We start from the raw sequence: 56,371 nt of genomic DNA on the forward strand, positions 1-56,371 counted from the left end.
CTGTTGAGTTCTCAAGGACCAGACGCACTCCCCGCTCGACCCCGAAAGAGGTTCCGCCAGAGAGGCATTCGTTCTTGGTTTGACCACCGGTGTCGTCGGACTCGAAGTCCAGTGGGCTCATCCCCGAGGGGAGAGAACCGGTGGAGTAGTCATCCTAGGCGTCGAAGCCGTCCAGCGCAAGGCCGGAGCTGAACTTCAGTGGAGGATGGTCCCGCTTGAGGGCCGACGTGCTCTGGGCTTTCGCTCCAGCCGCTCCGCCGCACCTTTGGGGTGACGAGTAAGAACTATACGCAGCGCTGGACGGGTGCGCCAAGACGGGCCACATCCCGGGCGTGTCGCATCGTGCAACACGGCACCCGGGACGCACGAAAGCCCGGTCCCACACTGGTGGGACCGGGCTTCTGCGCGAACGGTGGATCAGCTGACGAGGGTCACGCCGGCGAGGGTCTTCTTGCCACGACGGAGCACGAGCACTCCCCCGGGCAGGGCGAGCTCGGACAGCGGGGCCGCCGGGTCCTCCGCTCGGGCGTTGTTCACGTAGACGCCGCCCTGGTCGATCGCGCGGCGGGCTTCGCCGAGGGACTTCACCAGCTCGGTCTCGACGAGCGCCTTCGCCAGATCGGCTTCCGGTGCGAGCGAGATCGACCCGGGGAGTTCCGCGATGGCGGACCGGAGCGTGGGTTCGTCCAGCGCCTCGAGGTCACCGTTGCCGAACAGCGCTGCCGAGGCATCGATCGCCGCCTGCGTCGCCGGGACACCGTGCACGATCGACGTCACCTCGAACGCCAGGGTCCGCTGGGCCTCACGCCGGAATGGTTCATCGGCCACCGCCTGCTCGAGCCGTTCGATCTCGGCCCTGGTCAGGAAGGTGAACTCCCGGAGCCGTGCGATCACGTCCGCATCCGCCGTGTTGAGCCAGAACTGGTAGAGCGCGTACGGCGAGGTCATGTCGGCGTCGAGCCAGATGGCGTTGCCCTCGCTCTTGCCGAACTTCGTGCCGTCGGAGTTCGTGATGAGGGGCGTCCCCATCGCGTGCACCGTGGCACCTTCGGCTCGACGGATGAGCTCCGTCCCCGAGGTCAGGTTGCCCCACTGGTCGGAGCCGCCCGTCTGCAGCGTGCAGCCGTACTGCCGGAACAGCTCGCGGTAGTCCATCCCCTGCAGGATCTGGTAGCTGAACTCCGTGTAGCTGATCCCGGCGTCCGAGTTGAGCCGGGCAGCGACCGCGTCCTTCTTGAGCATCGAGTTGACGCGGAAGTACTTCCCGATGTCGCGGAGGAAGTCGATCGCGGACATCGGCGACGTCCAGTCGAGGTTGTTCACGAGGCGCACGCCGTTGTCGCCATCCGGGCTGAGGAACCGCGACACCTGCTCCTGCAAGCGGGACACCCACTCGGACACGGTCTCGCGGGTGTTCAGGGTGCGCTCCGCCGTGGGACGCGGATCACCGATCAGGCCGGTCGAACCGCCCACGAGCGCAAGGGGTTTGTGCCCCGCGAGCTGCAGCCGCCGCATCGTCAGCAGCTGGAGCAGGTTGCCGCAGTGCAGTGACGGAGCCGTCGGGTCGAAGCCGCAGTAATAGGTGATCGGCTCGCCGTCGAGGGCCTCTTTGAGTGCGGTCTCGTCGGTCGAGACGTGCACCAGACCACGCCAGCGCAGTTCGTCCCACACCGAGGCGAAGGTGGGGTCGTTCTGCTGGCGCGTCAGGACATCGGGAGCGGTATCACTGGACACCCGGCCATCGTAGCGGCGGCCGGTGACGGACACGGCGCACTGGAGGCTCGGTGCAGGTCCGCTAGTCGAGGGCGCGCTGGTGCCGTCGGTACGTCGAGACCGTCGGCTCGCCGGGCAGCCAGAACCGCCAGGGGAAGGCAGCGCCGCCGGCGACGCCGGCGACCCCGGTCCGCGGACCGCGTGCGATCCCGGGCTCTGCAGCCAGCCACGCGAGGACCGCAGCGGGTCCGTCGGAGGCGAGCCGAGCCTCCAGGCCGGGTGCCAGGGCGAGCACGTACGGGCCGCGACCGTCGGCGACGGAGGTGCCGTCGTCCGCGTCGAGGACCGCACCGATCGCACTGCCGAGGTTGCCGGGTCCACGAGCCAGCTGGACGTCCGAGACCGAGGGGCCCCGCCGTTCGCGGGCGATGTCGACGCCCTCGACCACCTCGGCACCACGGAGGAGCGATCCCGAGGACGTCCCGGCCGGGCCGCTCACCACGTTGACGCACGTGTGGATGCCGTACGACCGGTACGCGTACAGCGTCCCGGGCGGGCCGAACAGATGCCTGTTCCGCTCGGTCAGCCCGCGGTGCCCGTGCGAGCCGGGGTCGGTCGGGCCGGAGTACGCCTCGACCTCGGTGACGCGGATCGTCACGCCCTTGCCCGTGAGCGTCGCACCGAGCAGAGCCGGCGCGCTCACCGGCGCCGGCTCCGCCAGGAGCGCGAGGAGGCCCGCCGTCATCGGGTGAAGGGCGCCCCGCTCGCCAGGTCGTGCACACGCTGCGTCAGACCCGTGAGCTGTTCGGCCACGCGATCGGGGGCGGTCCCGCCGACGCCCGAGCGGGACGACGTGCTGCCTTCGATCGTGAGGACCGCGCGGACTCCAGGGGTGAGGTGCTCGGAGACGGCGAGGTACTCGTCATCGGATGGGTCGTCGAGCTCGATCCCGCGTTCCTCGCAGTACCGGACCAGGGAGCCCGAGATCTCGTGCGCGTCGCGGAACGGGACGCCCTGGCGGACGAGCCACTCGGCGACGTCGGTCGCGAGCGAGAACCCCTGCGGGGCCAGCTCGGCCATGCGGTCGGTGTCGAAGGTCAGCGTCGCGATCATGCCGGTGAACGCCGGCAGCAGGACCTCGAGCGTGGCGACCGAGTCGAAGACGGGCTCCTTGTCCTCCTGCAGGTCGCGGTTGTACGCGAGCGGCAGACCCTTCAGCGTCGTCAGGAGGCCGGTCAGGTTGCCGACGAGCCGGCCGGACTTGCCGCGCGCCAGTTCGGCGATGTCCGGGTTCTTCTTCTGCGGCATGATGCTCGACCCGGTGGAGAACGCGTCGTGCAACCGCACGAAGCCGAACTCCTTCGTGTTCCAGAGGATGACCTCTTCGGCGAGCCGAGAAACGTCGATGCCGATCTGCGCCAGGACGAACGCGAACTCCGCGACGGTGTCGCGGGCAGCGGTGGCGTCGATCGAGTTCTCCGCCGGGCGGTCGAACCCGAGTTCGCGGGCGATCGCCGCGGGGTCGAGTCCGAGCGAGCTGCCGGCGAGGGCGCCGGCGCCGTACGGGCTGACGCTCGCGCGGGTGGACCAGTCGCGGAGTCGCTCGAGGTCGCGCACCAGCGGCCAGGCGTGCGCGAGGAGGTGGTGCGCGAGGAGGACGGGCTGGGCGTGCTGCAGGTGCGTGCGGCCCGGCATGATCGCCGCCGGGTGCTCGCTCGCCTGCTGGCTGATCGCGTCGACCAGGTCGATCACCAGGCGGCCGATGCGGCGCCCGTGGTCGAGCATGTGCATCCGGCCGAGGGTGGCGATCTGGTCGTTCCGGCTGCGACCGGCGCGGAGCTTGCCGCCGAGCTCGGGGCCGAGGTCCGCGATGAGCAGGCGTTCCAGCGCGCCGTGGACGTCCTCGTCGCTGTCGGCGGGCTGCAGCTCGCCCGTGGCGTGGGCGTGCTCCAGGCGGTCGAGGCCCGCGAGCATCTGCTCGAGTTCGTCGGCGGTCAGGTACCCGGCCGTCTGCAGGGCGCGGGCGTGGGCCCGTGAACCGGCGATGTCGTACGGCGCGAGCTGCCAGTCGAAGTGCGTCGACTTCGACAGGGCGGCGAGTTCGGCGCTCGGGCCGTCGGCGAAGCGGGCGCCCCACAGGGCGCCGGTGTTCGTGGCGTCGGTCTTGGCGTTCGTCTGGTCCGTCATGTCGTCTTCCGTTGGGTCAGTTGGCGCGGTCGCGGCGGGTGCGGCGCGGTCGCCGCGCGGTGTTCAGTTGGCGCGGTCGCGGCGGGCCGCGATGCGGCTCGGGAGCGACCAGATGTCGATGAAGCCCTTCGCCTGGTGCCGGTCGAAGGTGTCGCCCGTGTCGTTCGTCGCGAGCTCGAAGTCGTAGAGGCTCTGCTCGGAGCGGCGCCCCGTGACGGTCGCGCGGCCACCGTGGAGCTGCAGTCGGACGTCCCCGGACACGTGCTGCTGGCTGTGGTCGATGAACGCGTCGAGACCCCGCTTGAGGCCCCCGAACCAGAGCCCGTCGTAGACCAGCTCGGCCCAGTCGGCCTCGACCCGACGCTTGTAGCGGGCGACGTCACGTTCGAGGGTCAGGCTCTCGAGTTCCTCGTGCGCGACGATGAGTGCGGTCGCCGCGGGGGCCTCGTACACCTCGCGCGACTTGATGCCCACGAGGCGGTCTTCGAGGACGTCGATGCGACCGACGCCGTGCCGACCGGCCAGCGCGTTCAGTTCCTGGACGATGCGCAGCACGCTGAAGCGCTGGCCGTCGATGGCGACCGGGACGCCCCGCTCGAACGTGATCGTGACCTCGTCCGGGTCCCGCGGGAGCGTCGGGTCCTGCGTGGACGCGTAGAGGTCCTCGGTCGGGGCCGTCCACGGGTCCTCGAGGGAGCCGGCCTCCACCGCGCGACCCCACACGTTCTGGTCGACCGAGTCGCTGCGGTGCCGGATCGGGAGACCGTGCGCTTCTGCGTAGGCGATCGCCTCGTCCCTGGTCAGCGCGAGGTCACGGACCGGGGCGATCGACGTCAGCTCGGGAGCGATCGCGGCCACTGCCGCCTCGAAGCGGACCTGGTCGTTGCCCTTCCCGGAGCAGCCGTGCGCGACGGTGTCCGCCCCGAGCTGCTTCGCCGTGGCTGCGAGGTGCTTCGCGATGAGCGGGCGACTCAGGGCGGAGACCAGTGGGTACCGCTTCTGGTAGAGCGCGTTCGCCTTGATCGCGGGCACGACGTACTCGTCGGCGAACTCGTCCTTCGCGTCGATGACGACGGCCTCCACCGCGCCGCAGTCCAGGGCGCGTTGGCGGACGGTCTGCAGGTCGTCGCCGCCCTGACCGACGTCGACCGTCAGCGCCACCACGTCCTTGCCGGTGGCCTCGCGCAGCCAGCCGATGCCGACGGACGTGTCGAGTCCGCCGGAGTAGGCCAGGACGACGCGGTCAGCCACGGGTGCTCCTAGGCGCCCGTGCTCGCGGCGGGCGCCGTGCTCGCGGCGGGCGCCGTGCTCGCGGCGGTCGCCGTGCTCGCGGCGGTCGCCGGGTTCGCGGCGGTCGCCGTGTTCGCGGCGAGGAGCCAGGCGAGGAGGGCCTTCTGGGCGTGCAGGCGGTTCTCCGCCTCGTCCCAGATGATGCTGCGCGGTCCGTCGATCACGTCGGCGGTGACCTCGTACCCACGGTCGGCCGGCAGGCAGTGCATGAACACGGCGTCGTCCGCGGCGTGCGCCATCATCGCGTCGTCGACGCGGTAGCCGTTGAAGGTGTCGAGACGCTGCTGCTTCTCGTCCTCCTTGCCCATCGACACCCAGGTGTCCGTCACGACGACGTCCGCACCGGCCACGGCGGCGACCGGGTCCGCCACCACGAGCACCGACCCACCGGTCTCGGCAGCCCGGCGTTCGGCGTCCGACACGACGTCAGCGGCCGGCGAGAACGCAGCCGGGGAACCGACACGGACGTGCATGCCCGCGGTCGCCCCGGCGAGCAGGTACGACTGCGCCATGTTGCTCGCGCCGTCGCCGACGAAGGCGACCGTTTGTCCGGCGAGTGCACCGCGGTGCTCACGGATCGTCAGGAGGTCGGCGAGCAGCTGGCACGGGTGGAAGTCGTCGGACAGGGCGTTGACGACGGGGACCGTGGTCCCTTCCGCCATCTCCTCGAGCCCGGCCTGACCGTACGTGCGCCAGACGATGGCCGACACCATGCGCTCGAGCACGCGGGCCGTGTCGGACGGGGTCTCCTTGCCGCCGAGCTGGCTGTTGGCCGTCGAGATGATGAGCGGGCTGCCGCCCAGGTCGCTGATCCCGACGTGGAAGGACACCCGGGTACGCGTCGACGACTTGTCGAAGATCACCGCGACGCTCTGCGGGCCCGCGAGCGGCTTCGCACCCCAGCGGTCGCGCTTCATCCCGACCGCGAGGTCGAGGATGGCGGACTGCTCGGCCTGCGAGAGGTCGTCGTCACGGAGGAAGTGGCGGGTCATGCGGAGGTCTCCTGGTCGGCGCCCTCGACGGCCGCCATGCTCTGGGCGAGGATCGACAGGAACTCGTCGATCTCGGCGTCGGACACGATGAGCGGCGGCGCGATGCGCAGGCTCGCCTCGTTGGGGGCGTTCACGATGAGACCCCGCTCGAGTGCGGCGGCCGAGATGGCGGCGGCGACCGGGCGGTGCAGCCCGACCCCGATGAGCAGGCCGCGACCGCGGATCTCCTCGACCAGCGGCGAGCCGATCGCGGCGATGCCCGCACGGATCCGCTCCCCCTTGACCAGGGCGGCGTCGACCAGGCCGGCGTCCTCGATCTCGCCGAGGACCGCGTTCGCGACACGGGTGCCGAGCGGGTTGCCGCCGAAGGTCGAACCGTGCTGCCCGGCGGAGAAGAGCTCGGATGCGCGACCGAAGGTCACGAGGGCCCCGATCGGGAACCCGCCCGCGATGCCCTTCGCGATGGTGATCGCATCGGGGACGACCCCGAGGTGCTGGAACGCGAACCACGAACCCGTCCGGCCGACACCGGTCTGGATCTCGTCGAGGATCAGCAGCGCACCGTGCTCCTCGGTCAGACGACGAGCGGCGGCGAGGAACCCGTCGGGCAGGTCGACGACGCCGGCCTCGCCCTTGATCGGCTCGAGGATGAGCGCTGCGACGGTGTCGTCGATCGCGTGCTCGAGCGCCTCGATCGTGGTGTCGACGTGGTCGACCCCCGGGATCATCGGCAGGAAGTCCTCCTGCAGGGCGGGCTTGCCGGTGAGCGCGAGCGCACCCATCGTCCGGCCGTGGAACCCCTGCTTGAGCGCGAGGATCCGGGTCTTCCGACCGTCGGCGCCCTTGTTGAGCCGGGCGAGCTTGAACGCTGCCTCGTTCGCTTCTGCACCGGAGTTGCCGAAGTACACGCGGCCCGCGTCACCGGCGCCGGTGATGCGCTTGAGGCGCTCGGCGAGCTCGAGCTGCGGCGGCGTGGCGAAGTAGTTCGAGACGTGCACCAGCTTGGCGGCCTGGTCGGCGATCGCCTCGACGAGCACGGGGTGGGCGTGCCCGAGGGAGTTCACCGCGATGCCGGCGAGGAAGTCGAGGTACTCGTTGCCGTCGACGTCCCACACGCGGCAGCCCTGCCCACGCTCGAGCATGACCTTCGGCGGGGTCAGGGATCGCATCAGCGACGCCCCGAACCGGTCGTTCCAGGTCTCGGTCTGCGTCTCGGTGCTCACCGTGCGTGTCCCTTCGTCGTGTCGTGCGTCACTGCCGGGCCGCGTCGGCCGATCTCGGCGTGGGTGTTCTGGTTCTCGGTTCGTCGGCTCGGGTCCGGGATCACCTCGGTGCCCGCACCACGGAGCGTGAACACCTCGAGGAGGATCGAGTGCGGGATCCGGCCGTCGATGATCGTCGCGCCGCCGACCCCGCCGACCACGGCGTCCAGGCATGCGGTCATCTTCGGGATCATCCCCGACTCGAGCGTCGGCAGCAGCTCGCGGAGTTCCTCGACCGCGATGAGGTCGATGATCGAGTCGCGGTCGGGCCAGTTGCGGTACAGCCCGGGGACGTCGGTCAGCATCATGAGCTTCGACGCGCCGAGGGCGATCGCGAGCGCTGCCGCTGCTGCGTCGGCGTTCACGTTGAGCGCCTGGTCCGGGTGGGCGTCGTCGATCGCGATGCTCGACACGACCGGGATCTGGTTCGCGCGGATCGCGGCGAGCACCCCGGACGGGTCGACGTGCGTGATGTCGCCGACGTGGCCGAGGTCGAAGTGCTCGCCGTCCACGACGACGCCCTTCTTCTCGCCCGTGAACAGCGACCCGCCGTCGCCGAACACCCCGACGCCGATGCCGTCGCCGTGCTCGTTCATCAGGTCGACGATCTCGCGGTTGACCTCTCCGGCGAGGACGTCACGGACGACGGTGATCGCCTCGGTCGTCGTCACGCGGTAGCCACCCCGGAACTCGGACTGGATGCCCTGTTCCTTGAGCGCCGCGGAGATCTGCGGGCCGCCGCCGTGCACGACGACGGGGTGCAGCCCGGCGTAGCGGAGGTAGACCATGTCCTCGGCGAACGCCCGCTTGAGGTCGGCGTTCACCATCGCGTTGCCGCCGAACTTGACGACGACGATCTTGCCCGAGAACCGCTTGAGCCACGGCAGGGACTCGATGAGGGTCGCGGCCTTGACGGTCGCGAGCTCGTGCTCTTCTTCCTTCGAGAGGATGCTGTCGTCGGCCATCAGCTGGAGTACGCGCTGTTCTCGTGGACGTAGTCGTGCGTCAGGTCGTTCGTCAGGATGGTCGCCGCGAACGGTCCCACCCCGAGGTCGATGAGCACGTCGGTGTCACGCGGGGTCAGGTCGACCTCGTCGCTCGGGCGGTCGGGGGCGCCGGCGTGGCAGACCCGGACGCCGTTCATCGAGACGTCGACCGCGTACGGGTCGAACTCGGCGTCGGTCGTGCCGATCGCCGCGAGCACCCGGCCCCAGTTGGGGTCGTTGCCGAACACCGCGGCCTTGAAGAGGTTGTTCCGGGCGACGCTCCGGCCGACCGTGACGGCGTCGTCCTCGCTGGCGGCGCCGACCACGTGGATCGCGATGTCGTGGCTCGCGCCCTCGGCGTCCTGCTGGAGCTGCCGAGCGAGGTCGGCGCAGACCGCGGTCAGGGCTTCCTGGAAGTCGCCGACCTCCGGCGTCACGCCCGAGGCGCCGGACGACATGAGCACGACGGTGTCGTTGGTCGACATGCAGCCGTCGGAGTCGACGCGGTCGAAGGTGACGCGCGTCGCCGCACGGAGCGCCTGGTCGAGTTCCTCGGAGCCGAGGAGCGCGTCGGTCGTGATGACGACGAGCATCGTCGCGAGGCCCGGTGCGAGCATCCCGGCGCCCTTGGCCATGCCGCCGACGGTCCAGCCGTCTTCCGTGGCGACCGCCTGCTTCGCCTTCGTGTCGGTCGTCATGATCGCGGTCGCGGCATCAGGGCCGCCGGTCTCCGTCAGGGCGTCCTTCGTGAGCGCGACACCGTGCAGCACGTGGTCGCGGAACGTCTGGTCACCGACGCCGATCAACCCGGTCGAGCAGACGACGACGTCGCCGGCACCGATCCCGAGCGACTCGCCGACCGCCTCTGCGGTCATGTGGGTGGTCTGGAACCCGAACGGTCCGGTGAAGCAGTTCGCGCCGCCGGAGTTGAGGAAGACCGCCTTCGCGATGCCGTCGCCGACGACCTGGCGGGACCAGATCACCGGGTGGGCCTGCGCGCGGTTGCTGGTGAAGACCGCGGCGACGGCCGATTCCGGCCCGTCGTTCACGACGAGTGCCACGTCCGGCGTCCCGCTCGCCTTGAGTCCGGCGGTCGCGCCGGCGGCGCGGAAGCCGGCAGCAGCGGTCACGCCCTGCAGGTCCGACCCGGCCTGGAGGCTCGGTTCGGCCTGGCCCTGCTTGCTTGCGTCCGACGTGCTTGCGTCCGTCATGGTGCGACTCCGTCCACGCTGAGGCCGAGTGTCTCCGGCAGGCCGAGGGCGATGTTCGCCGACTGCACCGCGGCGCCGCCGGTCCCCTTGGCGAGGTTGTCGAGGACGCTGACCGCGACGACGCGGCCGGCGGCTTCGTCGACGGCGATGCCGACGAGCGCGGTGTTGGCACCGATGGTGTCCGCCACCCGCGGGAACTCGCCATCCGGCAGCAGGTGCACGAAGGGCTCGTCGGCGTACGCCTGCTCCCAGGCGAGGCGGACGTCACGTGCGGTGACGCCGGTCGCGAGCTTGGCGGTCGTCGTCGCGAGGATGCCGCGGGACATCGGCACGAGGACCGGCGTGAACGAGATGGTCACGTCCGAGGCCCCTGCTGCACGCAGGTTCTGCTGGATCTCCGGGATGTGCCGGTGCTTCCCGCCGACGGCGTACGCGCTGGCGGATCCCATGATCTCCGACGCGAGGTAGGTCGTCGCGAGCTTCTTGCCGGCCCCCGACGGCCCGACGCTGAGCACGGCCACGATGTCGTCCGCGTGGACGAGACCGGCCTGGATGCCCGGCTGGATGCCGAGCGTGACCGCGGTGACGTTGCACCCGGGCACGGCGATCCGCTTGGTGTTCGCGAGCTCGACCCGCTGCCGACCCTGCGCGACGATGTCGTCGACGTCGCGCCATTCCTCCGCCGACCCCGGCTTCGGCGCCGCGTGCAGGAGTTCCGGCAGCCCGTACGTCCACGCGCCGAAGTAGTCGCCGCCGTAGAACGCTTCCCAGGCCGCCGGGTCCGTCAGCCGGTGGTCGGCGCCGCAGTCGACGACGAGCGTGTCCGCGTCGAGCTCCGCCGTGATCGCGCCGGACTGTCCGTGCGGCAGCGCCAGGAACACCACGTCGTGCCCGCGGAGGTTCTCCGCCGTCGTCTCGACCAGCGTCAGGTGCGACAGCGAGCGGAGGTGCGGCTGCGTCGCGATGAGCGGCTGTCCGGCGTTCGAGAACGCCGTCACCGTCCTGACGTCGAACTCGGGATGTGCGGAGAGGATGCGCAGCAACTCACCGCCCGCGTAGCCGCTGGCTCCCGCCACGGCGACGGATACGGACATGGGATTCCACCTTAGGTCGGACTGTTCGTCGAGAGATCGGAGGCGGCGGCCCCGGGCGGTGCTGGTCCCAGTGGGATCAGTCGCGCAGGGTCGCCCCGAATCGCTCGCCGGCACGTCGGACGGCGCCGTCACGGGCCTCGGAGGCCTCGGCAGCGGTCAGGGTGCGGTCCGTGGCACGGAAGCGCAGCGCGAACGTCAGGGACTTCTGTCCCTCGTCCACGCCGGAGCCCCGGTAGTCGTCCACGAGGCGAGCATACTCCAAGAGCTCTCCGGCACCAGTCCGGACGACGTCGAGCACATCGCCCGCCGGCACGTCGATGCCGACCACCAACGAGAGGTCCTGGGTCGCCGCCGGGTACGTCACGATCGGTGCGACGGCGGGGATCTCGGGCACGGCCGCGACGAGTGCGTCGAGGTCGAGCTCGACGACCGCGACGACCCGGGGCAGGTCTGCTGCGGCGGTCAGCTCGGGCAGGAGCTCCCCCGCGACGCCGACGACGACGTCCCCGACGAGGAGCGACGCCGCTCGGCCGGGGTGCAACGACGGGTGGGTGGTCTGGGCCACCGTGAGCTCGGTGCCGGCCGCCCACGCCGCGGTGCGTGCGACGTCGAGGGCGTCCGCGATGCCGAACGGCTCCGGCTGGACGCCGGGCTGCTTGACGACGCGGTTCCCGGTGAGGAGCGCTGACACGTGGAACGGCTGCGCCGGCAGTGCGGCGTCGAGCGCGCCGAGGGTCTCCGCACCGGGGTGCGCGGCGCCCGCCGGGACCGAGGGGGTGCCGAGCTCGGCGCCGTCCGCCGGCAGGAACACACGTGAGGTCTCGTACACGGCGACGTCGACGAGCCCGCGCGACACGTTGCGGCGGGCCACGTCCACGAGGGCGGGCAGACCGCTCCGGCGGAGGAGGCTCTGCTCGCTGTCGAGGGCGTTCGCGAGGACCACGCTCGGTCCGCCGGCCGGGTCGATCCCCGGGTAGGCGGCAGTCGTCGCGGCGGAGACGAACGGTGCCGTGACGACCTCGACGAGGCCGTCGGCAGCGAGGGCTGCGGCGACGCGACGGAGTGCCTTCTGGTGCGTCGTGAGGCCACGCCCGGGGGGGGCGACGGGCAGGACGCTCGGGATGCGGTCGTACCCGACGATGCGAGCGACCTCTTCCACCAGCGTGGTGTCGTCGGTGAGGTCCGGGCGCCAGGTGGGTGCCGTGACGACGAGCTGCTCGCCGTCGGCCTCCACCGAGGCGCCGATCGCACGCAGCGTGTCGATGACCTCGGCGTCGGTGTAGGTGACGCCGATGAGTTCCTCGGCGCGCGCGAGTCGCATCGTGATCGGCTGGCGCGCGGCGTCGTCGACGAGCGTCGATCCGAGGGCGTCCGCCGTGCCGCCGGCGACCTCGACGAGGAGCTCGACCGCACGGTTGGCAGCGGCCTCGGCGACGAGCGGATCGACACCGCGCTCGAACCGACGGGACGCCTCGCTCGGGAGCTTGTGGCGACGCGCGGTGCGTGCGATCGAGACCTGGTCGAAGCCGGCTGCCTCGATCAGGACGTCGGTTGTCGACGCCGTGATCTCGGTGCGGGCGCCGCCCATCACCCCGGCGAGGCCGACGGGGCCCTGGTCGTCGGTGATGACGAGGTCTTCCGGGTCGAGCTTCCTGGTGACGTCGTCGAGCGTGGTCAGGGTCTCCCCCGCGGCCGCGCGACGGACGCCGAGCCCGCCGACGACCGTCGACAGGTCGTACCCGTGCAGCGGCTGGCCGAGCTCGAACATGACGTAGTTCGTGATGTCGACGGGCAGCGAGATCGAGCGCACCCCGGCGAGTGCCAGACGTGACACCATCCAGGCCGGTGTCGGTCGGGTGGCGTCGACGCCGCGGACCACCCGGGTCACGAACGTGCTCGCACCGACGCGGCCGCGGATCGGGGCGTCGTCGGAGATCGACACCGTGAAACCCTCGCCGCTACGGGGAGCGACGCGGTCGACCGGGTCGTGGAACGAGGCACCGGTGGCGTGCGCGTACTCACGTGCGACCCCGCGCATGCTCAGGGCGTACCCGCGATCCGGCGTCACGTTGATCTCGACGGCGGCGTCGTCGAGGCCGAGCAGCGCGATCGCGTCCTGCCCGACCTGCGGCTCCATCCCGAGGTCGGCGAAACGCAGGATGCCGTCGTGCTCGTCGCCGAGTCCGAGTTCGCGCGCCGAGGCGATCATGCCGTCGGACACGTGGCCGTAGGTCTTGCGCGCGGCGATCGGGAACGGTCCGGGGAGCACGGCTCCGGGGAGCGTGACGACGACGAGGTCGCCCACGTCGAAGTTGTGCGCGCCGCAGACGATGCCACGGGGCTCGGCCTCGCCGACGTCCACCTGGCACCAGTTGATGGTCTTGCCGTTCTTCTGCGGCTCCGGGACGCGCTCGAGCACCCGACCGACCACGACGGGTCCGGTCAGGTCGAACGTGTGGACCGCTTCTTCTTCGAAGCCGACCGACACGAGCGCCGCGTGGACGTGCTCGAGGGTGACGTCCTCGGGGAGGTCGACCGACTCACCGAGCCAGCGGAGTGGGACGCGCATCAGACCACCGTTCCGAACTGCTGCGAGAAGCGGAGGTCGCCCTCGAGGAAGTCACGCATGTCGTTCAGGCCGTTGCGGAACTGCAGGGTCCGCTCGATGCCCATGCCGAAGGCGAAGCCCTGGTACTCGTCGGGGTCGATGCCGGCGGAGCGCAGGACGTTGGGGTTGACCATGCCGCAGCCGCCCCACTCGACCCACCGTGCGCCACCCTTGGCGTTCGGCTGCCAGACGTCCATCTCGGCGGACGGCTCGGTGAACGGGAAGTAGTTCGGACGCAGACGGATCTGTGCCTCGGCGCCGAACACCTGGCGCGCGAAGTGCTCCAGCGTGCCACGGAGGTGCGCCATCGTCAGGCCCTTGTCGATCGCGATGCCCTCGACCTGGGTGAACACGGGCAGGTGTGTCGCGTCGAGCTCGTCCGCGCGGTACACGCGCCCGGGAGCGATGACGTAGAGCGGCAGTTCGCGCGACAGCAACGACCGCACCTGCACCGGAGAGGTGTGCGTGCGCATCACGAGGTGCCGGTCGACGGGCTCGACGAAGATCGTGTCGGCCATGGCCCGCGCGGGGTGGTCCTCGTCGAAGTTCAGCGCGTCGAAGTTGAACCACTCGTGCTCGAGCTCCGGGCCCTCTGCGACTTCCCACCCCATGCCGACGAAGATGTCCGCGACGGCTTCGTTGAGGAGCGAGAGCGGGTGACGGGAGCCCGGTGTGCGGGTCGACGGCAGCGCGGTCACGTCGACGCGTTCGGCCTCGAGCCGCGCGCGCTCTTCGGCTTCGGCGAGCACGGACTCCTGCTCGGCGACGGCACCGTTCACACGGCCCCGCGCCTGCCCGACGAGCTTGCCGGCCTGGGCCTTCTGCTCCGGCGGCACACTGCGCATCGAGGCGTTCATGCGCGCGAGCACGGACTGTTCGCCCGTGTGCTCGGCCCTGGCCTGCTTCAGTTCGGCGACCGTCGTCGCGGCGCGGACTGCGGCGAGGGCCGCGTCGACCGCGTCGGCGACCGCCGATTCGCTGATCTCGAGAGGTTCTGACACAGCAACCGATCCTACCGGCCCCTGGGATACCGCCGTTCTGTCGTGCACGGGCCGTGAACAGAACGGCGGCCAGAGCGACTGAGGAGGACTAGGCCGTCCGGAGCGCGAACGCCGACTCGTACAGGCAGACCGACGCCGCGGTGGCGAGGTTCATCGACTCGGCCGCACCGTAGATCGGGACCTTGACGGCCCGGTCGACGAGCGCCAGGTCCTCGGCGGTGAGTCCGCGGGCCTCGTTCCCGAAGACCCAGGCGGTCGGTCCGTCCAGCAACCCCTCCGCGCGGACCTGCGGGAGGTCGTCACCCGAGACGTCGGCGGCCAGGATCGTGTACCCGAGCGCACGAGCACGGGACACGGCGTCGACGAGCGAGACACCGACCGACACCGGCACGTGGAAGAGGGAACCGGTCGTCGAGCGGACCACCTTCGGGTTGTACGGGTCGACGCTGCGGCCGGTCAGGACGACCGCGTCGGCGCCGGCGGAGTCGGCGGCGCGGATGATGGTGCCGGCGTTCCCCGGGTCCCGCACCTCTTCGAGGATCGCGACCAGTCCCGGCAACGGACGGTTCGTGGCGGGGTCGACCCGAGCCTCCAGTCCGGTCGCACCGGGGTCGGGGAAGACCTGCCGGACCGACGTCGGGAACTGCTGGCAGACCGCGACGACGCCCTGCGGGGTGACCGTGTCGGCCATCGCGGCGAGCACCTGCTCGGTGACGAACCAGGTGTCCACCGGCGCGTCGTGCAGGTCGTACCGCTCGGCCGCTGTGGGGGTGACGTAGAGCTCGCGGAGGAGCTCCGGCGCGTACTCGATCGCTTCGCGGACGGCCTGCGGCCCCTCGAGCAGGAACAGGCCCGTCTCGGCACGCTGGTCCTTCTTGGACAGGGCGGCGACGGCCTTGACGCGGCCGGCACGGGGGTTCTCGAGGAGATCAGTCACGCCACAAGTGTCGCAGCATGCACGAAGCCCCCGTTCCGCGGACGGAACGGGGGCTTCGGTGAGGGCAGTGACGACTACGCTGCGGCCTTCGGGGCCGAGGTGTCGGCCGGCAGGGCCTTCTTGGCCGTCTCGACGAGCGCGGCGAAGGTGTCGGCGTTGTTCACGGCGAGGTCGGCGAGGATGCGACGGTCGACCTCGACGCCGGCCAGGTTGAGACCCTGGATGAGGCGGTTGTAGGTCAGGCCGTTGGCGCGGGACGCAGCGTTGATGCGCTGGATCCAGAGGCGACGGAACTCGCCCTTCTTCGCGTGACGGTCGCGGTACGCGTAGACGAGGGAGTGGGTGACCTGCTCCTTGGCCTTGCGGTACAGACGCGAACGCTGGCCGCGGTAGCCCTCGGCGCGCTCGAGGATGACGCGGCGCTTCTTGGCGGCGTTGACCGCTCTCTTTACTCGTGCCATTGCACTATTCCTTTACGATCCGGGGGCTCAGTGGCCGAGGAGCTTCTTGACGTTCTTGGCGTCACCCTTGGCGAGGACCTGGTCCTCGTTGAGGCGGGCCTTGCGCTTGGAGGACTTGACCTCGAGGTTGTGACGCATACCGGCCTGCTGCTTCATGATCTTGCCGGTGCCGGTGACCTTGAAGCGCTTCTTCGACCCGGAGTGGGTCTTCTGCTTGGGCATGGTGGTGCCTTTCCGTGGGGTGGATGGGGAGCCGCTTCGTTGCGGGGTCGGTCTGGTGAGTCCGAGTGGGCCCTGACCTATTCGGCCGGGGACTCGGCGGGTGCCGTTTCCTTCGACTCGGCGGGTGCCGCATCGTCCGGCTTCGCCTTCGAGGCGTGCTCCGACGCACGACGCTCGGCCTTCTCGGCCGCGCGCTTGGCGTTCTGTTCGCCCTTGACGTCGGACTTGTTCTTGAGCGGAGCGATGATCATCGTCATGTTCCGGCCGTCCTGCGTCGGACGCGATTCGACGACGCCGAACTCGGCGATCTCCTCGGCGAACTTCTGCAGGAGTCGGACACCCTGTTCCGGACGCGACTGCTCGCGACCACGGAAGAGGATCATCGCCTTCACCTTGTCGCCACCGAGGAGGAAGCCCTCGGCGCGCTTGCGCTTCGTCTCGTAGTCGTGCACGTCGATCTTCAGGCGGAAACGGACCTCTTTCAGGTCGGTGTTCACCTGGTTGCGACGGGCTTCCTTGGCCTTCTGAGCGGCTTCGTACTTGAACTTGCCGTAGTCCATGATCTTGGCCACGGGCGGCTTCGAGTTCGGCGCGACCTCGACCAGATCCAGCTCGGCTTCCTGCGCGAGGCGCAGTGCGACGGCGATGGGGACAACGCCGACCTGCTCGCCCTGGGGTCCGACAAGACGGACCTCGGGGACGCGGATTCGGTCGTTGGTACGGGGATCGGGAATGCGGAGCTCCTTCAATCAGTGGTGGCCGTCCGGGGCGTTTGCCTGGACGACGGCACGAGAGGAGATCTGACGCACGGATCGGGACCCGTTCGGCAGCCGCCCGACTCCTGCACCACTGGACGCTGCCAGTCGTGCCGGACTGCCGAACGCTGGCGCTCGGCGGAGCGGTGGTGACCCGGTAGCCTGGTGGTTCGTGGCCGCGGGTGGGAGTGACTCCTCTTCGTGATGTTGTCCGCCGGTCCGGTCTGGTTCTCGCGAATCGTTCCGGGCACACGGACAGCATCTGCCGCGAAGAGTCTAACAGAGGAGCACCGTGACCGACACCCCGCCCAACATCCCCGTCGACGACGCCGACGACGCCGCCCGGGACATCTCGGAGGTGCCCGCCGTCGAGTTGATCAACACGGTGGCCGTGCACCTGCTGAGCGCCGCCGCCGTGAAGGTCGGGCTGGCGGACGACCCGCAGGAGCAGACCGACCTCGACGAGGCGCGCAAGCTCATCACCGCGCTGGCCGGCCTGGTCACCGCGGCCGCCACCGAGATCGGCGACCACCACGCCCGTCCGCTGCGCGACGGGCTCCGCTCGGTGCAGCTCGCCTTCCGCGAGGCATCGGCCATCCCGGACGCTCCGGGCGCCGGTCCCGGCGAGAAGTACACCGGTCCCGTCAACTGAGGACCTGACGGACGGGAGGCTCGTGGCGGCGCCGCCACGAGCCTCCCGTCCGTCGTGTGCTCCTGATCAGTGCGCGGAGCGCGCCGCCAGGCGCGTCACGGCCGCCACCGGGATGCCGACCCAGGTCGGGCGGTTCCGCGCCTCGTAGACAACCTCGTAGACGGCCTTGTCGATCTCGAAGGCGTCGAGGACCTCGCGGTGTGCGCGGAGGTCGACGCCGATCCCTCGTTCGTAGCCATCGAGGAACGCTGCGCGGGCCTCGTGCGCCCACGCCCCGGCATCGACGGGGTCGTCGTCGTGCGCGAGGGCTCCGGCGACGTAGTCGAACGAGCGCAGCATGCCGGCGACGTCTCGGAGCGGGACATCCGGGAGCGAGCGTTCGTGCAACGGCCGGAGCGGCTCGCCCTCGAAGTCGAGGAACACCCACCCACGCGGCTCCGGCGCGGACAGCACCTGGCCGAGGTGCAGGTCGCCGTGGATCCGCTGGAGTGGCGGCCAGGCCACGTCAGCGGCCCGTGCGTAGACCGCCCGGACGGCGTCGGCGTGCTCGGCGATCTCCGGCACCTCGGCGGCGGCGGCCTCGAGCCGGGCGTGCATGGTGTCGATCGCGGTCCGGATGCGGTCGGGGGTCGCGGCCTCGGTCGGCATCACGCCCGCGAGGGTCACGTGCACTTCGGCGAGCGCGGCGCCGAGCCGGTCGGCTCCCGCTGCGAAGGAGTCGCCTCGGCGTGCGTCGTCGAGCGCGACCCGCCAGGCATCGTCGAGGCCGGGGAGGAACTCCTGCGCGAAGGCGAGGTGGCCGCTCGCCACACCGTCGGCGCGTCCGACGTCCGGCCACTCGCCATGGAGGGCGCCGAAGACCTTCGGGACGCGGGCGGAACCGGCTGCGGACAGTGCCTGCTGGGTGGTGACGTCGGGGTTGTCGCCGTGGTGCAGCACCCGGAAGACCTTCACGATGACGGTGCCGCTGTGCTCGGTCTCGCAGATGATCGAGGTGTTCGACTGCTCACCGCGGAGGACCCGGGCGCTCTGGACGGGGCCGACGGGGGTGAGGGACTCGGCGCCGGCGTCGATCTGCGCGAGGAGCCAGCGGGCGTAGGCGGGGTCGTGGGGGCCGTCGTAGGTCGCGGGGGTGTCGGGGGCTGCGTCGCTGTCGATGCGCGCGTACTCCAGACCGGTCACCGCGTGCGCGTGCTCGGTCGTGGGGACCTGGTACAGGACGGCCCCGGTCCGGGCGTCGTCGATCACGAACCGGGTGGCGATCTGCGCACCGTCGGAGGTGTCGTCCGTCCGGGCGATCGTCCGGAGGCTCGGTGTCCCGCCCTTCGCGGCGTACCAACGTTGGCGGGCCATCCACTGTGCGACGTCGCTCATGCGTCAGGAGGCTACGCGAGAGCTCGGGTCGCCGTCCCAGGTCCTCCACAACGCGCGACTTCGACAGGGGTGTCCACATGATGCGGATGCCGACGCACGGACGCCGATCCGCGGACGACACTGGCGTGCATGGAGACCTCACCACCCGCCGCCGCTGACGTCCTCGCCGAGCCGCGGCACACCTGGCGCATCCCGGACGGCCGACGACTGCCCGCGATCGACCCGTACTCGGACGCGGTGCACCGGACTCCCCCGGTCACCGTGCGCGAGACCGTCTGGGACACCGACGACCGGGTGCTCGCATTCGAGGGCATCGAGCTCCTGCGTGCCGAGGACGGACCGCCCACCTGGACCATCGACCGCGGCGACGGTCCGACTCCTGTCCCGGACGACCTCGACGGTGCGACCGCGCCGTCGGACGACGGTCCTCGGGTGCCGCGCGGCGTGGTGGAGGTGTTCCTCCGCGGTCGCACCGTCCGACCCGTCCGGGTCCGGGACACCACGACGACCCTGGTGGTGGTCCGCGGCAAGGACGGGAAGGTCCGCGTCGAGGTCGCCGACGTCCGCATCGACGAAGGCGACTCCGACACCACGCTGGTGACGAGCGGCCGGTGGTGGGCGCTCACCGACGACGGGCACCCCGGCTCGATCGCACGCTCGGTCGAGCGAGCGCTGACGGACGCGGCGGACGATCCCGGCCGATCCGACCGCGGGCCGGTGCCGCGCCTGGCACCAGCGCGCCGTCCGGCCAGCGCACGGGCGCACCTGCCGCGTTCCGGGACCGCGGCGGCCTTCGTCCGGGACACGCTCGTCGAGTTCCGGGCCGAACTCGTCGCCGCCGACCCCCTGGTGCGTGCCGACGAGCGCGATGCGGTGCACGCGTTCCGCAAGGTCCTGCGTCGGACCCGCAGTGTGCTCGCGGCGTTCCGCGGGGCCCTCGACCGCGACGCCACCGAAACGCTCCGTGCCGCACTCGCGCAGATCGGTCGAACGGCGGGGACGGCCCGCGACGCCGAGGTCCTGCGTGACCGGCTGCTCCGATCCGCGGCACGGACCCCGGCCGGCTACGTCGACGCCCGGACGCTCGATCGACTCGGTTTGCGATTCGAGGACGTCCTGGCGACGTCCGCGGCGGAACTCCGGCAGACCCTCCGGACAGCGGCGTGGTTCGATGCCCTCGACGCCCTCGACCGGTTGGTGGACTCCGCGCCGACGGGAGGGCACGCCCGCGATGACGCCTCGGCGTTCGTGACCGCGCGGATCGAACGGGAACGCGCACGGCTGGCGAAGACCCTCGACCGGAGCACGGGCGACCTCGTGTCCCTGCACGAGACCCGGAAGGCGGCACGTCGGTTGCGGTACGCACTGCAGGCCGCCGGTGGGCTCGGGGATGTGGGGAAGCGCCGGCTCGGACGACTCCGGCGGATCCAGGAGACCCTCGGGGACGCGCTCGACGCCGCCCACGCCGCGGATGCGTACCGGCAGGCCGCCCTCGACGCTGCGGCCGACGGCGAGGACACGTTCGGGTACGGAGCGCTGGCGACGTCCGAGCGCGCGGTGGTCGAGCAGCGGATCACGGAGGGGCGTCGGCTCCTCGCGGGACTCTGATCGGCCGCGGGCACGGGCTCTGCGAAGATGAGCGGGTGCCGCACTACCTCGAGGACCTCGCCGCCGGACAGACCTTCACCACCCCGGGTCGCACGATCACCGAGACGGACGTCATGTCGTTCGCCTCGTGGACGAACGACAACAACCAGGTGCACACCGACGTCGAGTTCGCCGCTCGGACCCGGTACGGCCAGCGCGTGGTGCACGGCATGCTCGGCGCGTCGCTCTGCCTCGGCCTGATCGCCCGCACCGGTGTCTTCGAGGGATCGGCGGTCGCCCTGCTCGGCATCGACCAGTGGCGGTTCACGGCCCCGGTGTTCATCGGGGACACGGTCACGTGCGAGGTCGAGATCCTCTCCACCCGGCTGACCAGCTCTGGCACGACGGGGATCGTCGAGCGCACGGTCACCCTGCGGAACCAGCACGGCGAGGTCGTGCAGCAGGGTCGGATGGACGTCATGGTGCTGACGCGGGACGCAGCGATCGGCTGAGTCGTCCCGGAATGGTCTCGGCAATCGGTGCTCGCCGGTTTACAACGATGTAGGACTGGTCCACCATGGACGCATGAGCACGCTCGACGGCACCGTCGCCGCACCCAACAGCACGCCAACGCACGGCCTCCCCCTCGCCAGTCGCCAGGACGGCACGTACCCCCGCCCGCAGATGCTCCGCGAACAGTGGGCCGACCTCGACGGGACGTGGTCGTTCCGCAACGACGGCGACGACACCGCGTGGCGTGCGGGCTTCCCGGACGCCAGGGACATCGTCGTCCCGTTCCCGCCGGAGTCCGTCGCGTCCGGCATCGACGAGCCGGGCTTCCACCCGGTGGTCTGGTACTCCCGCACGATCACCCGGTCCGACCTCGAGGCCGCCGGGTACGGCACGAGCAGCCCCCGGCTCCTGCTGCACTTCGGCGCCGTCGACTACCGCGCCTCGGTCTGGATCGACGGTGCGTTCGTCGGATCCCACGAGGGCGGCCACACGCCGTTCGGCTTCGACGTGACGGATGCCCTCGCCGGTGACGCCGACGCCGTGCACACCCTGGTGGTCCGTGCCGAGGACGACCCGCACGACCTCACCCAGCCACGCGGCAAGCAGGACTGGCACGAGGACCCGCACGCCATCTGGTACCGCCGGACCACCGGGATCTGGCAGACCGTCTGGCTCGAAGCCGTGCCGACCGCGTCGATCGAGTCCCTCCGCTGGACGAACGTCGACCACGAGACCGTCCGCCTGACCGTCCGCATCGCCGGTGTCCGGGCCGGCGGCGACCGCATCCGCGTCGAGGCGTGGTGGGACGAGCGTGACGAGCACCTCGCGACCATCGAGGCGACGCTCGGCGACACCGCGGACGAGTTCGACGTGGTCGTGCCGATCGCGCGGCAGTCGAACGGGCAGGCCGAGGACGAGCTGCACTGGACGCCGGAGACCCCGCGACTGGTCGACGCCACGGTGACGCTGCTCGACCGGGCCGGCACCACGGTCGACACGGTGGCGAGCTACTTCGGCCTGCGGACGGTCGGCGTCGACGGCGGCGTCTTCGTGCTCAACGGCCGGAGCTACGACGTCCGCAGTGTCCTGAACCAGGGCTACTGGCCGGACTCGCACATCGCCGCTCCGTCGCGAGCGGCACTCCGCCGCGAGGTCGAGCTCATCAAGGAGCTCGGCTTCACCGCCGCACGCAACCACCAGAAGATCGAGGACCCGCGGTTCCTGTTCTGGGCGGACCGCCTCGGCCTGCTCGTCTGGGGCGAGGCACCCGGCGCCTACGCGTTCTCACCCCGTGCCGTGCAGCGACTGATGCGGGAGTGGATGGACGCCGTCGAACGCGACGCCTCGCACCCGTCGATCGTGACCTGGGTGCCGGCCAACGAGAGCTGGGGCGTCCAGCACATCAACACCGACCCGGCGCAGCAGGCCTACGCCAGGTCGCTCGCCGACGTCACGCGGGCGCTCGACCCGACACGTCCGGTCATCTCGAACGACGGCTGGGAGCACACGAACTCCGACATCATCACCATCCACGACTACGACGGGAACGGGGAGAGCCTCGCGCGCCGGTACGCCGACGACGCCGCACGCACGGAGCTGTTCCACGGGATGGGGCCGGCGGACCGCTGGGTGCTCGTCGGTGGCGCCGAAGACCACGGTCAGCCGGTGATGCTGACGGAGTTCGGCGGCGTGAACTACCAGCCGGGTGCGCAGCGCGAGGACGGGTGGGGCTACACCTCGGCCTCGGACGGCGACGACTGGATCGTCCGCATCACCGCGCTGTACGACGCGATCCGCGCGAGTTCGTTCCTCGCCGGCTCCTGCTACACGCAGCTGACGGACACGATGCAGGAGACGAACGGGCTGCTGAACGCCGACCGCACCCCCAAGGTGCCGATCGAGCAGATCCGGCGAGCGGTGACGGGGCGTTAGCCGGGTTCTCCACAGTCACCGGTCCGCGGTCCCGGCCGCGGTGTCGGGTCTGGGAGGATCGCCTCCGTGACCAACGTGGCGGAAGCGAGCCAGGCCTCCAGGCCGGTGCTGCGTTCCCTGCTGTCCGGGCCGCGCAGCGCGTGGACCGCACCGCTCGTGATCTGGGCGGCCTCCCGGATCGTGAGCACGCTGCTGCTCGCGGCGATGTACGTCGTCGCGACGGCGAGTGGATGGGACTTCGCCTCGTACCGGAAGGACCCCTCGTTCTTCACGTTCTCCGGGTCGTGGGACGCGTCGTCCTACCGGACCATCGCGGAGCACGGGTACCCGTCGACGCTGCCGACCGACGGCGACGGGCACGTGCTCCCCAACCCGTGGGCGTTCCTGCCGGTGTTCCCCGCCCTGGTCCGCGCTGTGATGTCCGTGACCGGCGGGTCCTTCTGGGTCGTGGGTGTGCTCGTCGCGGCGATCGCCGGCGCCGGTGCGTGCGTGTTGCTCTACCGCCTCGTCCTCGCCGTCGGGTGCTCGCACCGGGCGCGGTGGGCGACGGCACTGTTCGCGTTCGCACCGACCGGGTTCCTGCTGCAGGTGGCGTACGCCGAGACCACGTTCCTGGTGCTGCTCTTCGGCGGGCTGCTCGCGCTCGTGCACCGGCGGTACTGGCTGGTCGCGGTGCTCGGCACGATCGCGGCGTTCGCCAAGCCCGGCGTCCTGGCCCTCGCGGTCGCGCTCGCCGCGCACCTCGTCGTCCGCTGGGTCGGGCTCGTCCGTCGTCGCGAATCGTTCCCGTGGCGAGACCGGATCGCGATCGTCGTCGCGGGGCTCGTCGTCGCGGTGGCGGGGCTTGCGTGGCCGGTGATCGCGAGCGCGGTGACCGGACGGCCGAACGCGTACCTCGACACCGAGCTGTCGTGGTGGGTCGGGTTCGTCGGACGGCAGCACTTCGCGCCGCTGACCCCGTGGTTCGTGATGGCGGGGCGGTGGCTCGGGCCGATCGGCATCGTGCTCGTCGTGCTCGTCCTCGTCGGCGCGCTCTGGTTCTTCCGAAGACGCGACGTGCGGGCGCTCGGGCCGGAGGTGCTCGGGTTCACCGCGTCGTACGCGCTCTACCTCGTCGCGGTGTTCCTGCCGCAGCAGAGCCTGCCGCGGTTGCTCATGCCGATGGCACCGCTGCTCGGGTCGGACGTGTTCGTCCGGACACGACGGCGGGCGCTGACGTGGCTGGTCGTCGGCGTGTGCCTGCAGCCGGTCGCGATCGTGCTGCTCTGGTTCCTCGGGTACCCCTAGGGCCGGCGGCGGGGCGCGGTCGCGCGGTCGAACCGTGCAAAGGACACAGCACTGCGGAGATGCGCGGTGCTGTGTCCGGATCGCGGTGCTGTACCGGACCGCCGCCCGGCGTCCAGCGTCAGGCGTCGAACGTGTGGAACCAGGCCGTGCCGCCGGGGTGCTGCACCGTGATCATCTCGTCGAGGTCGCGGTACGGGCCGTCCTGGTTGTGGCTCGCCGACTTGATGCGGATCGTGCCGTCCGGCTCCGTGAAGACCTCGGACACGATCGTGGTGTGGTCCGGGGAGTCGTTGTGGTTCCAGTCGAAGAACACGATGTCCCCGACCTTGACCTTATCGCGCTCGTCCAGGGTCCGGCGCGTGAGACCGAACGTCGCCGCGTTCGTCGACATCCACGGGTCCATCGCCGGGCAGTACGTCCACGTCGCGGAGTGTGCGGCGCCTCTGGAGCGGCTGTACCAGTCGTCGCGCTGCTCCCAGCCGCGGGCGATCAGCGTCTGGCTGACGTAGTTCGCGCAGTCGCCACCGATCGGGTTCATGGTGCCGTACTCGGCGAGGTTGTAGTCCTTCCAATACCGCATCGCGTACTCGAGCTGCCGGTCCACCGCGGTCAGCGCGGCGTAGGCGAGCGAGGTGGTGGCGAGCGCCGTCGAGGCGTCGGGCGCCGGCGACGCGGTCGGCGTGGGGGTGGCGCTCGACGAGTCCTGGGTGGCGCCGGACTGACCGTCGTTCGCGGCGCTGCCGTTGCCGTCGGAGCTCTGGTTCGCCGACGCGACGGGCGTCAGCTCCGAGTCGAACAGCGCGACGTCCGCGGACCCCGCGGTGTACATCGCCTGGTGCGGCGCCGTGAACGTCACCTTCGTCGCGGTGGCCTGGACGTCGCGTGCGACGATCCCGCCCACGGTGACGCCGCGGACCGCAGCGAGGCCGGTGCCGGTCACCGTCACCGTCACGCCGCCGGCGAGGGGGACCTGCGCCGGCTCGAGCGCGGTCGCGGCGGGAGCGGCGGTCGAAGCACCGGACGCCGACGGGGACGACGACGGACGGGCGCCGCCGTCGGACGACTTCGAGCACGCGGCGACGGCGAAGCCGACTCCGGCGACACCGGCGAGGGACAGGAGCGAGCGGCGCGTGAACGAGGAAGCCATGACCGGACCAGGCTACGTGATCCCGTCCGGGAAACGGCGGACTTCAGCGACCGGTGATGTTCACCAGCCAGCTCACCCCGAACCGGTCGGTGAGCATCCCAAACTCGTCACCCCACGGCGCCTTCGTCAACGGTTCGATCACGGTGCCGCCCTCGGAGAGCCCGGCGAAGAACCGGCGCATGTCCTCGGCGTCGTCGCCCGACAGGGAGACCGAGATGCTGCTGCCCGACGTGTAGCCCATGCTGTTCGGGGTGTCGGCGCCCATGATCAGGTACCCGTTCGGTGTCTCGAGCTGGCCGTGCATGATCTTGTCCGCCTCGGCCGGGTCCTCGGATGCGTGCATCTCCCCGAACGTGCTCAGCGTCAGCTCACCGCCGAACACCGAATGGTAGAACTCCATCGCGGCCCGGGCGGTGTCGCGGAAACCGAGGTACGGGTTCAGTCGCGAGGTCATGGTGGGCTCCTTCGTCCGCCCGCGGCGAGCGTCGCGGCGCGCACGGTCATCGTGGCACCGGCCACACAGCCTCGCAACGATGGTTCCGCTCCGGCATCATCGACGCCAGACTGATGCCATGCCCGAGAGCCACGACTTCTTCGCGTCCACTTCCCCCGACCAGGTCCGCGCCACGGTGCGCGAGGCGTTGGCGTCCGAGGGCTACACCGTCGAGGACGGCGAGCAGGGGTCGCTCCGCGCCACCCGCGGCAAGCTCGGCCTGACACTGCTCATCGGCGGACTCGCGAACGACCGCACGTTCCACACGACGCTCGCGGTGCAGATCATGGTCACGCAGGACGGACAGACCGTCGCGCGCCTGCTGCGCGGCTCGGGCAAGTCGGCGCTCAAGGGCGGGGCGATCGGCGTCTCGCGCGGCAACCGCGCGTTCGAGCAGGCAGCGAACGCGATCCACGGCCGACTCGCCGCCACGGGCGCGCTGACGGCCAGCATCCCGGGCTGAGTCGCGTTCTCGACCCGCGCCTCAGTGCGTCAGCTGCAGGACCAGTCGCGGTCGATCTCGCCGGTGCCGTACGGCGTGACGTACTGCGTCATCAGGATCGGCCCACCCGCGATCGGCGTCCCGCTGCAGGCGGCCTGCGCCTGGGCGAGCGTGCCGTCGCCGATGGCGACCCAGCTCGGCAGCGGGCGGATCGTGCTCGTCGCCGGCACGGTGCCCATGATCTGACCGAACTGGAAGCCGGTCGAGTAGATCCCGAGCTCGTCGATGCCCTTGTCCGAGTAGGCCGCGATCATGCCCTCGAGCGTGGCGCGGTTCTGCGTGACGTCCGCCTGGTGCGAGAGCCCGGTCTCGACGTCGAGCCACCAGCGGTACTGCCCGGGATCGCTCAGCTTCGTGAAGCCCACGTTCGCGGCGGCGCGGCCGTACCCGTACACGTAGGAGCACGCCCGGGTGGTCCGCGCGGTGCCGTCGGTGGCGGGCGTGCAGGCGCCGTAGGGGCTCCCCGTGACCGTCGACCCGGCGAACGAGTTCGACGTCGGCCAGTTCACGTCGGGGGCGGCACCGGGGTTCTGGACGAGGGCGTAGAGCTGCGTGTCGTCCTGTGCGGTTCCCCCGGCCGAGTTCGCCGCCCAGCCGAGCTGCGTCGTGAAGCACGGGTTCGGCTGGTTGCCGAGCTCGCCGTTGACCCCGACGATCCCGAAGGACTGGTCGGCGGGGATCGTCTTGCCGCACTGCGGCCAGGAGACGTCGACGCCGGTTCCCGAGCCGGTCGACCCGTCGACGAAGTACCCGACGACGTCGACGTAGACCGTCGCGGTCCCCGAGGAGACCTTCGCCTGGACCTGCCCGGCCGCGGCGAGGGGAGCGATGAGCGCGTTGCCGATCGTCTGCCCAGGGGCGTAGATCTGCGTCGGCACGCTCGATCCCAGGCCCGCACCGGTCACACGGAGGAACCCGTTGTTGGTACCACCGCCCACCTTGGCGTTGATGACCGCGGCGGTCGCGTTGCGCGGGACACCGGCCGTGCCGGCGACCGTGATCGTCCGCGCGGTCGTGGTCGCCGGGACGGTCGCCGCGCGCACCGGGTCCGCCGGGACGAAGACCGATCCGGTCGACACCGGTGCGTAGTAGCCGACGACGTCGGCGAGCACGGCCGCGCTGCCCGCGGACACCAGCATCTGGACCGCTCCGTCCGACAACGCGACCGTCGTCGTGTTCGCAACGGTGACACCGGCTCGGTAGGTGAGCGTCACGACACCGGCGGAGTCACCGGACGGCGTGATGCGGAGCGTGCCGCTCGCGGCCGGCTTGGTGACGTCACTCTGGAGGACCACCGCCGTCGCGTTCGCCGGGACACCTGCCGTCCCCGCGATCTGGACGCGCTGCGGCGCCGTGGTGGCCGTCGACTTGATCACGTTCGTCGGTGGCAAGGGCGTGTAGGTCGACCCCGATGCACTCGTGCCGTACCAGCCGGCGACGTCGAGGGCGACCTTGCCCGAGCCGGCCGACAGCCGGACCGTGGCCTTGCCGTTCGTCAGTCCGACGGTCGTGGTGCCGGAGATCTGCTGCCCGGTCGAGAAGTTCTGCACCGACGGACGCACCGTGCTGCCGGCGGGCGCGATGCTGATGTACCCGTTCGCGGTCGGAGCGGTGACGGTGGCCGTGAGCACGACGGCGGCCGCGTCGGTCGGTACCGCGTCGGCACCGCCGAGTGTCACCGTGGTCGCGGTCGTGCCGACCGTGCCGCTCCACGCACGAGCCGGAGCGACGGGGGTGAAGCGTCCGGTGGTGGGGGCCGCGGCCTCAGCAGCGGCCACCGGGCCGGCGAGGACCAGACCCGCGACGACGGCGAGCGTCGTTCCCAGAGCGACGACGGTGGACCTGAGACGCATGCGTACCCCTCTTCTGCGAGCGACCCGGTGGGTGCACCGGGAGTCTAGGGGGAGGAGGTTGCCGAGCACACCATCGACGTCGCGCGTGGAGCGGAGGACACAGGCCGCCCGACGTGACCGGATGACGGTCGGGAGGCTCGTGGCGGCGTCGCCACGAGCCTCCCGTCCGTCACGATCCAGTCTCGAGCCGATCTCGATTCCGCAACCACGGTCCGCCACCTGATCCCGGTCCGTCAGGATCGACACATGGGGAACCTCCGATCCGTCCGCCCGTCCGTCCTCGGTGCAGCGCTGCTGGCGTGCGCCGCGCTCGCGCTCACCGGGTGCTCGTCCGCCGACACCGCCGCCGACCGGACGCCGTCGTCCACGCCCACCCCGGCGACGCCGACCGCCGCCGCCGACCCGGACCCCGTCGTCATGGACGAGGACCAGAGCGCCCCGGCCGTCTGCGGCCAGCTCAGCGCGCTCTCGACGATGACGCTCAACGGGCGCGTGGGGCTCCAGCAGGGCGACGTGACCGAAGCCGGCCTCGAGGCCCTGCTGTCGGCCGCACGCTTCGGCTACGAGCACCTGTCGAGCACGGACACGCGCCTGTCGAACGCCATCGCGTACGCCCAGCGGTACCTCGAGGAGCACCCGGCCCCGGAGTCGGGACCCGCACTCGACGACTCCCCCGAGTGGGACCTGGCGATGCGGTCGCTCAACACGGCGTGCCAGGAGGCGGGATCCTCGGTCGTGTCGACCGCACAGTACGGCGGCTGACCGGCCGACAACACAGCAGGCCCGGACCGTGTGGTCCGGGCCTGCTGTGTTGCGGTGCCGTGTTTCATGCCTTGGTGGAGCTAAGGGGATTCGAACCCCTGACCTTCTCATTGCGAACGAGACGCGCTACCAACTGCGCCATAGCCCCAAGTGCTCGACCACACTAGCACCCGCCAGGCCCGCACCGAAATCGATCGGGACCCGCCGGGCGTGCCGCGATCTCAGACCGCGCGGCGGCGACGCATGATCGCGTCGAGGTCGGCCTGCTCGTACGCATCGTCGCCGATGACGCCCATGCCCGCCCACTTGCTGGGCTGTTCCGGCGCGGCCTGCGGGGCCGGCGCGGACTGACCGGGTTGCTCCGTCGACGTCGCCGTCGGTGCGGCCCGCAACCCGAGCCGCTCCGCGAGCCGACCCTGGTCGTGCGCCGACAGCGAGGCGACCGCTTCCTCGACGTCCGGGCGCATCCGCGACACCGTGGCGAGCGAGGGGTCGACGTCCCCGGCCCGGATCGCCGCGGCCTCGGCGTCCGCCTCGGCCTTGGCTGCGGCGACGCGCTCCTTGAGCCGCGCGGCGAGTTCCGCCGACGACTCCGGGGACGCCACGGGAGCGGCGGGCCGTTCCACGTACAGCGGCTTCGGCACACGGCCGGGTGTCCAGGTCCGCTCCGTCGCCGGCGCCTCGGTCGGCTGTTCGCTCGTGAGCGGCGGGGCGGGATCGGTCCAGGCCGTCGCCGGACGGGAGGCACGGGTCGCGCCGGCAGGAGCCGCTGCGGCCCGCGCCTTCCGCGCCTGGGCGACCTGGTGCAGCTGGGCGAGGACCGCTGCGGACCCGCCGGCGGCGACGATGCCGGCGACGGCGACGAGCCACGCGCCGGGTGCTGCGACGAGCACCACGAGCGCGACGACGAGGCCGAGCACGCCGAGGCCCGTCGCGCCGAGCCGCGAACGACGCATGCGCATCGCGGTCAGCGCGGGGACCGCCGAGGCCCGCTCGAGCGCCGGACCCTGCTCCGCGAGTCGTCGGGTGATCTCACGCTGCCGTGCGGCTTCGTGCGCGCGGACGATCGCCGAGCGCTTCGCCTCTTCGGACTTCGCGACCTTCTGCGCCTCGGCGAGGGACTTCGCGTTCATCTCGATGCGGACCTCGTCCGGGAGCTCGGCCGTCTGCGCGAGGATCCGGAGGGTCTGCTGCAGCCGGATCGCGTTCCGCTCGGTGGCGAGGTACTGGCGACGGGCTGCCCACGAGGGCATGAGGTAGACGAGCCACAGCACTGCGGCGACCAGCAGGACGATGCCGCCGCCCCATGACCCGATTCCCATGGGGAGAGGCTAGGGGCGGGGGTACTTCGCGCTCGTGATTGCGGGGCGTGTGTTGCGCGTGTCGTCGGGAGATTCGGGGGCGCGGGCCGGTTCAGGCGCGCGGGCCGGTTCGCGGCGCTGGTCGGTTCAGGCGCGCGGGCCGGTGATGATCGGCATGGCGGCCTCGTCCCGCGCGGCGAGGGGCACGCTGCCGACACCCGGGGGCACCTGTCCGCGGACCCAGCGCTCGAGGATGCCCTCGCGCACCTCTTCGGCGACGAGCGCGAAGCAGAAGTGGTCGCGCCAGTCCCCGTTGATGTGGATGTACCGCCTGCGGAGCCCCTCGTACCGGAACCCGAGCTTCTCGACGACCCGGAGCGACGGGGCGTTCTCGGGACGGATGCAGATCTCGATGCGGTGGATGCCGACGGTGCGGAAGCAGTGGTCGGCGGCCAGTGCCACGGCGATCGGCGTGACGTTGTGGCCGGCGGCGTTCTCGACGACCCAGTAGCCGATCGAGGCACTGGCGAGCGATCCGTACGTCACGCCGGAGACGTTGAGCTGGCCGACGAATCGACCGTCGAGCTCCATCGCGAACGGCAGTCCGAGTCCCGCGCGGGCGTTGGCCTGGAGCGCGCGGATCGAGCCACGGACGTCGGTGGACACGTGGCCGGACGGGTTCGTCGCCTCCCAGGTGCGGAGCCAGGAGCGGTTCGTCGCGAGCGCCGCGTCGAGGTCACGGGTGTCACGGAGCCGGAGGGGGCGGATGGTGACCCGCCCGTGGGACAGGGTCGGGATCGTCGTCATCGCTCAGGTTCCTCCGGTGCCCCGGGGAAGCTCCGGAGCGGGGTGTCCCGCACGGGTCCGGCGGTACCGGACCCGTGCGGGATGGGTCGACTCATTCGCCCGCGTTGAACTCCTTCAGCCACGACTTGAGGTCGGGGCCGAGGTCATCGCGGTCCGAGGCGAGCTGCACGATCGCCTTGATGTAGTCGAGTTTGTCACCGGTGTCGTACCGGCGTCCACGGAACACGACGCCGTACACGCCGCCGGTCCACTCCTCCGCGCTCGCCATCTTCATGAGCGCGTCGGTCAGCTGGATCTCGCCGCCCTTGCCCGGCTCCTGCTTCTCGAGGACGTCGAAGACCTCGGGGCGGATGACGTAGCGGCCGATGATGGCCAGGTTGGAGGGCGCTTCGCCCTGCGCCGGCTTCTCGACGAGGCCGGTGATCTTCACGACGTCGTCGGTGTCGGTCTCCTCGACCGTGGCGATGCCGTAGAGGTGGGTCTGCGACTCGGGGACCTCGAGGAGGGCCACGACGGTCGCGTTCTTCTCCCCCTGGACCTCGATCATGCGCTGGAGCAGCGGGTCGCGGGCGTCGATGATGTCGTCACCGAGGAGCACGGCGAACGGCTCTCGGCCGACGTGCATCTTGGCGCGGAGCACCGCGTGGCCGAGGCCGAGCGGGTCGCCCTGTCGGACGTAGTGCATGTCGGCGAGGTCCGTGGACTGGTTCACCTTCTGCAGCTTCTCGTGGTCGCCCTTCTTCTTGAGGGTCTCCTCGAGCTCCGACACGTGGTCGAAGTGGTTCTCGAGTGCGTTCTTGTTGCGCCCGGTGATCATCAGCACGTCGGTGAGTCCTGCGCCGACTGCCTCTTCCACCACGTACTGGATGGCTGGCTTGTCGACGACGGGGAGCATCTCCTTCGGCATCGCCTTGGTCGCGGGGAGGAAGCGGGTGCCCAGCCCTGCCGCTGGGATCACCGCCTTGGAAATCTGGAAGCCCATGTCCATGACCGTATCGGATGCCCCCATTACGGGGACGTAAACGAAGGGAGGACACGGGATGAGGACACGATCAGACGGAAAGCCGCATCAGCGCGATCGTTAGACTCCCTCGCATGATCCCCGATCTCGGCAACGAGAAGCGCGCGCTGCGGGCCGAGCTCCGCCAGCGCCGACGCACCAGGACCACGACCGAACGCGACGACGACACCGCGGCACTCACCGAGACCCTGCAGCGGTTCGCCGAGGAGCGCCAGGTCGAGTCGATCGCCCTCTACCTCTCCGCATCCGACGAGCCGAACGTCCGACCGTTCCTGAACTGGGCGTTCGAGCGCGACATCCGCGTGCTGCTGCCCATCACCCGCGAGGACGGGTTGCTCGACTGGGCGGTCGGCGACGGGTCGAGCGAGACCGAGGGGATCTCCGGCATGCCCGAGGTCGTCGGCGAGGTGCTGTCCCCGCTCGCGATCAACGACGTCGACGCGATCCTCACCCCGGCCGCCGCGGTCGGACACGACGGCGTCCGGATGGGCTGGGGTCGCGGGTACTACGACAAGACCCTCGGGTCCATGGCGAAGCGTCCGCCCGTCTATGCTGTGATCTTCGACGCGGAGTACCTCGACGAGGTCCCGCGCGAACCCCACGACGAACCCGTTGACGGCATCATCACGCCGTCGCGCATCATCACGTTCCGGAGCTGACGTGCCCACCTACTCGTACCGCTGCACCGAGTGCGACACCGCGTTCGACATCAAGCAGTCGTTCTCCGACGCCACGCTCACCGAGTGCCCCACGTGCGGCGGTGTCCTGCGGAAGGTGTTCTCGCCGGTCGGCGTGACGTTCAACGGCGGCGGCTTCTACCGGACCGACTCCCGCCCGGCGCCGAAGTCCGAGGGCTCGTCCAGCAGCGCGCCCGCGAAGTCCGAGTCCGCGAAGCCCGCACCGGCCGCCGCACCCGCTGCACCCGCGAAGCCCACCGCGTCCTGACGTCCGCCCCGCCTCCTCGCTAGGTTTGACTGGTCGCCGCCCGGCGGCCGTCCTCGACCCGGAAGGAGACCCGTGAAGGGCTTCAAGGAGTTCCTGCTCCGCGGAAACGTGATCGACCTGGCCGTCGCTGTGGTCATCGGTGCCGCGTTCACCGCCATCGTGACCTCGATCGTCACGAACGTGATCAACCCGCTGATCGGTGCCGTGTTCAACGCGTCGATGCTCGACAAGACGCTGATCGTGCACATCCCGACCGTCTCCGGTGGGGACGCCTCCCTGAAGTTCGGCGCGGTGATCGGCGCGGCCATCAACTTCATCATCATCGCCGCAGTGGTCTACTTCGCGCTGATCCTGCCGGTGAACCACCTCATCAAGCGCACGTTCGCCAAGCTCCAGAAGGACGAGGAGCAGACGCCGCAGGACGTCCCGCCGACCGACGTCGAGGTCCTCGTCGAGATCCGCGACCTCCTCCGGTCGCAGCAGGGCCGCGCGGCGGCCGGCGCGGGCGCCCACGTCGCCCCGAACGACGCCCCCGAGGGCCCGGGGCTCCCGAGCACGACGAAGCTCTAGCGCGGACGGATCGCGCCCACGCGGCACCGATCGCTACCGCACAACCGAAAGCCACTCACACCGCGGACTTCCGCGGCGCGAGTGGCTTTCGGTTGTGCGAAGGGACGAGGCGGGCGACACGGACGGGCGCCGGGCGGGTCAGGACGCGGCGGTCACGCGCCGCTTCTGCACCATCGCGGCGAAGTACTGCGCACCCGCGAGGACGTGGCCGACGGTGCCGAGCCACACGAACACGAGGGCGGTGATCCGGATCCAGGAGTGCTCGGACGCCCACGACGTCTCCGAGAACAGCAGCACGGGCAGCCCGACGAAGAGCAGGGCGGAGCGGATCTTCCCGGTCCAGGACACCTTGAGGTCGGGATCGCCGCGGAACCAGACGCTCGACAGCACCGCGAGCAGGGCGTCGACCACGACGATGATCACGACGACGATCCACGGCAGCAACCCGACCAGCACCAGGGAGAGCACGACGGCGATGATCGCGAGCCGGTCGGCCACGGGATCGAGCGCGGTGCCGAGCTTGGACCCCTGGTCGAACTTCCGCGCGATGAAGCCGTCCGCCCAGTCCGAGACGCCGAGGACCACGAGCGAGACCAGCGCCCAGCCGGGGTGCCCCTGCACGACCAGGACCACGAACACCGGGATGAGCAGGAACCGGACCAGCGTGATGAGGTTCGGCCAGGTCTGCCAGTCGGGGCGCTCGCGCACTGCGGGGTCGGTCATCAGCTGCTCTCGTCGGGGGCCGGGGCCTCCAGCGTACCTACCCCCAGTGGGGAGGGCGGTCGCCGAGCAGCCGGGCGTCGTTCTCGCCGCGGTCGTGCCGGGGCGGCTCCGGAGCCGGGGACGGGTCGGAGCCCGGCACCGGCTGGGTGGTGACGCGCCTGCTGCGCCGCTCCGAGCCTCCAGACCGATCCGGGGTCACCACGGGGCGGACGGGAGGCTCGGGTGCGGCCGCGTCGTCGGCTCGCGACCACGTGCCCACCAGTTGGTCCGTGCCGGGCGTGACCGGACCGGCGGGCCGGGAGGCCCTCCGGCTCATCGACGGGCGGGGACCGGCGGGATGCTGATCTCCTGCGTTGCCCCACGGTCGACCCCGAGGACGGCCGCGACCGTGTTCGCGACCCGGTCCGGGTCGGAGAACAGCTGGAAGGCGTGCACGCGCACGTAGTGCCAACCGAGCCGGCGGAGGACTTCAGGACGCAGCCGCAGCGACTCGCGGAGCGACCCCTGCTGGAGCGTCGCATCCGTCTCGATCGTGACGCAGACGCCGCCGTGCGCAGCCACCAGGCCGAGCTTGCCGCGGTGCCCGAGCGCGACGGGGATGCCGCGCATCTCGAGGCGCCGCGCCAGGTCGACGAGCAGCGGGTCGGAGTCGTCCGGGACGTACTCGGCGGTGGTGCGGGCGCGGACCTCGGCGAGGATCTCGGCCAGCGCGACGGTGCCGTGGCCCATCCGCTCCGCCTCGATGTCGGACGGCTGGAAGCACGTGACGATGACCATCGAGCGACGCGCACGGGTCATCGCGACCGCGAGGAGCCGCTCGCCACCTGGCTTGCCGAGCGGACCGAAGTCGCGGAGGACCCGGCCGTGCGGGGTGCGGCCGTAGCCGATCGAGAACACGACGCGGTCGCGGCTCTGCGCCACCGACTGCTCGAGCGTGGCGACGATGAACGGCTCCGCGCGGTCGCCGATGACGAACTCGGTGAGGTCCTTGTGGCCCTGGGCCGCGGTGAGCACGGCCTGTTCGACACGGACGGCGTGCTTCGCCGATGCCGTGATCACCATGAGCGACTCGGTGGGACGGGTGCGGGCGTGGTCGATGACGAGCCGGACCACGCGGTCCACCTCGGCGTCGACGCTCTCCACCGCGCCGGACTCGGGGTCGGGGACGGCCTTGCCGTCGCTCACGTAGTCGAGCGCGATCGAGCCGTGGCCGAGGAAGGAGCCGGCCCACGGCAGCGACTCGATCCGGCCGCCGTAGAAGCGACGGTTGACGAGCTCGGCGAGGTCCTCGCCGCCGGCGCGGTACGACGTCGTCAGGGACAGGGTCGGCAGCAGGGTCGAGAGCTTCGCGAGCGCGGAGTCGGCGTGCAGGGCATCGAGGGTCTCCTCGTCGACCTGGAGCGCGCGGTGCGTCGGGTCGACGGCGATTCGGAACGGGGACGGCGTCTGCGTCACCGGGTCGCCGAACACGACGGTCTGACGAGCACGGCGGACGGCGTCGACGGTCTCGGCGATGGTGACCGCCCCGGCGTCGACGAGGATCACCGTGTCGAACGGCATCGTGTCGGCGATCTGCGGGACCTCGTACGGGGATGCGAGCCACACCGGCGCGATCGAGCGGGACAGGTGCGGCGCGGAGTCCTGCAGGAGTCGCGAGGTGATCGCGCCGTCCTTGAGCTGGGTCTTCAGCGCTGCCGCCTCTTCCGGCCAGTCGACGAGGCCGACCTTCCAGTTCTCGGCGAGCTGCCACGCGAGTCCCTGCGAGACACCCGCGGCGTGCGCGTCGTCGACGAGGCGGAAGTCGGCCTCGACCCGGTCGAGCATGTCGGTGTTCGCGCCGAGCAGTGCCCGGTCGGACTCGAGCATCGTCTCGAGCGCCGACTGCCACCAGGCGAGTTCGAGCTCGGCGGGCACCTGGGTGTCCGGGACGTGCCGGTTGGCGAGGTCGGTGATGAGCGGCTCGAGCTGCAGGTCGCGGAGCGTCTGCATGAGCTCGGTGCGCTCCTGCAGGTTGTGCAGGACGTCGGAGTCCGCCGCGAGCGTGCCGATATACGGCACGAGGTCCTCGACGGGCATGTTCGCGAGCTGCTCGTCGCGGCTGGTGCGACCGAGCGGCTCGTCGAGGCGCGCGAGGTCCTCGACCACGTTCGAGAACAGCACCTGGACGTCCGCGATGCCGGTGGGCACCTCGGGGTTCACGCCGGCGGCGACGTAGCGCTGCCAGAGCACCCGCTGCTGCTGCACGCGGGTGAGCGCTTCGTGCAGGTCGGACACGTGCACACCCGGTCGGACGTACTCGCGCGCCAGCTTCTTCAGCCGGCGACGGTTGGTGCTCGACATCGGGGCGCCCTCGCCGCGGGGCGCGGTGGCGGCGACGAGCTCCGAGACCGAGCGGTCGAACACCACCGGCAGGAAGCGGTCGAGGGTGTCGCGGATCTCGGTGAGCAGGCGCAGGTAGATACCGAGCTCGTTCACCGTGGTGAACTGCCGCATCCGGGTCGACGCGATGAGCTCGTGCGCCCGCTGGAGCAGCGTCGGCAGGGCGCCGTCGTGCAGGTCCTTCGCGATCTTGTGCGCGCGCTGGGCGCCGTCGCTCGACGAGAACTTCGCGCCGTACCAGGGCGAGTCGTCCGGGCCGTAGCGGAACTCCCCGAGGTTCGCGGCGCTGACCATCGTCTCGGCGACGCGGGAGCGCCCCTGGACCATGGCGGCGACGGACTGCTTCGAGAGCCGTGCCGTCGTCGACGGCGGGACGGGCAACAGCGACAGTCGGGAGAGCTCGACGAGGCAGTCGAGGACGCTGACGCCGAAGTCGCGGTCGGTGCGGGAGAGCGCGCCGCGGTAGTCCTTCAGGACCTTGCGGAGACGGACCAGGGCGTCGTCGACCTCGCGGAGGCTCGGACGGGTCGCCTTCTCGTTGCGGGCGATGGCCCGGACGACGTCACGGCGGAGCGTCGAGGGCGTCACGGCGACACCGGGGAGCTGGACCTCGGCGAACCGCGCGGCGATCCCGCGCAGGGTCGCTCGGCGCGGGCTCACCACGAGGACGCGCTTGTTCGCGGCGACGAGGCCACCGAGCGCGTTCACGATGGTCTGCGTCCCGCCGGTACCCGGGAGAGTCTTCACGACGATCGAGTTGCCGGCCGTGATCTGCGCGATCACGTTCTCCTGCTCGTCGTCGGCGTCGAGCAGCAGCGTGTCGGTGTCGGGGCTGCGCTCGTCCGACGGGGTCTGCTCGACCGGACGGTAGGACTGCTCGACCTGCCACTTGGCGCTCGGGTTGCCGGCGAGCGCGTCGAGCACCGGGTGGGAGAGGTCCTTCGTGTCCTCGACCAGGCCGGTGGCGACCTCGGCGAAGGTCGACACGACGAGCCGGGCGTGCACGGAGAAGCCGGGGATGTGCGCGGTCAGCCCGCGGAGGCGGTCGATCACCGGGTTCGGGGTGAACGAGCCGTCCTGCTGTGCGAGCGCGACGAACGTCTGCGCGTCGAGCGTGACGCCGAACTGCTCACGGAGCGCGTCGGCGAGCGCGGGGTTGAGGACGGGTTCACCGAGCAGCCGGACCTCGAAGTCACGGCCGTGGCGACGGATCGCGAGCGGACGGAGGAGCACCGGGCCGCGGTACTGCTCGTCGCCGTGCTTCCAGTCGGCCATGCCGATGCCGAGGTTCACGGCGTCGATGCCGCGGACGGTGGCGAGCTCGGTGCCCTTCGCCTCGACGTGTCCTGCTGCGATGCGCGCCGCGCGGAGGGCGACCTCGTCGCGGATCAGGCTCGACAGCAGGGTGGTCTTGCCGGTGATGAACTGCGCGAGTCCGCCGGGGTGCGTCGTGGAGAGCTCGATCCTTGCACGCGGGTGGTCCGCGAAGTGCACGAGCGGGCTGGTGCCGCCGACACCGGCGAGCTGGGAACGCCAGGCGTCCCAGACCGGCTCGGCCGCGTTCGTCGCCGTGAGCCGCGGGTCGCCGAGGCTGATCGCGTGCGGGCTCGTCATCTGGAGCTCCGGCCGGAGCGAGCGGTCCAGGTCGTCGTCGTTCGGGTCTGTGATGGCGTCCGCGGTGCTCGTGGTCTCGTCCTGCCCGTGCTGCTGCTGCTGGTCGTCGCCCCCGACGTGCTGGTCGTCCCCCGAGGCGCGCGAGTCCTCGGCGGAGACGTCGTCGTTCACGTCGTCCTCGCCGCCGGTCACTCTGTCCGCGCGCCACACAACGCCCACTGTAAGCGGAAGCGTCCGTCGTCTCTGGCAATGAACCGAGGTTTCGGGCAGATCGGGCGACGCACGGACGGTTCGCCACCCCGGACTGTGGTACCAACGTGGCATGGCCATCGACGACCGCACCGCCCCGTCCACTGCCGTTCCCTCGCGGCGTCGATCGGTCCCCGCCGAGATCTCGCGCTCGTGGCTCCTCGTCGCCGGGACCGCGTCCGACCGATTCGATTCCGCCACACGTTCCCGGGCGGATCAGGTGATCCTCGACATCGAGGACGCCGTGGACCCTGCCGCGAAGCCCGCCGCCCGGTCCACCGTGGCCGAGTGGCTGACGGGCGGCGGCGACGCCTGGGTGCGGATCAACGACGTCACGACCGACTTCTGGGCCGACGACGTCGAGGAGCTCCGCGGCCTGCCCGGTCTGCAGGGCGTGATGCTCGCGAAGACCGAGAGCCCCGCGCAGGTCACCGACACCTGGCACCGGCTCGGCGGACAGACCCCGGTGATCGCCCTCGTCGAGTCCGCCCTCGGCATCGAGGAGGCGACGTCGATCGCCCGGGCGCAGGGCGCGTTCCGGCTGGCCTTCGGCAGCGGCGACTACCGCCGTGACACCGGGACCTCGGCGGACACGCTCGCGATGGCGTACCCGCGGTCCCGGCTCGTCGTGGCGTCCCGCGTGGGCGACCTGCCCGGTCCGATCGACGGCCCCACGGTGGGCTCGTCGCACCCGATCCTCCGCGAGCAGTCGCAGGTCGCGGTGTCCCTCGGGCTCACCGGGAAGCTGTGCCTCGACACCGAGCAGCTGCCGGTCATCAACGAGGTCATCTCCCCCACCCCGACGGACGTCGCGTGGGCTCAGGACTTCCTCGACGACTTCGAGGCGCGCGGGCGCGTCATCCGCGACGGCTCCGACCTGCCGCGACTCGGCCGTGCACAGAAGATCCAGCGACTCGCCGAGGCCTTCGGCGTCGAAGCGCGTTAGGGGTACCGCGATGACATGGTCAGCACCCGATCCCACACCGGGGCGCCCGACGCCCACCGAGTGGCAGCAGGGCGCGACGACCCTGTTCCCGCCCGGGAAGATCGCCGACCGGATCACCACGATCCTGCTCCTGGTGTTCGGCGCGCTCATGACGATCGTCGCCGCGATCGTGGGACTGATCGCGACGATCTCCGCGACGGCGGCGTGCGACGCCGCCGCGGGGTGCTCCCCCGGCGGGTACTTCGGCGGCGCGGCGCTCGCGGTCGGCGGGGCGTTCGTGATCGGGGTCGCGACGGTGGTGCTCGCGATCGGTGCCTGGATCCGCCGTCGGACGTCGTGGTGGATCGCGGCGGTCGGCTTCGTGCTCGCGGTGGCGTGCATCACGTGGGGTGGCGTCGTGTTCGCGGGCGCCGCGGACGACACGCCCTCGTCGACGGGACCGATCAGCAGCAGCGTGTGACGGCCGTCCCCTAGATTCGTCGGGATGGGGGTTCGGCGCAGAACACAACACCCGTGGCGCGCACGGGCACGACGACGGGTCGGTCTGCTCGCCGTCGCCGCCGCCGTGGTGGCGTCCGCCGCTGCCACCGCCGTGCTGGTCCTGGTGATCGGAACGGCCGCCGCTCGCGACCGTTCCACAGCGATCACGGATCCTGCCGCAGCGCGCGCAGCCGTCGGTGTGGCGGTCGCGCTGGACGGCCTCGCGGTCGCCGTACTGGGGGTCCTCGCCCTGGTCGCCCTCGTGGTGGTCGCCACACGGCTCGACCTCGTGCGGTCGGCGGAGGACGCCCTCCTCACCGCCCGCGGCGCGACCCGCGGCCAGCTCGCACGCTGGGGTGCGGCGGAGGGGATCGTCACGGCCGCCCTCGGGTCCGCCGTCGGGACGGGTGCGGCCGTCGCCGTCGCGCTGCCGACCGGACCGTCGGTCGGCTCGCTCTGGTCGATCGTCACGGCCACCGTCTGCACTGCCGTCCTGGTCGGCACGGTCGTCCCCGCGGTGGTCGTCGGACGGCGCCGCCGGTCGGCCACCGGGGTCGTCGGCCAGGTCGTCGCGGCGGGCGTCCTCGTCGCCGCCGCCGTGTTCGCGACGTGGCGGCTGTTCACCGCCGGCGTCCCGATCGACGTCGTCCGGCGCACCGTCACGGTCGACGTGGTCGCCGCCGCGGCACCCGTCGTCTGGATCGTCGCCGGGGCGTCGGTCGTCGTGCTCCTCGGGGGCGTCGCTGCGCGGGTCGTCGCCCGGTCGGCCACGGGGTGGCGCGGACTGCTGCCTGCGCTCACCGCCCGCCGGACCGCACGCACGTGGGCGTCCTCGGCCCCCGCGGTCCTCGTCGTCTCGATCGTGGCCGCCACCGGGGTGTTCGTCGCGGGATTCGCGGCGACCGTCGCCGAGGTGGACGACCGCACCGCCCGCGCCGTGGTCGGTCCGGACGTGCGGGTGCGGTTGGACGGGGACGCGGTCGTCGGCGAGCGCACGCTCCTCCCGCGCATCCGCCTCGATCGGCCGGCTTCCGGCAGCATCACCCCGGTGTGGACCGACACCGTCGGCGTCGGGTCCGTCACCGTGCCGGTCGTCGCGACGTCGGCAGCGCGTGCCGCGGTGCTCCTGCCGGGCACCGGAGCGGAGCGACTCGGACCGGCGCACCGGTCAGGGGTCCCGCTCGTCCCCGGACGACGCTCGGTGTCGATCGACGTGCGGACCGCCGTGGCGACGTTCGACGACGTGCAGCGGCCCGACGCGGTGGGCTCGGTGCGGTTCGCCGCCTGGGTCGTGGACGCCGACGGGGTCCCCGCGCTGGTCACCCTCACCAGCTCCGCCGACGGCACCGGGGCGGTCGCGGTCGGCGGCGCTGCTCGGCTGACGGGGACCCTGCCGTCCTCCGGGTCCGGCTGGCGGCTACTCGCCGTCGAGCCGACCCTGACGTTCGCGTCCCGCCCCGCCGACACCGACTCGACGTTCACCTCGTCGCGGCTCCGTGTCGCCGTCGGGGCCACCGTCGACGGTGCCGACGGGCCGGTGTCGAGCGAGACCACCGCGGTCGACCTCGCTCCGCCCGCCAGGATCGTCGTCGGCCGGTCACCGGGGAACGGACGCCTGCCCGTCGTCCTGACCCGCACCCTCGCGGACCGTCTCGGTGTCCGGATCGGATCACGCCTGGACGTCACGCCCTCGTCCACCGGGAGCCCCGTCGCGAGCACCGTCCGGGCGATCGTCGAGTCGGTGCCGGGGACGGGGAGCCGCAGCGCCGTCGTGACCGACCTGTCCACGCTCGTCGCGACGACGATCGACGGTGGTTCAGCGCCCGCGGGCTCGGCCGTCCCGCGCGTGGGCGAACGCTGGATCACGACCTCCGACCCGACGTCCGTCGTCGAGTCGCTCCGCACCGGCCTGCCCCGTGGTTCGACCGTCACGTCCGGTGCGGCGGTCCGGTCCGATCCCGTGATCGCCACCGCGGTGGCCGCACTCGCCGCGACCGCTGCCCTCGGTGCGCTCCTCGTGCTCCTCGTCCTGGCGATCGCCGGCGCCGAGCCCGACCCGGCACGTCGGGTGCTCCGGGCGCTCGGGGTCCCGGCGAGGTGGTCGGCGGCCGCGCGCGGACTCGGCTCGTCCCTCCCAGCGGTCCTCGGGGTGCTCGGCGGAACGGCGGCGGGCATCCTCGCGGTCGGGACGACCGTGGCGCCGTTCGCGGTCGCGGCGGTCCCGGCGTCGCGCGGGCTCGTCGACGCGGCCCCGGTCGCAGTGGTCCCCGCGACGTTCGTCGCGCCCGTCGTCCTGCTCGTGGTGACCGGGGTCGTCGCGACCGTGGTGGTCGTGCGCGGTCGCCGGACGGAGGCCGACGTCCGCGGGCGCCCGACGGAGGCCGAGTCGTGAGCCGGATTCGACGCGCCACGACCGGTGCGGCCGCGCACCGGGTCGCCCGGTCGCACCGCGGTCCCCTGGTCGCGATCGCCGCGGTGGTGTTCCTCGCCACCGTCGCCGGGGCGGTCGTGCTCCCCGTGCTCGGCGGGCTGCAGACCGCCGGGGTCCAGCACGACCTCACCAGGGCGACGCCCGTCGAACGGGACCTGCAGGCCACCTTCGTCGTGGCAGAGCCTGGCTCCGGTCCCGCTGACGTCGCCGGCACCGCCACCACAGACCCGGTCACGTCCCGTGCGCAGGCGGCCTTCGCCGGCATCGCTCCCGCGCTGGACGACGCGCGTCGGGCGATGCCGGCCGTCCTCCGCGAGGCCACCCGTCCCGGCGAGTACGTGGCGCAGACCGACCTCATGCCGCTCGCCCAGGAGCCCTCGAAGCCCCCCGCGTACATCGCGATCGCGGCGGACCCCGGGTTCGCGGGTCGATCGCACATCGTCGAGGGGCGGGCCCCGCGGGCGTCCACCGACCCGGGAGCGATCGAGGTCGTGCTGTCCCGTCCCGTCGCGTCCGCCGTCGAGTGGCCGGTGGGGACGTCGCGGGTCGTCGCCGACACCGGGGGCGAGACGACCATGGACCTGGTCGGGACCTACGCTGCCGACGACCCGACGGAGGACGCCTGGACGCAGACCCCGACGACGCTCCGTCCGGCGAAGCTCGCGCTCGGGCCCGGTGGGACGGCGGAGACCGGCGTCGCCTACGCCGCTCCCGGGTCGACCGGTGCGCTCGCCGGCAACCTCCGCGCGGTCCACGGGCGGGCGTGGTTCGCGCTCCGGCCGGATGCGGTGACGACGGCGAACCGCGCTGCCCTGTCCGACGCCGCCAGGACCGCACTGTCCCGTCTCACGCCGCTGCCCTCGACGGTCTCGGGTTCCGCGCGCCTGACGACCGGCCTCCCCGGGCTCCTCGACGCCGCGGCGGCCCGCGACGCGACCGTCGGCACACTGACCGCCGCGCTCGGGACGGGCCCGTTCGTCGCCGTGGTCGGGGTCATGGCCCTCGTCGCGCTGCTCACCGTCGAACGCGACCGGGACCGCTGGCAGCTCCTCGCGGCCCGTGGCGGCGGTCGGGTGCTCCGCGGCGGTCTGGCTGCCCTCCTCGTCGCCTCCGCCGCCGTGCCCGCGGCGCTGCTCGGCGCCGGGACCGCTGCAGCGGTCCTCACGGCGATCGGCGCCGGCTCGGACGCGGGCACGGGCACGCTGGCGGCGGGGATCACGACAGCAGCGGCGAGCGCCGTCCTCCCGTGTCTCGCTGCCGCGGCCCTCGTCCCCGGTGGACGGTCCCGGTCGCACGCGCCACGGCTCCGACTCGTGGTCGAGGGCGCCGTCCTCGTCGCCACGGCGGTCGCGGCGTTCGTCTCGGCGCGCGCCGGCATCGCGACGACCGCACCGGACGGGCGCATCGATCCGCTCGCAGCCGCGCTGCCGGTGCTGCTCGCGGCCTCGGGCACCGTGCTCGCGACCCGGCTGCTCCCCGTGGCGCTGCGCATCGTCGTGCGGGTGTTCCGCCGCGGCGCCGACCTGCCTGGCTTCGTCGGCTCGATCACGACGGCTCGAGGGGGTGTCGCCCGGACCGTCGCGATCGGCGTCACCACAGCCGGGGTGGCCGTCGCACTCCTCGGCAGCGTCGTCGGCAGCACGCTCGTACACGGACTCGACGAGGCCGCGCGGCGGTCGGTCGGAGCGGCGGTCTCGATCGAGGCCCCGGCGCTCGACGACGATCAGGTCAGGGCGATCGGCCGGGTCCGCGGCGTGGCGTCCGCGACGGGGATCGCGACGACGGACGCCGTCAGCCTGGACACCCGGTCGGGAACGGTCACCTCGACGCTGCTCGTCGCCGACTCGGCGGCGCTCGGCGTGACGCAGCGGGGCGTCCCCGGCGCGCTGCCCACCCCGAGAGCGCTGCGCGGCTCCGCCACGGCGGCGGTCCCGGTCGTCGTCTCGGAGTCACTCGCCGCGGACCTCCGGCACGGCGGCTCCGTCCTCGGGACGCGCGTCCGGGTGGTCGGGACCGCGCCGGACCCGTCGCCGTTCACGGACGCCGCGAAGTGGATGCTCGTCGACGACCGCAACGCGTCCGACCTCACCTCGACCGGCAGCGTGGACCGGGTGCTCGTCGCGCTCGGCCCCGGTGCGGACGTCGACCGCGTCGTGCCGCGCCTCCGCGCGGCGGCCCCGGACGGCACCGTGCAGACGGCCTCGAGCGTCGCGCGCGAGCTCACGGCCGACCCGCGGGTGCCCGGTGTCCGGACGATCGCCGTCGTCGCCGCGCTGGTCGGCGTCGTCGTCGGCGCCGGCGCGCTCGCCGCCTCCGGGTTGCTCGCCGCGGCCGGTCGGCGGGAACGCGGACGGCTGCTCGCCACCCTCGGCCTCGACCGCCGTCGGAACCGCCGGGTGATCGCCGCCGAGTCGGTCCCGCTCCTCGTCACGATCGTCGTCGCCGGGGTGGTCGTCGCGGCCGCCGCCGTGGTGCTCATGCTCCCCGCGGCCGACCTCCGGTCCTTCACCGGGAGCCCGGTGCAGCCGCCGCTCGCCCTCGACCCGTGGGTGTTCGGCGGCACGGTCGCCGTCGTCGTGGTCGCGCTGCTCACGGTGCTCCTCGTCGAGGTCGCCGCCGGCACGCCACCCCCACACCGTCCCCGTCACCGTCCGCAGAACAGGAGCCGTCCATGAGCGACACCGAGGACATCGTCTGCCGCGACCTCGTCCGCATCTTCCGGTCCAGGGACGTCGAGGTGCAGGCCCTCCAGGGCCTCACGCTGACCGTCCGACGCGGCGAGATGGTCGCGGTCGTCGGCGAGTCCGGCAGCGGCAAGTCCACCCTGCTCGGCATCCTCTCGGCGCTCGACGAGCCCTCGGCCGGCACCGCGGTCGTGGCCGGGACCGACCTGTCCGGGCTGTCACCGCGGCGCCGCACGACGTTCCACCGACACGCCGTCGGCTTCGTGTGGCAGCAGACCGCCAGGAACCTCATCCCGTACCTCACCGTCGCGCAGAACGTCGCCGCGGTGCTCGCCGTGGCCGGGGTGCGCGGCCGGGCCCGTGCCGACCGGACCGAGGCCGTCCTCGACCTGGTCGGCATGCACGACCACGCCGACGCCCTCCCCGATGACCTGTCCGGCGGGCTGCAGCAGCTCGCCGCGCTCGGTGTCGCGCTCGCGAACGAGCCGCGCGTACTCCTCGCCGACGAGCCCACCGGTGCCCTCGACCGCGAGAGCGCCCGCGCGGTCCTCGCCACCATGCGTGCCGTGAACGAGGCCAGCGGCGTCACGATGCTCGTCGTCACGCACGACGAGCGCGTCGCCGCCCAGGTCCGCAGGACGGTGCGGATCCGGGACGGCCGGACGTCCACCGAGACGATCCGCGACGACCTCGACGCCGGCGCCGGCGAGGAGTACGCGGTGGTCGACGCCGCGGGGCGCCTTCAGCTCCCGGAGTCGTTCCAGCAGGCGCTCGGCCTCCACGACCGGGTCCGGCTGAGCCTGCACGACGACCACGTCGCGATCCGACCGGGAGCGGACCGATGACCGCGGCACCGGTCCTCGTCGCCAGCGGCCTCGGGCACGACCACGACTCCCCCGCCGGTGTCGTCCGCGCGCTGGACACGGTCGACCTCTCCGCCGACCGCGGCGAGCTCGTCGTCGTGCACGGCTCGTCCGGATCGGGCAAGTCCACGCTGCTGCGCATCCTGGGCGGCCTCGTCCGGCCGACTCGCGGCGAGGTCGCCGTCGACGGCGTGCCGCTCGCGCCGCGCTCCGAGGACGAGCTCCTGGCGATGCGGCGCGACCGCGTGGCCTTCGTCTTCCAGGACTTCCGCCTCCTGACGGAGTTGACCGCGGCCGAGAACGTCGAGGTGCCGTTGCGCATCGCCCGCGTCGACCCCGCCGAGCGGGACGACCGGGTCCGAGCGGCGCTCCGCGAGGTCGGCCTCGACGGCCACGGTGCGCAGCGGCCCGACGAGCTCTCCGGAGGCCAGCAGCAGCGCGTCGGCGTCGCCCGTGCCGTGGTGGGTCGACCGGGGCTGCTGCTCGCGGACGAGCCGACCGCCCAACTGGACAGCGTCACCTCCGCCGGGATCGTGGACCTCCTCGCCGGCCTCGTCGAACGCACCGGTCTCGCGCTGGTGGTCGCCACCTCCGACGACGCGTTCGCGGACCGCGCGACGCGCGTGGTGGAGCTGCCGGACCGCTGAACGGGACGGACGGGAGGCTCGTGGCGGCCTGGCCACGAGCCTCCCGTCCGGTGGGGCGTACCGTCTGCACCATGGTCACGGTGAGCCGGACGACGGTCGCGATCGTGGGCGGTGGGCCCGCCGGCGTGGTGCTCGGGCTGCTCCTCGCCCGGGCGGGCATCCGCGTGCGCGTCGTCGAGAAGCACGACGACTTCAACCGCGACTTCCGCGGCGACACGGTGCACGCCTCGACGATCCGGCTGCTCGACGAGCTCGGACTGGGTGACCGCTTCCGGGCCATCCCGCAATCACGGCTCGACGACTTCTCCCTGCCGATGCCGGACGGATCCCGCCTGCTGCTCGGCGACTTCTCGCGTCTGGAGCCGCCGTACGACCACGTGGCGATGGTGCCGCAGTGGGACCTCCTCGACATGCTCGTCAGCGCCGCACGGCAGGAACCGTCGTTCGAGATCTCGATGGGGCAGGCTGCGTCGGCCCTGATCGTCGAGAACGGCGTCGTGGCCGGCGTGCACCTGCACCCGTACCGCGGCGACGGCGAGCACGAGGAGCTCCGCGCCGACGTCGTGATCGCGTGCGACGGACGCGACTCCGTCCTCCGCGCTGCCGCCGGCCTCCGCCCGAAGCAGTTCCCCGTGCCGTTCGACACCTGGTGGTTCCGGCTGCCGAAGGAGCCGAGCGACGCGGAGACCGCACTCGTCCCCGCGTTCGACGGCACCGACGTGCTGCTCAGCTTCCCGCGGCGCGACTACCACCAGGTCGCGTACTTCGCGCCGAAGGGGTCGGACGCCGAGCTCCGCGCCCGCGGCGTCGAGGACTTCCGCGCCAGGGTCGCCCGACTCCGGCCGTCGTTCGCCGACCGGGTGTCCGCGATCGGGTCGATGGACGACGTGCACGTGCTCGACGTCCGGATGGACCGGCTGCCGCGGTGGTGGCGACCGGGGCTCCTCTGCATCGGCGACGCCGCGCACGCGATGTCGCCCGCCGGCGGTGTCGGGATCAACCTCGCGGTGCAGGACGCCGTCGCGACGGCCGCGATCCTGGCACCGGCGATCGTCGGGGGCGTCCGCGGACGGGCGCTGAACCGGACCCTCGCCGCGGTCGAACGCCGCCGGACCGCGCCGGCGGTGCTGGTGCAGGGCGCGCAACGGGCGCTGCACCGCCTCGTGTTCGAGCGCGCCTTCGCGGGGAAGCTGCAGGACGGGCCACCGCTGCTGCCCGTCCTGCTGGCGAAGTACGTGCCGCCGGCCAGCGGGGCCTACGCGCGCGGGATCGCGTTCGGGCCGCTCCCCGAGCACGCTCCGGCGTGGGCTCGACGGGGGTCCTGAGTCCGGCGAGCGAGCATCGGCGCATGCTGGGCGGATGAAGCAGCGAACCATCGGAGACACCAACGTCAGCGCGATCGGACTCGGCGGCATGCCGATGTCCATCGAGGGACGACCGGACGAGCGCCAGGCGATCGCGACGATCCACGCGGCGCTCGAGGCCGGCGTCACCCTCATCGACACCGCGGACGCCTACCACCTGGCCGCACACGACGAGGTCGGGCACAACGAGGAGCTCATCGGCCGGGCGGTACGGGAGTACCACGGCGACGCCTCGCAGGTGCTGATCGCGACGAAGGGCGGCCACCTCCGACCGGAGCCGGGCGCGTGGGCGCAGAACGGTCACCCCGAGTACCTCAAGGAGGCGGCGAAGGCCTCCGCGAAGCGCCTCGGCGTCGAGACGATCGACCTCTACCAGTTCCACCGCCCGGACCCGGCGGTCCCGTACGCGGACTCGATCGGTGCGCTCGCCGAGCTGCTCGACGAGGGCGTGATCCGGATGGCCGGCATCTCGAACGCCGACGTCGACCAGATCCGTCTCGCCAACGAGGTCCTCGACGGACGGCTCGTGTCCGTGCAGAACCAGTTCTCGCCGGCGTTCCGGTCGAGCGAGCCCGAGCTGGAACTCTGTGACGAGATGAGCATCGCGTTCCTGCCGTGGAGCCCGCTCGGCGGCATCGCGGGAGCGGCGGACCTCGGATCGACCTACGCGGACTTCGCGACCGTGGCCCGGGACCGCGGCGTCACCCCGCAGGTGATCGCCCTGGCGTGGGAGCTCGCGAAGAGCGACGTCGTCATCCCGATCCCGGGCGCGTCACGGCCGCAGTCGATCCTCAACTCGGTGACCGCCGCGACCGTGAAGCTCCGACCGGAGGACATTGCGCGACTCGATGCCGCGCAGGCAGCTGTGGCCTGAGCGTCAGCCGCAGACCTCGCTCATCTTCTGCGTCGACTTCTGGACGTCGGTGATCGAGTCCTGCAGCTTCGTCGAGTCCACCGACTGCGGGTCCTTCGAGTAGGCCTCGAGCTGCGACACGAGGTTCGAGAACGACTGCTCGAACCCGGAGGCCGTCTCGTGGACGTCCTCGTTCGTCACCTTGTCGGTGGCCGTCTTGAGCTTGCCGTCGAACTCCTTGAGCTTCGCGACCGCCGTGGTCGGGTCGCTCTGGATCTTCGTCATCTGCGACTGCAGTTCGCTGGAGACCGACTTCATGTCGCTCTCCAGCGTCTTGCAGGCCTGCGCCTTGGTCTGCGCCTTCGGCGTGGGCGTCGATCCGCTGCCGGCCCCGCCGGACGCGCATCCGGCGAGCAGGACGACGGCGACGGCGGCGGTGAGTGCGGCGAACTTCTGCATGGTGATCCCCCAGGGTCTGATGTCGTGTCCCTCGAACGGGAACACGGATGCGCGACCGAGCGTACATCGGAAACCCACAGGGTCGGATGTCGAGGGTGTCGGGTCCGCACCACCGCCCGAGGGCGTCGCCGCGCGTACCGTCGGGGGCATGCAGGCCATCACGTACGACGAGCACGCTCTCTCCTTGACCGACCTCCCCGACCCGACGCCGTCCGACGGCGAGGTGCTCGTCGAGGTGGCAGCAGCGGGGGTGAACAACGCCGACCTGCAGCAGCGGCAGGGGAACTACCCGCCGCCTCCCGGAGCATCCGAGATCCTGGGGCTGGAGGTCTCCGGCACGATCCGTGCGCTCGGCGCCGGCGTCTCGGGGTGGACCGTCGGCGACCGGGTCTGCGCGCTCCTCGCGGGCGGCGGGTACGCGACGCACGTGGTCGTCCCCGCCACCCAGCTGCTCCCGGTGCCGGACGGCGTCGACCTCGTGGCGGCCGCCGCACTGCCCGAGGCCGCCTGCACCGTGTATTCCAACATCGGCATGCTCGCGGGGCTCCGACCGGGGCAGACGCTGCTGGTGCACGGGGGCACCGGGGGCATGGGGTCGCATGCCGTCCTGTGGGCGAAGGCGCTCGGCGCGACGGTGATCGCGACCTCCGGCGGCGACCGCAAGGTGGCCGCCTCGCGCGACCTCGGCGCGGACCTGGTGATCGACCACCGCTCCGAGGACTTCGTCGCCCGTGCGCTCGAGTTCACCGACGGGCGGGGCGTCGACGTCGTGCTCGACGTGGTGGGTCCGGACTACCTGGCGCGGAACCTCGAGGTCCTCGCGCCGAACGGGCACGTCGCCGTGATCGCGTCGGGCAGCGGGACCGAGGCGCCCCTGCCGTTCGGGTTGCTCATGCGCAAGCGGGCGACGATCAGCGGGACGACGCTCCGCGCACGGCCGCTCGCCGAGAAGGCCGCGATCGTCGAGGCCGTCCGGTACAACGTGTGGCCGTTCGTCGCCGACGGCCGGGTGCGTCCGGTGGTCGACGCCGTGCTGCCGCTCGCCGAGGCGGGCGAGGCGCACCGCCGCATGGCGGCGGGCGAGGTCATCGGCAAGGTGCTCCTGCAGCCCTGACGCGCGGCGCGCGGCGCGCGCCGACGACCGCCGGCTGCCCTTCGCACAACGGAAAGCAGGTCGCGCCACGAGAACGCGTGGCGCGACCTGCTTTCCGTTGTGCGGATGCGGACGGAACCGCCTGGAGGCCCGGTGCCGGTCCGGCGGAGCGGTGACGGGGGCCCAGGCGGTTGCGGCCAGGGCGCGGTCAGGCGGCCGCTCGGGCCAGGTCGACCACCTGCATGCACTTCTCGCCGAACGTCGCGCGCAGCAGCGCCGCCGCGTCCTGGTCGTCGTCGAAGCGGGCGGGCATGTCGATCGCGAGCATCACGCTGAAGATCATCCCGGAGCCGAGGAAGCCCTGGACCTGCTCGTCCGGGATGCCGGCCTCGTCACGGAGGAACCGGTAGATGCCGAGGAACCCCTCACGTGCGGCCCGACCGATGGCCGGCTCTGCGCCGGAGACGAATGCCTGCAGGAGCATCGTGTGCAGTCCGCGCGTCGCGGCGAGGTCGACGAACTGTTCCCCGATCGCGCGCGCCCGCTCGTGTTCGTCCGCGCCGGACGGCAGTCCGCCGAGCGTCGCACGCCAGGCGTCGACGAGCGTGCCGAGCGTCGCGTGGAGCACCTCGAGGAAGAGCGTCTCCTTCGAGCCGAACATCCGGACCACGTACGGCTGGCTGATGCCCGCGGCCCTCGCGATCTGGTCGGTGGTCGTGCCGTGGTAGCCCTGTCTGCCGAACAGGTCCCGCGCCGCCTCGAGGATCATCGTGCGGCGTTCGGCAGCCGGCATCCGCCCGGTCCGCGACGCTGCGGCATCTGCTCCAGAAGTCATGGTTGACAGGTTATCAGTCGATTACTACAGTCGCCATCGTTAGTAATCATCCGATTACCTCAGAACGGACCTCTCCCCATGGAACGACGCATCCCCGTCTGGCTGGCGATCACCGCCGCGTCCCTCCCGATGTTCATGGCGACCCTCGACAACCTCGTCGTGACGAGCGCCCTCCCCGCCGTGCACGCCGACCTCGGCGCCTCCGTCGAGGAGCTGCAGTGGATCACCAACGCGTACACACTCGCCTTCGCCGCGCTGATGCTCCTCGCCGTCGGACTCGGCGACCGGCTCGGCCGTCGACACCTCTTCGTCGCGGGCATCGCCGTGTTCACGATCTCGTCGGCCTTCGCCGCGATCAGCACCGACCCCACCGCGCTCATCGTGTGGCGTGCCGTCGAGGGCGCCGGGGCCGCGGCGATCATGCCGCTCTCCCTCACCCTGCTCGTCGGCAGCGTCCCCGACCGCACCCGTACCGTCGCGATCGGAGCGTGGGGCGGCATCTCCGGCCTCGGCGTCGCGCTCGGCCCCCTCATCGGCGGCGCGGTCGTCGAGGGCTGGAGCTGGCAGGCGATCTTCTGGCTCAACGTCCCCGTCGGGATCATCGCGATCCCGCTGGCGCTCCTCGCCCTGCCGAACACCCTCGGCGCCCGGGTCCGCGCGGACGTCCTCGGCGTGGTGCTGGCCGGGCTCGGGGTCCTCGGGGTGGTGTTCGGCATCGTCCGGGGCAACGACGCCGGATGGACCTCGTTCGAGGTCCTCGCCGGGCTCGTCGGCGGCGGTCTGCTGCTCGTGGCGTTCGTCGTGCGCCAGGCCACGACCGACGCACCGCTCCTGCCGCTCCGGTTCTTCCGCGATCGCAGCTTCACGCTCGCGAACATCGTCGCGATGACGTTCTCGTTCGGGGCGTTCGGCGCGGTGTTCATCCTCATCCAGTTCCTGCAGGTCGTGCAGGGCCGCTCCCCGCTCGAGGCCGGTGTCTGGACGATGCCGTGGACCCTCGCACCGATGGTGATCGCGCCGCTCGCGGGCATGGTCGCGCCCCGGATCGGCACCCGCGTGCTGATCGCCGGCGGGATGGCGTTCCTGTCCGCCGGGCTGTTCTGGATCGCCGGTGCCATGTCCGCCGACGTGACGTTCACGGGCCTGCTCCCCGGGTTCCTGCTCGCCGGCGTCGGGATGGGCGCGGTGTTCGGGCCGATCTCGACGGCGGTGCTCGCCCGGATGCCGCAGGAGGACCACGCGAAGGCCTCCGGCTCGAACTCCACGCTGCGGGAGATCGGCGTCGCCCTCGGGATCGCCGTGCTGACCGCGGTGTTCACCGGGGCCGGTGGGCAGCTGACGCCGACGGGCTACGTCGACGCGGCACAGCCGGCCGTGCTCGTCGGGGCAGCGGTGGTCGCGGTGTCGGCCCTGGTCGCGGTGTTCCTGCCCGCCGGGCGCGGGGTGCCGTCGGCGGAGCTGGCGGCGGCGGCGGTCGCGCCGGAGCCCGCCCTCGCGGGCGCGCCGGAGCCCGCGCCCGCCGGCTGACGCTCCGCACAACCGAAAGCAGCGCGAGCCACGGGATCACGCGGCGCGCGCTGCTTTCGGTTGTGCGGATGCAAACGGAACCGCCTGGAGGCCCGGTGCCGGTCCGGCGGGCCGGTGGCGGGCCTCCAGTCCGCTGCGACCAGGGCGCGCTACGCGCCGACGCGGGAGAGGAACTCGACCAGCGCCGGGTGCGCGGGAGCGTCGAGGACCTCCGCGGGGGTGCCCTGCTCGACGACCTCGCCGCGGTGCAGGAACACGATGCGGTCGGCGACGTTCCGCGCGAAGTGCATCTCGTGCGTCGTCATCAGGATCGTGGAGCCCTGGCGCTTCAGCTCGGTGACGAGGTCGAGCACCTCGCCGACGAGCATCGGGTCCAGGGCACTCGTGACCTCGTCGAGGAGCAGCAGTTCCGGCTCCGACGCGATGGCGCGGACGATCGCGACGCGCTGCTGCTGCCCGCCGGAGAGCCGGTCGGGGTACGCACCGGCGAAGTCCCCGAGTCCGATCCGGTCGAGCAGTCGGCGTGCGGTGGCCTCGGCAGTGGCGCGCGGGACGCGGTGCACCTTCCGCGATGCGATCGTCACGTTGTCGAGCACGGTGATGTGCGGGAACAGGTTGAACTGCTGGAACACCACCCCGATTCGGGCACGCGTGGCGTCGACGTCCACCCGCGGGTCCGAGATGTCCGCACCCTGCAGGAAGATCTGCCCGTCGTCGATGCCCTCGAGCAGGTTCACCGTCTTGAGCAGTGTCGACTTGCCGGAGCCGGACGCCCCGATGACGCAGATGACCTCGTGCCGGTCGACTGTCAGGTCGATGCCGCGCAGGACCTCCTGGTCTCCGAACGACTTGCGGAGTCCCCGGAGCTCGAGCACGGCGGTCATACGGTGCCCCCGATCTGCTCCCGGCGCTGCTGCCGGCGGGCGATGGCGTCGGTGACGCGGATGAGCGGCAGGCTGATCACGACGAACAGCAGACCGGCGACGAAGTACGGCGTGAAGTTGTAGGTCTCCGCCTGGGCGATCTGCGCCGAGCGGACGGCGTCGACCGCGCCGAGGATCGACACCAGCCCGACGTCCTTCTGCATCGACACGAAGTCGTTCATGAGCGCCGGCGTGACCTTGCGGATCGCCTGCGGCATCACGACGAGCCGGAGCGTCTGCGCATGGGACAGCCCGAGCGACCGGGCGGCGAGCCGCTGGGAGGGGTGCACGGCCTCCATGCCGGCGCGGAGCACCTCGGCGATGTAGGACGAGTACGTCAGGATGATCGCGACCGCGCCCCACACCTCGGCGGGCAGGCGTGGGAAGACCCCGAGCCCGGGGATGCCGTAGCCGACGAGGTAGAGCACGATGATGAGCGGCAGCCCGCGGAACAGGTCCGTGTACCCGGTGGCGAGCATCCGCAACGGGAAGAACACCGGGTTGCGGAGACCCCGGACGACGGCGAGCAGCGTGCCGAACACCGCGACACCGATGGCTGCGAAGAACAGGATCCGGATGTTCAACCACAGGCCGAGGAGGATGTCCGGGAACGTCGACACGGCGGTGACCGGGTCGAAGAACGACTGCTGGACCGCAGCCCACCCCGGGGTGTTCACGACGCCGAAGTAGACGACCGCCAGCACGACGACCGTCGACACGACCGATGCCAGGACCGCACGACGCCCGCGCTGGCGGCGGTAGATCCTGCGCTCGAGCTCGACCTGGGTGGGGGCCGCCGTGACGGCGGTGGGGACCGTCACGTGCGCTACTTCAGGACGGGCGTGTTCGTCTCGGACGACAGCCACTTCGTCTGGAGCTGCTTCAGTGTGCCGTCGTCGTCGAGCGTCTTGAGCGCCTTGTCGACCTTGCTCGTGAGCTCGGAACCCTTCGGCAGCACGAACCCGAACTGGTCGCCCTTGCCGTCCGCCGGGAACTGCGCCGACACGGTGCCGTCGTCGAGCTGCGCGGCCGCCATGTAGAACGCGGTCGGCAGGTCGGTGACGATCGCGTCGATCTGGCCCGACTTCAGTGCGAGCACGGCGTCGTCGTTCGAGTTGAAGACCTGCGGGGTCACCCCGAGGACGTCCTTCACGCTGGTGATGCTCGTCGAGCCGGTCGCGACACCGATCGCGTCCTTCTTGAGGGAGTCGATCGTGGTGTCGTCGACGGCCTTCGACCCCGAGGTCGTGACGACGGCCTGCGTGGTCGTGTAGTACGCCGAGGACATGTCGACGGCCTTCTTGCGCTTGGCGTCGATCGAGAACTGCTGGATGTTGAGGTCCCAGTCCTTCGGGCCGGGAGCGATCGCGCTGTCGAAGGTGCTGCGCTTCCAGACGACGTCCGACTTCGCGTAGCCCATCTCCTTCGCGACGGCGTACGCCACGGCCGACTCGAAGCCCTTGCCGGACTGCGGCTTGTTGTCCTCGACCCAGGGCGAGTACGCGGGCTGCCCGGTGGCGATCGTGAGCTTGCCGTCGGTGACCGTGCCGTCAGCACTGTTCCCGCTCCCCGATGCGCAGGACGACAGGGCGAGGGCGGCGACAGCGGCGGTCGCGACGGCGATGGAGATGCGGAGGGAACGAGTCACGGTCGGGCCTTCGTACAGGGGGTGGGGGCAGGGAGAATCGTACGGGGAACTGGTACACCACCGCGACTCCGCCCGTCACCGAGCGACCCGGTGCTGGTAGGATCGCGACGCAGGCTGAACCGAGCGCATGCCCGGCTGAGGTCTGAGATCAAGGGGCGTCCCAGCACGGGGCGCCCCCTTTCTCGTTCCGAGACCCGTTGTCGGACGCGTCGTCCCCAGTCCGAAGAGGCCCTCACGGCCAGACGACGATTGCATCCCGGCGAGCCGTCGTCACCTCGGTGCGCCACACCGGCCGGAGCTCGTCCCACATCGTCTGGTCGCAGACGCTCCCGCTCCGAGCGCCGGGCGCCTGGAACCGGCGGAACGCGGCGTAGGCGACGAGGTCGGCCGCCTGGATGAAGTAGGACGACGCGGAGTCACGAGGTACCGGGTCCTCGACGAGGAGCGGCGCACTGACCCGACGGCCACCCGGTGCGAAGCTGTGCCGCCGGAATCGACGATGGATCGCCCGGACGGTGGCGTCGTCGCCGGCATCGTGGACGAGGATGATCGGCCGTCCGAGGTGTTCCGACCGGATCCGGAGGCGCTGGAGCAGGTACGTCCAGGCCCGCTCCTCCGGTTGGAAGTCCATCGGCCGCGCTTCCTTGTCGATGACGACGGCGAAGACACCGGACGCAACGACGGACAGGGCTGCGAGGGACCGACGGAAGACGTCGCGCCGTTGTCCGTCCCCGAGCCCCAGGTCCCTGAGGTCGCCGCGACCCCGCAGGAGGACGTTCGCCTTCAGCTCGTGCCGAACGAGGATGCCGTAGGTGTCGCGCATCTCCCGACGCACCTCTGCCAGCCAGTCCAGCCGATCGGTCCAGTCACCCCCGGGGACGAGCACACACCCGAGCGTGTAGGTCCGGGTCGCACCTGGCGAAGCGACGGGATCCCCCTTGTCACCGGTCTCGTCGACGTACGCGAACTCGAACGGCGCGTCGATCGCGGCTTTCGCGAGCGCGGGTACGAGGCCGGGATCCATCCGACCAACATACCAATGTGGAACGTCAGTCGGCCAGGGTGAAGTCCTCGAACGAGAACCCCGGCGACACCAGACAGCTCAGCAGGACCTCGCCGTCACCGGGGAGCGTCCGCTGCCACACGCCACCGCGGACGAACGCCTGCGCGTCGTTCACCCGGTCGCGG

The 56,371-nt window shown here is 71.7% G+C and carries 51 protein-coding genes and 1 tRNA gene (1 of these 52 cut by a window edge); 20 read left to right on the forward strand and 32 right to left on the reverse strand.

Annotated elements, in window-relative coordinates; translation table 11 throughout:
* Window positions 1-417 precede the first annotated feature (417 nt).
* The 15 genes from tyrS to infC form a co-directional block, all read right to left on the reverse strand.
* The gene (gene tyrS / locus ACO0E1_RS15575; protein WP_422875005.1) at window positions 418-1,734 is read right to left on the reverse strand and encodes a tyrosine--tRNA ligase; all 1,317 of its coding nucleotides are present in this window, start codon (window positions 1,732-1,734) and stop codon (window positions 418-420) included.
* A gap of 61 nt (window positions 1,735-1,795) precedes the next feature.
* On the reverse strand, window positions 1,796-2,458 hold the full coding sequence (locus tag ACO0E1_RS15580; protein WP_422875006.1) for a DNA-3-methyladenine glycosylase: 663 nt from the start codon (window positions 2,456-2,458) through the stop codon (window positions 1,796-1,798).
* The gene (gene argH / locus ACO0E1_RS15585) at window positions 2,455-3,900 is read right to left on the reverse strand and encodes an argininosuccinate lyase (RefSeq protein ID WP_422875007.1); all 1,446 of its coding nucleotides are present in this window, start codon (window positions 3,898-3,900) and stop codon (window positions 2,455-2,457) included. Before argH ends, ACO0E1_RS15580 begins: the two co-directional genes overlap by 4 nt.
* Window positions 3,901-3,963: 63 nt before the next feature.
* Entirely contained in the window at window positions 3,964-5,151 is a 1,188-nt protein-coding gene (locus ACO0E1_RS15590; protein WP_422875008.1) for an argininosuccinate synthase, read from the reverse strand.
* An 8-nt stretch (window positions 5,152-5,159) separates the two neighbouring features.
* Window positions 5,160-6,182 carry an ornithine carbamoyltransferase gene (gene argF, locus ACO0E1_RS15595; RefSeq protein ID WP_422875009.1) on the reverse strand — a complete coding sequence of 341 codons (1,023 nt, stop codon included), beginning with the start codon at window positions 6,180-6,182 and terminating at the stop codon, window positions 5,160-5,162.
* Window positions 6,179-7,405, reverse strand: a complete 1,227-nt coding sequence (locus ACO0E1_RS15600) for an acetylornithine transaminase (RefSeq protein ID WP_422875010.1) — start codon at window positions 7,403-7,405, stop codon at window positions 6,179-6,181. The genes argF and ACO0E1_RS15600 overlap by 4 nt, the downstream gene beginning before the upstream one ends.
* The gene (gene argB, locus ACO0E1_RS15605; protein ID WP_422875011.1) at window positions 7,402-8,409 is read right to left on the reverse strand and encodes an acetylglutamate kinase; all 1,008 of its coding nucleotides are present in this window, start codon (window positions 8,407-8,409) and stop codon (window positions 7,402-7,404) included. The genes ACO0E1_RS15600 and argB overlap by 4 nt, the downstream gene beginning before the upstream one ends.
* Window positions 8,409-9,641: a bifunctional glutamate N-acetyltransferase/amino-acid acetyltransferase ArgJ gene (argJ, locus tag ACO0E1_RS15610; RefSeq protein ID WP_422875012.1), complete on the reverse strand. Its 1,233-nt coding sequence runs from the start codon at window positions 9,639-9,641 to the stop codon at window positions 8,409-8,411. The genes argB and argJ overlap by 1 nt, the downstream gene beginning before the upstream one ends.
* Entirely contained in the window at window positions 9,638-10,735 is a 1,098-nt protein-coding gene (locus ACO0E1_RS15615) for an N-acetyl-gamma-glutamyl-phosphate reductase (protein ID WP_422875013.1), read from the reverse strand. The genes argJ and ACO0E1_RS15615 overlap by 4 nt, the downstream gene beginning before the upstream one ends.
* A 76-nt stretch (window positions 10,736-10,811) precedes the next feature.
* Complete coding sequence (gene pheT / locus ACO0E1_RS15620; protein WP_422875014.1) at window positions 10,812-13,304, reverse strand: phenylalanine--tRNA ligase subunit beta; 2,493 nt, start codon at window positions 13,302-13,304, stop codon at window positions 10,812-10,814.
* Window positions 13,304-14,344 carry a phenylalanine--tRNA ligase subunit alpha gene (gene pheS, locus ACO0E1_RS15625; RefSeq protein ID WP_413600983.1) on the reverse strand — a complete coding sequence of 347 codons (1,041 nt, stop codon included), beginning with the start codon at window positions 14,342-14,344 and terminating at the stop codon, window positions 13,304-13,306. Before pheS ends, pheT begins: the two co-directional genes overlap by 1 nt.
* Window positions 14,345-14,432: 88 nt before the next feature.
* On the reverse strand, window positions 14,433-15,281 hold the full coding sequence (locus ACO0E1_RS15630) for a TrmH family RNA methyltransferase (protein WP_422875015.1): 849 nt from the start codon (window positions 15,279-15,281) through the stop codon (window positions 14,433-14,435).
* A 74-nt stretch (window positions 15,282-15,355) separates the two neighbouring features.
* Window positions 15,356-15,742, reverse strand: a complete 387-nt coding sequence (rplT, locus tag ACO0E1_RS15635; protein ID WP_243562817.1) for a 50S ribosomal protein L20 — start codon at window positions 15,740-15,742, stop codon at window positions 15,356-15,358.
* A 27-nt stretch (window positions 15,743-15,769) separates the two neighbouring features.
* Entirely contained in the window at window positions 15,770-15,964 is a 195-nt protein-coding gene (gene rpmI / locus ACO0E1_RS15640; protein WP_071298709.1) for a 50S ribosomal protein L35, read from the reverse strand.
* A 77-nt stretch (window positions 15,965-16,041) separates the two neighbouring features.
* Window positions 16,042-16,713, reverse strand: a complete 672-nt coding sequence (gene infC / locus ACO0E1_RS15645) for a translation initiation factor IF-3 (RefSeq protein WP_281265755.1) — start codon at window positions 16,711-16,713, stop codon at window positions 16,042-16,044.
* A gap of 298 nt (window positions 16,714-17,011) precedes the next feature.
* Here infC and ACO0E1_RS15650 point away from each other — a divergent pair, with 298 nt between their 5' ends.
* A complete protein-coding gene (locus ACO0E1_RS15650; RefSeq protein ID WP_281265756.1) occupies window positions 17,012-17,371 on the forward strand; it encodes a DUF1844 domain-containing protein in 360 nt (119 codons plus the stop codon).
* Between the two features lie 66 nt (window positions 17,372-17,437).
* Here ACO0E1_RS15650 and ACO0E1_RS15655 read toward each other — a convergent pair whose 3' ends face one another.
* The gene (locus ACO0E1_RS15655) at window positions 17,438-18,745 is read right to left on the reverse strand and encodes a maltokinase N-terminal cap-like domain-containing protein (protein ID WP_422875016.1); all 1,308 of its coding nucleotides are present in this window, start codon (window positions 18,743-18,745) and stop codon (window positions 17,438-17,440) included.
* A 129-nt stretch (window positions 18,746-18,874) separates the two neighbouring features.
* Here ACO0E1_RS15655 and ACO0E1_RS15660 point away from each other — a divergent pair, with 129 nt between their 5' ends.
* The 4 genes from ACO0E1_RS15660 (at window position 18,875) to ACO0E1_RS15675 (ending at window position 24,064) form a co-directional block, all read left to right on the forward strand.
* The gene (locus ACO0E1_RS15660) at window positions 18,875-20,353 is read left to right on the forward strand and encodes a CHAD domain-containing protein (RefSeq protein ID WP_422875017.1); all 1,479 of its coding nucleotides are present in this window, start codon (window positions 18,875-18,877) and stop codon (window positions 20,351-20,353) included.
* A 35-nt stretch (window positions 20,354-20,388) separates the two neighbouring features.
* Window positions 20,389-20,844 (forward strand): MaoC/PaaZ C-terminal domain-containing protein, encoded by a 456-nt coding sequence (locus ACO0E1_RS15665; RefSeq protein WP_422875018.1) that lies wholly within the window; start codon window positions 20,389-20,391, stop codon window positions 20,842-20,844.
* A 73-nt stretch (window positions 20,845-20,917) separates the two neighbouring features.
* A complete protein-coding gene (locus ACO0E1_RS15670; protein ID WP_422875019.1) occupies window positions 20,918-22,777 on the forward strand; it encodes a glycoside hydrolase family 2 protein in 1,860 nt (619 codons plus the stop codon).
* A 66-nt stretch (window positions 22,778-22,843) separates the two neighbouring features.
* The gene (locus ACO0E1_RS15675) at window positions 22,844-24,064 is read left to right on the forward strand and encodes a hypothetical protein (protein WP_422875020.1); all 1,221 of its coding nucleotides are present in this window, start codon (window positions 22,844-22,846) and stop codon (window positions 24,062-24,064) included.
* 118 nt (window positions 24,065-24,182) lie between these two features.
* Here ACO0E1_RS15675 and ACO0E1_RS15680 read toward each other — a convergent pair whose 3' ends face one another.
* Complete coding sequence (locus tag ACO0E1_RS15680) at window positions 24,183-25,211, reverse strand: amidase domain-containing protein (protein ID WP_422875021.1); 1,029 nt, start codon at window positions 25,209-25,211, stop codon at window positions 24,183-24,185.
* Between the two features lie 43 nt (window positions 25,212-25,254).
* Window positions 25,255-25,665, reverse strand: coding sequence for a VOC family protein (locus ACO0E1_RS15685; RefSeq protein WP_422875022.1), 411 nt, complete (start codon window positions 25,663-25,665; stop codon window positions 25,255-25,257).
* A 118-nt stretch (window positions 25,666-25,783) separates the two neighbouring features.
* Here ACO0E1_RS15685 and ACO0E1_RS15690 point away from each other — a divergent pair, with 118 nt between their 5' ends.
* On the forward strand, window positions 25,784-26,167 hold the full coding sequence (locus tag ACO0E1_RS15690) for a hypothetical protein (protein WP_422875023.1): 384 nt from the start codon (window positions 25,784-25,786) through the stop codon (window positions 26,165-26,167).
* Between the two features lie 29 nt (window positions 26,168-26,196).
* Here the strand turns inward: ACO0E1_RS15690 and ACO0E1_RS15695 are convergent, their stop codons facing one another.
* A complete protein-coding gene (locus tag ACO0E1_RS15695) occupies window positions 26,197-28,059 on the reverse strand; it encodes a glycoside hydrolase family 25 domain-containing protein (RefSeq protein ID WP_422875024.1) in 1,863 nt (620 codons plus the stop codon).
* 246 nt (window positions 28,060-28,305) lie between these two features.
* On the opposite strand from ACO0E1_RS15695, the gene ACO0E1_RS15700 reads away from it, so the two are divergent.
* Window positions 28,306-28,821, forward strand: coding sequence for a hypothetical protein (locus ACO0E1_RS15700; RefSeq protein WP_422875025.1), 516 nt, complete (start codon window positions 28,306-28,308; stop codon window positions 28,819-28,821).
* Window positions 28,822-28,893: 72 nt separating this feature from the next.
* Here the strand turns inward: ACO0E1_RS15700 and ACO0E1_RS15705 are convergent.
* From ACO0E1_RS15705 to galU, 4 genes are all read right to left on the reverse strand, one after another.
* Window positions 28,894-28,969: transfer RNA gene (locus ACO0E1_RS15705), tRNA-Ala, on the reverse strand.
* A gap of 73 nt (window positions 28,970-29,042) precedes the next feature.
* Entirely contained in the window at window positions 29,043-30,143 is a 1,101-nt protein-coding gene (locus tag ACO0E1_RS15710; protein WP_422875026.1) for a hypothetical protein, read from the reverse strand.
* Window positions 30,144-30,269: 126 nt separating this feature from the next.
* Window positions 30,270-30,929: a GNAT family N-acetyltransferase gene (locus ACO0E1_RS15715; RefSeq protein WP_281265767.1), complete on the reverse strand. Its 660-nt coding sequence runs from the start codon at window positions 30,927-30,929 to the stop codon at window positions 30,270-30,272.
* Between the two features lie 91 nt (window positions 30,930-31,020).
* Complete coding sequence (gene galU, locus ACO0E1_RS15720) at window positions 31,021-31,911, reverse strand: UTP--glucose-1-phosphate uridylyltransferase GalU (protein ID WP_281265768.1); 891 nt, start codon at window positions 31,909-31,911, stop codon at window positions 31,021-31,023.
* A 113-nt stretch (window positions 31,912-32,024) separates the two neighbouring features.
* Here galU and ACO0E1_RS15725 point away from each other — a divergent pair, with 113 nt between their 5' ends.
* The 3 genes from ACO0E1_RS15725 (at window position 32,025) to mscL (ending at window position 33,465) form a co-directional block, all read left to right on the forward strand.
* Window positions 32,025-32,609 (forward strand): 5-formyltetrahydrofolate cyclo-ligase, encoded by a 585-nt coding sequence (locus ACO0E1_RS15725; RefSeq protein ID WP_422875027.1) that lies wholly within the window; start codon window positions 32,025-32,027, stop codon window positions 32,607-32,609.
* Window position 32,610: 1 nt separating this feature from the next.
* Window positions 32,611-32,895, forward strand: a complete 285-nt coding sequence (locus tag ACO0E1_RS15730) for an FmdB family zinc ribbon protein (RefSeq protein WP_422875028.1) — start codon at window positions 32,611-32,613, stop codon at window positions 32,893-32,895.
* A gap of 72 nt (window positions 32,896-32,967) precedes the next feature.
* Window positions 32,968-33,465, forward strand: coding sequence for a large conductance mechanosensitive channel protein MscL (gene mscL / locus ACO0E1_RS15735; protein WP_422875029.1), 498 nt, complete (start codon window positions 32,968-32,970; stop codon window positions 33,463-33,465).
* Between the two features lie 138 nt (window positions 33,466-33,603).
* Here the strand turns inward: mscL and ACO0E1_RS15740 are convergent, their stop codons facing one another.
* Window positions 33,604-34,188 (reverse strand): CDP-alcohol phosphatidyltransferase family protein, encoded by a 585-nt coding sequence (locus tag ACO0E1_RS15740; RefSeq protein WP_422875030.1) that lies wholly within the window; start codon window positions 34,186-34,188, stop codon window positions 33,604-33,606.
* Window positions 34,189-34,500: 312 nt separating this feature from the next.
* Complete coding sequence (locus tag ACO0E1_RS15745) at window positions 34,501-38,181, reverse strand: AAA family ATPase (protein WP_422875118.1); 3,681 nt, start codon at window positions 38,179-38,181, stop codon at window positions 34,501-34,503.
* A 322-nt stretch (window positions 38,182-38,503) separates the two neighbouring features.
* On the opposite strand from ACO0E1_RS15745, the gene ACO0E1_RS15750 reads away from it, so the two are divergent.
* The 8 genes from ACO0E1_RS15750 to ACO0E1_RS15785 all read left to right on the forward strand — a co-directional run bounded on the left by ACO0E1_RS15750 (window position 38,504) and on the right by ACO0E1_RS15785 (window position 48,719).
* Window positions 38,504-39,376 (forward strand): HpcH/HpaI aldolase/citrate lyase family protein, encoded by an 873-nt coding sequence (locus ACO0E1_RS15750; RefSeq protein WP_422875031.1) that lies wholly within the window; start codon window positions 38,504-38,506, stop codon window positions 39,374-39,376.
* 10 nt (window positions 39,377-39,386) lie between these two features.
* Entirely contained in the window at window positions 39,387-39,836 is a 450-nt protein-coding gene (locus ACO0E1_RS15755; protein WP_422875032.1) for a DUF6264 family protein, read from the forward strand.
* A 24-nt stretch (window positions 39,837-39,860) separates the two neighbouring features.
* Window positions 39,861-42,248: a hypothetical protein gene (locus ACO0E1_RS15760; RefSeq protein WP_422875033.1), complete on the forward strand. Its 2,388-nt coding sequence runs from the start codon at window positions 39,861-39,863 to the stop codon at window positions 42,246-42,248.
* Window positions 42,245-44,962, forward strand: coding sequence for an ABC transporter permease (locus ACO0E1_RS15765; RefSeq protein ID WP_422875034.1), 2,718 nt, complete (start codon window positions 42,245-42,247; stop codon window positions 44,960-44,962). Before ACO0E1_RS15760 ends, ACO0E1_RS15765 begins: the two co-directional genes overlap by 4 nt.
* Entirely contained in the window at window positions 44,959-45,816 is an 858-nt protein-coding gene (locus ACO0E1_RS15770; protein WP_422875035.1) for an ABC transporter ATP-binding protein, read from the forward strand. Before ACO0E1_RS15765 ends, ACO0E1_RS15770 begins: the two co-directional genes overlap by 4 nt.
* Window positions 45,813-46,481 (forward strand): ABC transporter ATP-binding protein, encoded by a 669-nt coding sequence (locus ACO0E1_RS15775; protein WP_422875036.1) that lies wholly within the window; start codon window positions 45,813-45,815, stop codon window positions 46,479-46,481. Before ACO0E1_RS15770 ends, ACO0E1_RS15775 begins: the two co-directional genes overlap by 4 nt.
* A 71-nt stretch (window positions 46,482-46,552) precedes the next feature.
* Window positions 46,553-47,806 carry an FAD-dependent oxidoreductase gene (locus ACO0E1_RS15780; RefSeq protein WP_422875037.1) on the forward strand — a complete coding sequence of 418 codons (1,254 nt, stop codon included), beginning with the start codon at window positions 46,553-46,555 and terminating at the stop codon, window positions 47,804-47,806.
* Between the two features lie 34 nt (window positions 47,807-47,840).
* Complete coding sequence (locus tag ACO0E1_RS15785) at window positions 47,841-48,719, forward strand: aldo/keto reductase (RefSeq protein ID WP_422875038.1); 879 nt, start codon at window positions 47,841-47,843, stop codon at window positions 48,717-48,719.
* 3 nt (window positions 48,720-48,722) lie between these two features.
* Here the strand turns inward: ACO0E1_RS15785 and ACO0E1_RS15790 are convergent, their stop codons facing one another.
* The gene (locus ACO0E1_RS15790) at window positions 48,723-49,157 is read right to left on the reverse strand and encodes a hypothetical protein (protein WP_422875039.1); all 435 of its coding nucleotides are present in this window, start codon (window positions 49,155-49,157) and stop codon (window positions 48,723-48,725) included.
* Between the two features lie 148 nt (window positions 49,158-49,305).
* On the opposite strand from ACO0E1_RS15790, the gene ACO0E1_RS15795 reads away from it, so the two are divergent.
* The gene (locus ACO0E1_RS15795) at window positions 49,306-50,271 is read left to right on the forward strand and encodes an NAD(P)H-quinone oxidoreductase (protein WP_422875040.1); all 966 of its coding nucleotides are present in this window, start codon (window positions 49,306-49,308) and stop codon (window positions 50,269-50,271) included.
* 187 nt (window positions 50,272-50,458) lie between these two features.
* Here the strand turns inward: ACO0E1_RS15795 and ACO0E1_RS15800 are convergent, their stop codons facing one another.
* Complete coding sequence (locus tag ACO0E1_RS15800) at window positions 50,459-51,085, reverse strand: TetR/AcrR family transcriptional regulator (protein ID WP_422875041.1); 627 nt, start codon at window positions 51,083-51,085, stop codon at window positions 50,459-50,461.
* A 78-nt stretch (window positions 51,086-51,163) separates the two neighbouring features.
* On the opposite strand from ACO0E1_RS15800, the gene ACO0E1_RS15805 reads away from it, so the two are divergent.
* Window positions 51,164-52,612 carry a DHA2 family efflux MFS transporter permease subunit gene (locus ACO0E1_RS15805; protein ID WP_422875042.1) on the forward strand — a complete coding sequence of 483 codons (1,449 nt, stop codon included), beginning with the start codon at window positions 51,164-51,166 and terminating at the stop codon, window positions 52,610-52,612.
* A gap of 149 nt (window positions 52,613-52,761) precedes the next feature.
* Here ACO0E1_RS15805 and ACO0E1_RS15810 read toward each other — a convergent pair whose 3' ends face one another.
* The 5 genes from ACO0E1_RS15810 to ACO0E1_RS15830 form a co-directional block, all read right to left on the reverse strand.
* Complete coding sequence (locus tag ACO0E1_RS15810; RefSeq protein ID WP_422875043.1) at window positions 52,762-53,496, reverse strand: amino acid ABC transporter ATP-binding protein; 735 nt, start codon at window positions 53,494-53,496, stop codon at window positions 52,762-52,764.
* On the reverse strand, window positions 53,493-54,356 hold the full coding sequence (locus ACO0E1_RS15815; protein ID WP_422875044.1) for an amino acid ABC transporter permease: 864 nt from the start codon (window positions 54,354-54,356) through the stop codon (window positions 53,493-53,495). Before ACO0E1_RS15815 ends, ACO0E1_RS15810 begins: the two co-directional genes overlap by 4 nt.
* Window positions 54,357-54,361: 5 nt before the next feature.
* Window positions 54,362-55,183 (reverse strand): ABC transporter substrate-binding protein, encoded by an 822-nt coding sequence (locus ACO0E1_RS15820; RefSeq protein ID WP_422875045.1) that lies wholly within the window; start codon window positions 55,181-55,183, stop codon window positions 54,362-54,364.
* A 232-nt stretch (window positions 55,184-55,415) separates the two neighbouring features.
* Entirely contained in the window at window positions 55,416-56,207 is a 792-nt protein-coding gene (locus ACO0E1_RS15825) for a DUF3800 domain-containing protein (protein ID WP_422875046.1), read from the reverse strand.
* 25 nt (window positions 56,208-56,232) lie between these two features.
* On the reverse strand, window positions 56,233-56,371 hold the final stretch of the coding sequence (locus tag ACO0E1_RS15830; protein WP_422875047.1) for a cupin domain-containing protein. Its footprint extends 341 nt past the window's final position; the window shows 139 of its 480 coding nt (coding positions 342-480); its start codon lies off the right edge, out of view; it ends in the stop codon at window positions 56,233-56,235.

This window comes from Curtobacterium guangdongense (assembly GCF_049341845.1).
Classification (GTDB): Bacteria; Actinomycetota; Actinomycetes; order Actinomycetales; family Microbacteriaceae; genus Curtobacterium; species Curtobacterium guangdongense.

Bases quoted from the DNA above. Each gene is read 5' to 3' on its own strand.
- ACO0E1_RS15580 (WP_422875006.1), bottom strand. From the start codon at position 2,458: ATGACGGCGGGCCTCCTCGCGCTCCTGGCGGAGCCGGCGCCGGTGAGC.
- argH (WP_422875007.1), bottom strand. From the start codon at position 3,900: ATGACGGACCAGACGAACGCCAAGACCGACGCCACGAACACCGGCGCC.
- argF (WP_422875009.1), bottom strand. From the start codon at position 6,182: ATGACCCGCCACTTCCTCCGTGACGACGACCTCTCGCAGGCCGAGCAG.
- argB (WP_422875011.1), bottom strand. From the start codon at position 8,409: ATGGCCGACGACAGCATCCTCTCGAAGGAAGAAGAGCACGAGCTCGCG.
- argJ (WP_422875012.1), bottom strand. From the start codon at position 9,641: ATGACGGACGCAAGCACGTCGGACGCAAGCAAGCAGGGCCAGGCCGAA.
- ACO0E1_RS15615 (WP_422875013.1), bottom strand. From the start codon at position 10,735: ATGTCCGTATCCGTCGCCGTGGCGGGAGCCAGCGGCTACGCGGGCGGT.
- pheT (WP_422875014.1), bottom strand. From the start codon at position 13,304: ATGCGCGTCCCACTCCGCTGGCTCGGTGAGTCGGTCGACCTCCCCGAG.
- rplT (WP_243562817.1), bottom strand. From the start codon at position 15,742: ATGGCACGAGTAAAGAGAGCGGTCAACGCCGCCAAGAAGCGCCGCGTC.
- rpmI (WP_071298709.1), bottom strand. From the start codon at position 15,964: ATGCCCAAGCAGAAGACCCACTCCGGGTCGAAGAAGCGCTTCAAGGTC.
- ACO0E1_RS15655 (WP_422875016.1), bottom strand. From the start codon at position 18,745: ATGAGCGACGTCGCACAGTGGATGGCCCGCCAACGTTGGTACGCCGCG.
- ACO0E1_RS15660 (WP_422875017.1), top strand. From the start codon at position 18,875: ATGGAGACCTCACCACCCGCCGCCGCTGACGTCCTCGCCGAGCCGCGG.
- ACO0E1_RS15670 (WP_422875019.1), top strand. From the start codon at position 20,918: ATGAGCACGCTCGACGGCACCGTCGCCGCACCCAACAGCACGCCAACG.
- ACO0E1_RS15680 (WP_422875021.1), bottom strand. From the start codon at position 25,211: ATGGCTTCCTCGTTCACGCGCCGCTCGCTCCTGTCCCTCGCCGGTGTC.
- ACO0E1_RS15685 (WP_422875022.1), bottom strand. From the start codon at position 25,665: ATGACCTCGCGACTGAACCCGTACCTCGGTTTCCGCGACACCGCCCGG.
- ACO0E1_RS15690 (WP_422875023.1), top strand. From the start codon at position 25,784: ATGCCCGAGAGCCACGACTTCTTCGCGTCCACTTCCCCCGACCAGGTC.
- ACO0E1_RS15695 (WP_422875024.1), bottom strand. From the start codon at position 28,059: ATGCGTCTCAGGTCCACCGTCGTCGCTCTGGGAACGACGCTCGCCGTC.
- ACO0E1_RS15700 (WP_422875025.1), top strand. From the start codon at position 28,306: ATGGGGAACCTCCGATCCGTCCGCCCGTCCGTCCTCGGTGCAGCGCTG.
- ACO0E1_RS15710 (WP_422875026.1), bottom strand. From the start codon at position 30,143: ATGGGAATCGGGTCATGGGGCGGCGGCATCGTCCTGCTGGTCGCCGCA.
- ACO0E1_RS15715 (WP_281265767.1), bottom strand. From the start codon at position 30,929: ATGACGACGATCCCGACCCTGTCCCACGGGCGGGTCACCATCCGCCCC.
- galU (WP_281265768.1), bottom strand. From the start codon at position 31,911: ATGGGCTTCCAGATTTCCAAGGCGGTGATCCCAGCGGCAGGGCTGGGC.
- ACO0E1_RS15725 (WP_422875027.1), top strand. From the start codon at position 32,025: ATGATCCCCGATCTCGGCAACGAGAAGCGCGCGCTGCGGGCCGAGCTC.
- ACO0E1_RS15740 (WP_422875030.1), bottom strand. From the start codon at position 34,188: ATGACCGACCCCGCAGTGCGCGAGCGCCCCGACTGGCAGACCTGGCCG.
- ACO0E1_RS15745 (WP_422875118.1), bottom strand. From the start codon at position 38,181: ATGACGAGCCCGCACGCGATCAGCCTCGGCGACCCGCGGCTCACGGCG.
- ACO0E1_RS15750 (WP_422875031.1), top strand. From the start codon at position 38,504: ATGGCCATCGACGACCGCACCGCCCCGTCCACTGCCGTTCCCTCGCGG.
- ACO0E1_RS15755 (WP_422875032.1), top strand. From the start codon at position 39,387: ATGACATGGTCAGCACCCGATCCCACACCGGGGCGCCCGACGCCCACC.
- ACO0E1_RS15760 (WP_422875033.1), top strand. From the start codon at position 39,861: ATGGGGGTTCGGCGCAGAACACAACACCCGTGGCGCGCACGGGCACGA.
- ACO0E1_RS15770 (WP_422875035.1), top strand. From the start codon at position 44,959: ATGAGCGACACCGAGGACATCGTCTGCCGCGACCTCGTCCGCATCTTC.
- ACO0E1_RS15775 (WP_422875036.1), top strand. From the start codon at position 45,813: ATGACCGCGGCACCGGTCCTCGTCGCCAGCGGCCTCGGGCACGACCAC.
- ACO0E1_RS15780 (WP_422875037.1), top strand. From the start codon at position 46,553: ATGGTCACGGTGAGCCGGACGACGGTCGCGATCGTGGGCGGTGGGCCC.
- ACO0E1_RS15785 (WP_422875038.1), top strand. From the start codon at position 47,841: ATGAAGCAGCGAACCATCGGAGACACCAACGTCAGCGCGATCGGACTC.
- ACO0E1_RS15790 (WP_422875039.1), bottom strand. From the start codon at position 49,157: ATGCAGAAGTTCGCCGCACTCACCGCCGCCGTCGCCGTCGTCCTGCTC.
- ACO0E1_RS15795 (WP_422875040.1), top strand. From the start codon at position 49,306: ATGCAGGCCATCACGTACGACGAGCACGCTCTCTCCTTGACCGACCTC.
- ACO0E1_RS15800 (WP_422875041.1), bottom strand. From the start codon at position 51,085: ATGACTTCTGGAGCAGATGCCGCAGCGTCGCGGACCGGGCGGATGCCG.
- ACO0E1_RS15805 (WP_422875042.1), top strand. From the start codon at position 51,164: ATGGAACGACGCATCCCCGTCTGGCTGGCGATCACCGCCGCGTCCCTC.
- ACO0E1_RS15810 (WP_422875043.1), bottom strand. From the start codon at position 53,496: ATGACCGCCGTGCTCGAGCTCCGGGGACTCCGCAAGTCGTTCGGAGAC.
- ACO0E1_RS15825 (WP_422875046.1), bottom strand. From the start codon at position 56,207: ATGGATCCCGGCCTCGTACCCGCGCTCGCGAAAGCCGCGATCGACGCG.